This window comes from Nocardia sp. NPDC052566 (genome assembly GCF_044547285.1).
Lineage (GTDB): Bacteria > Actinomycetota > Actinomycetes > Mycobacteriales > Mycobacteriaceae > Nocardia.
The window spans coordinates 456592-513807 of sequence record NZ_JBIUAF010000003.1 but is presented as its reverse complement, the minus strand read 5'-3'; the positions used below and the strand labels follow the sequence as shown (position 1 = coordinate 513807).

Below are 57216 nucleotides of genomic sequence, written 5' to 3'. Positions count from 1 at the left end.
AGATACTCGACTCCCCCGAATTCCTGCGCAGGCTCGACCTGATCGCCGATCAAGCCGGCGTCAGCCCGCACGAGGTGTACCGGCGCGCCGAGAAGGCGCTCAACGAGCTCGTCGCCGCGCAGAGCAGGCTCGTCTCCGACCTGTTCACCCAGGCCATGCGCCCGGTACACGCCTCGACCTGGAAGGTCGACGCCGACCCGACCGGCATCAGCAGGTTGAAGGCGCTCAACCGCCGCTACGCGCTGGTCTTCCTGCCCTCGCACCGCTCCTACGTCGACGCGTTCGTGCTCGGCGATGTACTGGCCCGCAACGACTTTCCGCCCAACCATGTGATCGGCGGCGCGAACCTGAGCTTCTGGCCGATGGGCCCGATCGCCCGGCGTACCGGAACCGTGTTCATCCGGCGCAGCTTCGGCGACGACGAGGTCTACAAGGCGGTGGTCGAGGAGTACTTCGCCTATCTGCTCGCCAAGCGATTCAACCTGGAGTGGTACTTCGAGGGCGGCCGCACCCGCACCGGCAAGCTGCGTCCGCCGCGCTACGGACTGCTGAACTACCTTGCCGCCGCGGTCCGCCGGAACCGGGTCGACGACGTGATGCTGATCCCGGTGTCCATCACCTACGAACGGCTCAACGAGCTCGGCGCCATCGCCACCGAACAGGTCGGCGGGAAGAAGAAGCCCGAGGGGATCGCCTGGCTCGCGAGATATGTGCGCAGCCAACAGCATTCGGCCGGGCACGTGTACGTCCGCTTCGGCGAACCACTCTCGGCGCGCGAACGGCTTGCCGCACACGGCGATCCGCTCACCACGCCGCCGGTGGCCATCCCGCTGCACAGCGTCGACGGCGCCGACACCGCGGCGGCGCAGGTCGAGGCCGAAGCCGAAGTGGAAGAGCTCGAGCGCAAGGCCGTGCAGCGGCTGGCCTTCGAGATCGCGGTCGGCATCAACGCGGTCACCCCGATCACCGTGAACGCGCTGGCGACGCTCGCGCTGCTCGGCGTGCACGAGCGCGCGCTCACCCTCGGTGAGGTGCGCACCGTACTCGCCCCCGTGCTCGGCTACATCGACAAGCGCGACCTGCCGCACGGCGAACTCGCCGCGCTGCGCGCGGACCAGAGCCTCGCCGTTGTGCTGGAACAGCTTTCGCTGGCCAAGGTGGTCACCGTCTATCGCGGCGGGCTGGAGCCGGTGTACTCGATCGAATCCGGCGCGCATCTCGAGGCCGCGTTCTACCGCAACAGCGCGGTGCACTGGTTCGTCAACCGCGCGATCCTGGAGCTGTCCATCCTTGCCGCGGTCGAGGCGGGCGGTGACGTCGATCAGCTGCGCACCGGCTGGGACGAGGCGTTCCGGCTGCGCGACCTGCTGAAGTTCGACTTCTTCTTCCCCGAGCGGGCGGAGTTCGCCGAACAGCTGACCGCCGAGATGCTGCTCGTCGATCCGGATTGGTACAGCCACACCAGGGCCGACACCCGCGGCGACGAGATACTCGGCAAGCTCACCGATTCCGGCTTCATGATGGCGCACCGGGTGCTGCGCTCGTTCTTCGACGCCCAGCTGGTGGTGGCCGAGCGGCTGGCGGCCCGCGATCCGCTCGTCGTGATCGACCGCAAACAGTTCATCGACGAGTGCGTCGCGGTCGGCAAGCAGATGATGCTGCAGCAGCGGCTGCACAGCCCGGAATCGGTCTCCACCGAATTGTTCACCAGCGCACTGAAACTCGCCGACAACCACGGACTGCTGGCGCCGGTGGCCCCGGATTCGGCCGAGGAGGCCGCGGAAATGACGCGGCGCAGAACGGAATTCGCCGACAGCCTGCGCACCATCAGTGCGCGGATCTCGCGCGCCGCGACGCTGGATCCCTCCAACCGCCCCGGTCTGGGCGTGCTGTGAACGAGCCAACCGCGGCGCTCGCCGCGATCCGGTCCGGTCCGCAGGGCCCAGGGATCGCGGCGATCTTCGACTTCGGCGCCGTGCTGGCCGGATTCGCGCCGTCGCCACCGCATCGGCGGCTGCTGCGCCGCACGGATCCGGCCACGGTGCTGCGCGACGGCATCCGCGACAACCCCACCGACGGGTCGTACGGCCGGTTCCTGCAACAGATCACCCGAACCCTGGCGGAGCTACCCGAGGCCGAGCTCGACGAGATCGGCGCACGGCTGTTCCGGCACGAGACCTACGGACACCTGTATCCCGAAGCGTGGCAGCTGATTCGGGCACACGAGGCCGCCGGGCACACCATCGTGCTCGCCAGCTCGCTGACCCGGTTCCAGGTGGCGCCCGCGGCGGCCGAACTCGGCATCGACCACGTGCTGTACACCGAACTCGCGGCCACCGACGGCGTACTCACCGGCTACGTCGAGGGAAAGACTCGCTGGCGCAACGGTAAGACCGAAGCCGTGCGCACCTTCGCCGCCGCCCATGGCATCGACCTCACCGCCAGTTATGCCTACGCGCAAAGCATTACGGATCTGTCGCTGCTCGCCGAGGTCGGCCGTCCCGCGGTGGTCGATCCCGACGCCCGGCTCACCGATACCGCCGCCGAACAGGGTTGGCCCGTGCTCACGTTCGCGCCGCGCCGGGCGCCGCGCCTCGGCGACGTGCTGCGTACCGTCGCGGGCTTCGCCGCGCTGCTCGGCGGCGCGCTGGCCGGCGTGCTCGCCAAGTCCTACACCGGACGCCGCCGCGCCATGGCCGACGCGCTGATGGACTACGGCACCAGCGCGACGCTGCGCGTCATCGGCGTGCGGATCAGGCTGATCGGCGGCGAATACGCGCGCGCGCCGCGGCCCGCCGTCTTCCTGTTCAACCATCAGAGCCAGTTCGACGTCATCATCCTGCCCAAGGTGCTCGGCGGCGGGGTGACCGGCATCGGCAAGAAGGAGCTGACCCGCAATCCGGTGTTCGGCCCGCTGATGCGCTTCGTCGGCGTCACCTTCATCGATCGCTCGAACACCGCCGAGGCCAAGGCACAGCTCGCACCGGTGGTGCAGACTCTGCGCGGTGGGCTGTCGATCGCTGTCGCCCCCGAGGGCACCCGCTCCTACAGCCCACGGGTCGGCCCGTTCAAGAAGGGCGCCTTCCACATCGCCATCCAGGCGGACGTGCCGGTGATACCGGTGGTGATCCGCAACGCGGGCGAAATCTCTTGGCGCGATGCGATGGTCGCGCGCCGCGGCACCGTCGACGTGGCCTTCCTGGCCCCCATCGACGTCACCGGCTGGGACCCGAACGATATGGACGACGAGGTGGCCGCCGTCCACCGGCTCTATACCGACACCCTCACGAACTGGCCCGGTGGGTCACTATCCCAGCCCGAAACACAAGGTGATCCGCGCCACAAGAGTTGACCTCAATATTTGTTCAGGTTCAACCATTGTTCTCACACCAACCGAGCAGTTCTTGGATGAGGAGAACATCATGTCGATCGCGCAGAGCGCCACCGCCGCACCGTCTTTCCGTATCCCCGCCGTCAACCGGCCTGCCGCGATCGCGGGCAGCATCGCCGTCGCGGTGGCCGCCAACCTCGTCGTCTGGCTGCTCGGCCTCGCCGCGGGCGGGTCGTTCGAGGTGACCAAGGCGGGGCAGGTCACCGAGGTCGGCGCGGGCACGGTGATCCTCTCGTCCGCGCTGCCGCTGTTCGTCGGGCTGACCGTCGCGGCGCTGCTGTCCTACAAGTGGGTCGGCGTGCTGCGGGTGGCCCAGATCGCCGGCGCCGTGCTCGCCGTCGCGACGATCGGCCTGACCGTCGCCGCCGATTTCGACACCGCGACCACGGTGTCGCTGTCGGTGATGCACCTGGTGCTCGCGCCGGTCATCGTCGGCGGGCTCGCGGCGCTGCGCAACGGGCTGCTCGAACGCTGAACGGCCACAACGAGAAAGGGCCCCGCATCCTCTCGGATGCGGGGCCCCGACCGTCTTACCGATCAGCTACACCGAGCGGCCGAACAGCAGCTTCCACGGCATCAGCGCCGACTCCAGCTGCACCTTCAGGCTCATCTTCGACGCGCCGACGGTGCGCTCCTCGAACCGGATCGGCACCTCGGCGATCGCGATGCCCTTCTTGACGGTCCGGTAGTTCATCTCGACCTGGAACGAATAGCCGTTGCTCCGAATCGAGGCCACCTCGATGGCGCGCAGCGTATCGGCCTTCCACGCCTTGAATCCGGCGGTGGCGTCCTTCACGCCCAGGCGAAGGATCAGGTTCACGTAGAAGTTGGCCCAGGCGGACAGCGCCTTGCGGTACCACTTCCATTCCTCGGCCGTCGATCCGCCCGGCACGTACCGCGACCCGAGCACGACGCCCGCGTCGGTGGTGGACAGCTTCTCCAGCATCGCCGGAATCACCTCGGCCGGATGCGACAGATCGGCGTCCATCTGGATCACCACGTCGGCGCCCTCGTCCAGCGCCCTGGTGATGCCCGCGATGTAGGCGCGGCCGAGGCCGTCCTTCTCGGTCCGGTGCAGCACGCCGACGACGTTCGGCAGCTCGGCCGCCAGCTTGTCGGCGATCTCACCGGTTCCGTCCGGCGAATTGTCATCCACCACGAGCACATGCAGATCGGACACCGGCAGCGCGGTCAGCCGCTCCACCGCCACCGGCAGATTCTCCCGCTCGTTGTAGGTCGGCACAACAACGGTAACCCTCAAGGGTCGCCCTCCCGCTTACCTGTTCCGCCCGCAGCCCACGACCGGACCCGAGCACTAGTTAGTTTCTGATTTCTGAGAAACCGTACTCGATCGATCTGATGCCCAGCTGAGTGCACCGGAGGGCTTCACCAGTCCTCCACACTTTCCCCACACCCGCCGGGCGGCCGCGCGGCGGCGATCGCGGCGGTCCGCCGGGTTACATCCCTGCGCGACAACCGGTTTCGCCGGAGCACGGGCAACCGGTCCGGTGCCGGCGAGCGTGATGGACCTCTCAGCTGCCCTCGGTCCATTTCCGATCGCGCGCATCCGCCTGCTCGTTGCGCGCGTGCGCGATCTCCAAGGCCCGTTCGGCGGTCGCCTGGTCCGGATACGGCCCCATCCGGTCGCGGAACCAGCACTGCAGCCCCTTCTCGGCCCGATTGTGCTTCAGGCAGTAATACCAGCGGTCAGCCATGCCCCCAGCATCTCACCGATCGGCCGCCGGGCTCCGTATTTCCGCCTCGAGCGGCCGCCGCCGCCGAACAACGGCAGTATGGCCGGGGTAGGACCAACGAAGGAACGGTATTTCATGAAGCAAGTAGTCACGAATAGTGTTGCGGCGGCAGCGATTGCACTCGGGTCGGTAACCGGAGCGGCCCAGGCCACGGCCGCCACCGGCCTCCCGCTCGAACAGCCCGTCGGTGCGCCGATGGAGGAGCAACCACAGCAGGGCACCGGCTCCGCCGACGCGGGCACCGGCTCCGCCGCGGGCTTCGGCAAGATCCTGTCCAGCTTCTCCGGCGGCGGCACCGGCTCCCCCTGCACCCCGCCCTACTTCGTCTGCTGACGCGAAAATCCCCCCGGACCAAAGGTTCGGGGGGATTTTGTGGTGGCCAGGGCCGGGATCGAACCGGCGACCTTCCGCTTTTCAGGCGGACGCTCGTACCAACTGAGCTACCTGGCCGCAGGCACCCGTTTTGAATGCCATACGCGAAGCGCCGGATTGCTCCGGCGCTTACTTGCGACCCTGACGGGACTCGAACCCGCGACCTCCGCCGTGACAGGGCGGCGCGCTAACCAACTGCGCCACAGGGCCTTGCTGTGCTACCAACAGTCCTAAGACCGTACCCCCTACGGGATTCGAACCCGCGCTACCGCCTTGAAAGGGCGGCGTCCTAGGCCGCTAGACGAAGGGGGCTCGCCTCGGATTTCTCCGAACCGGCTTTCAACGGGTGTCCGTTGGGAGCTCGCATAGCTTATGACAGACCGGAGCGGTTTCCCAAACCGGCTGGTCAGAGCCCTAATCCGAGTTCTTCGAGCCGCGCGGTGGCCCGCCAGCCGTCGGCGCGGAACTTCTCCGACCACTCCGGCGTCGACATCGAGTCGATCACCACCTCGAGCGCTTCCTCGAATCGGGAGCGCAGATCCACCGGCGGCCCGACGAGATCGAGCATGTAGCGCTGGCCGGCCAGCGCCGCGGCGAGGGTCCTGGTGAACCGGTCCGGATCGGCGTCCGGACGCAGCTGCCCCTGATCGATGGCGCGGACCGCCAGCACCCTGGTGGCCCGCCCGAGTATCCGTCCGCCACCGCTTTGCACATCGCGATAGAAGTCGGGCTCGATGATCAGGCGGAACTCGGCCTGCACGATGATGTCGTGCTCCAGCCGTAGCGCCATCTCGTCGATCATCCCGTGCAGGGTGTCCAGCGCCCCGAGATCCGTTCTGGCGAGCCAACGTTCGGCCGAGGAGCGATAGCGGTCGACCGCCGTCTCCAGTACCGCGCGCGCCAGATCCTCCTTGGAATCGAAATGAAAGTACATGGCGCCCTTGGTGGCGCGTGAACCTTCCAATATGCGGTTGAGCGATGCAGCGGCATAGCCGCTCTTCCCGAACTCAACGGCGGCGGACCTGATAATCGCCGCACGTGTCCGGCGGGCCCGCTCTTGCTGCCGTGCCATGCTCGAAACGCCTCCGAAGCCTACTCGCCGCCAATGGCTCACCCCCAAAGGAACAAACCTTGGCGCGAAGTTATGAGTTTTATCAATACTTCAAACCGGGTTTTCGCCCAGTTTCAAACTTTCGGTACGAAAACTTGCGAAAAACCTGAAACACACCAGCTGGTATAGTTTTCCTGCCTGGGTGCGCCGCAGGGGGTGCGCACCCGGGCATTTCTTCGTCTCGAAGCTGCCTCCTCCTGCGGCGTCGACTCCAGCGAAGCCACGATCGGCCGTACCGGTCGCGACACGTTCGGGTACATCAACGATAAGCCGAATTCCGGTTGATCGGGTGACTCAGCGATTCTTCCGGAATTCACCAAGGCGTCACCGTACCCGGAAAGCCCATCCGACACGCGGCAAACCGAAGAGTAAGGAACGAAGTAGGCTCGACTATCTGTTACAGCAAACCCTTCGCAACTAATAGCCAGGGGTTGCTGGAATACCGAATTAGCCAGCGACGCACCGCCGTTCGCCGGAATCGAGCACTTGATCGGACGACCGACCATTGGCCGCGCGCCACCCGCGGACCGCTCCGCGCACCCCCCGAACTCCCGTCTCACGCCCCCCGTGAATCCAAAGTCATTGGTAGGCAACATGATTGGATCCTAGCCAGACACTCCGAAGCCGAACACAGCTGGGTGCCAAATGTTTACCCGCGGCATCGCTGGCGTTGAGACCCGCGTTACCCACTGCCACAGCATGACTCGTGCGGACGAGGACGGCCACATTCGCGGCGCACAGCACACCGCCGCGACGCGCCACCCGCCCCGGTTACCGGATGTCGGCCGGGCCCATTACACTTTCCCTCCGCGCCCCTATAGCTCAGTTGGTAGAGCTACGGACTTTTAATCCGCAGGTCGTAGGTTCGAGCCCTACTGGGGGCACATCCGTCAGGCGCCCGGTCGACACCGGGCGCCTGACGCATTTCCAGAGGTAGAGCTGGGTTTTCCGATACCCTTGGCCCGACCCCGGCTCACCAGGGGGTCCCCTCGACGAAGGTGGAGCTGATGACTTCTTTCGATGATTTGCTCTCCCAGGTACCCATCGGCCAGATCGCCGACAAACTCGGCGTCGACAAGGACACCGCGACCAATGCGGTCAAGGCCGCACTGCCGACCCTGCTCGGCGGCCTGCAGGCCAAGACCGGCGAACAACCCGAGGGAGTCGCGTCACTCGTCGGCTCCCCGGAGGACCACGGCGACCTCCTCGACGGCGGAGTCGATATCGACCAGGTCGATACGAAGGCAGGCGCGGAGATCGTCGACAACGTCTTCGGCGACGAGAAGAACACGGTGATCAGCGCGCTCGGCGCGACGGGCGACACAGGCGGCAAGGACCTCATCGCCAAGGTGCTGCCGATGCTCGCGCCGATCGTGATGGCCTACCTGGCCAAGCAGATGAGCGGCGGCGGTCAGCAGCAGAGCTCGGCGGGTGGCGGCGCCATCGGCGACATACTCGGCGGTCTGCTCGGCGGCAGCTCCAAGAGCGGTGGCATCGGCGGGGCAATCGGCGACGCGCTGGCGAAGAATGCCGGTGGCGCGCTGGGGAACGTGCTCGGCGGGCTGTTCGGCAGGAAGGGCTGAGAATTCGGCGCGGCGCGCTAACGACGTTCGGCCCGTAGCGATAGACACGTCGCTGCGGGCCGAAGTCATAGACTCGTGGTAGATCACAAGACGCCAACGGTGGCGTATGACGTACATCACGAGAAATCGCGTACCGATCTTGATGCGTTTCGCATCACACCTACGGTGCCGTAAGGTATGGCCGCATCGGCAACGGTCTACGTTGGGGGACGACCTGCTCGACCGGACACACACAGTGAGAAGGGCTTATACATGGCAAGGGATCTGACTCAACTCGAGCTGCTGACGGAGTTGGAGCCGGTTGCCGAACAGAACGTCAACCGGCACCTCTCCCTGGCAAAGGAATGGCATCCGCACGACTATGTCCCGTGGGACGAAGGCCGCAATTTCGCGGCACTCGGGGGCATCGATTGGGACCCGGAGCAGTCCCGTTTGAACGAGGTCGCGAAGGCGGCCATGATCACGAACCTGCTGACCGAGGACAACCTGCCGTCCTACCACCGCGAGATCGCCGAGAACTTCTCTCAGGACGGCGCCTGGGGCACCTGGGTGGGCCGCTGGACCGCCGAGGAGAACCGGCACGGCATCGTGATGCGCGACTACCTGGTGGTCACCCGCGGCGTCGATCCGGTCGCGCTCGAAGAGGCGCGGATGATCCACATGACCAACGGCTTCGCCTCGCCGACCGAGGCGGACGCGGGCTTCCTGCACTCCGTGGCGTACGTGACCTTCCAGGAGCTGGCCACCCGGGTCAGCCACCGCAACACCGGCAAGGTCTGTGACGACCCGATCGCCGACCGCATGCTCCAGCGCGTCGCCGCGGACGAGAACCTGCACATGATCTTCTACCGCAACATGTGCGGCGCCGCGCTCGATCTGTCGCCCGACCAGGCGCTCGAAGCGATCACCCTGATCCTGGAGAACTTCCAGATGCCGGGTGCGGGCATGCCGAACTTCCGCCGCAACGGCGTGCTGATGGCCAAGCACGGTATCTACGACCTGCGCCAGCACCTCGAGGAAGTGGTGCAGCCGGTGCTGAAGAAGTGGAACATCTTCGAGCGCACCGACTTCACCGCGCGCGGTGAGGCCTGCCGCGAGCGTCTCGGCACGTTCCTGGAGAAGCTCAGCGGCGACGTCCTCAAGTTCGAGGAGCAGCGCGACCGCATGCTCGCCCGCGAGGCGAAGAAGCGCGAGCTGGCGGATATCGCCGCGGGCTGACGCCCCCCAGAACACCACGCGCCGCCGTCGGATGATCCGACGGCGGCGCGTTTATATCCGGCTAATTCGCTTGCTGACTATTTCAACGGCAATGCGCCGTCGAGTCCGCCGACATCGGTGACCTGCCAGCCGGAATTCTTGTCCAGCGTCACGTTGAACGTCGAAGTCGACTGCAAACCGACCGGGTTCTGCGCGTTCGTCGGCGTCACATTGAGGAACACATTCACGGTGTAGATCGCGCCGTCGACCTTCGCGACCTTCGCGGTGATCGGTGTCGCGGTCTGCACCATCTTCAGCGGCACGAGCAACTTGGGGATATCAGGACCCATCGTGTCGAATTTGGCCGACAGCTGTGGTGAGGCATTCCGCTTCAGATTGGCGAGCCAGGCATCGACGTTCTGATAGTTGAAGGTGGCCGCGCCGACCGCGTATTCGGTGGCGACCTTCTCCGCCTTGTCGTACTCCGCGTCCCGCGCATTCCGGTCCGCGATATCGCCGCGCGCCGAGACGAGCAATGTAGCGAGCACACAGACCACCACGGCCAGCGCGGCGATCACCGCCAGGTAGACCACCGTGGTAATCCGGATCGATACTGTTCCGGGCCGAGCATTGGTTCGCTCTTGTTCCGTCATTCGCCTCTCCGATTACCTGGGGTTATCCGCATCCAGGCTACTGACTCAGCGGTAAGAAGCCGCACTCGCGCCGGATGCACCCGCAGATCCGCGAATTGGGCGTGGTCCATCCCGGCACGCGAGACCATGGGGATCGAACGGGTTCGGAGAACGAAATGGGAAGGCCGACACCATGACAACGACCACAGACGGCGCGGCGGTGCTCGCGGGCATGGTTGTCGCGATCACCGGCGGCGCACGCGGCATCGGCAGGGCGACCGCCGAGGCCTGCCTGAAGGCGGGCGCCGCCGTCGCCATCGGCGATATCGACGTGGAACTGGTGGCCAAGACGGCCGCCGAACTCGGCGCCGATCCGGAGGCCCGCGTCATCGGCCTGCCGCTGAACGTCACCGACAAGGCGTCCTTCGCCGGCTTCCTCGACGCCGTCGAGCAGGAACTCGGGCCGCTTGACGTGCTGGTCAACAATGCGGGCATCATGCCGACCGGGCTGTTCGCCGACGAGGACCCGGCGATGACCGAGCGGATCATCGACATCAACCTGTGGGGCGTGATCCACGGATCCCGGTTGGCCACCGAGCGATTCGTGCCCCGCGGCACCGGACAGATCATCAACATCGCGTCTTTGGCAGGCACCCAGGGCTTTCCGGGCCTTGCCACCTACTGCGCCACCAAACACGCTGTCGTCGGCTTCAGTTCGGCGCTGCACCTGGAACTGAAGGAGCACGGCGTGCGGGTCTCGGTGATCCTGCCCGGCATCGTGCGCACCGAGTTGTCGGCGGGCGCGAACATGCCTGGCTGGGCCGGGCCACTGTCCACGGTGGACCCGGAGGACGTCGCCAACGCCATCGTCAAGGCGATCAGCACGGACAAGCCGCTGGTGACGGTGCCGCGCAGGCTGGCGGCCATCATCAAGTCGGCGCAGCTACTGCCCTATCGCGCGCAGCTCGTCGTCGCCAAATTCACCGGCGCGACAACGGCTTACACCCAGCCCGACCCGGAGGTGCGGGAGATCTATCACCGCAGGCTCAGGGGTGAATGACTGAGCCGGTCAGTGCTTGGGAAAGCCGACGGCGAAGCCCCACGCGATGACGACAGAGCTGATGATGGAGATAGGAACGATGATCCACATCACAGCAACCTATGACAGATGAGCCGATTCCGCTCGGCAGCTTACTGATTCGCCTGGACCCGATCAGTACGGTTCGCGCAGCAGCTGCTCGCCGAACCGCTGCAGCTCGGCGCGCACACGATCGAGCGCGCTCGAATCCCGTTGCGCCCGCGCCAGAATGAGCGCGCCCTCGATGGCGCTGATGGCCAGCGTCGCGGCCGAGGCCGCCCGCTGCTGCGGAACACCGTGCTGCCACAGGGCATTCGCCAGCGCCGCCTCCCACGCCGCGTACGACTCCCCCGCTGCCCGGCGCGCCTCGACGCTTTCGCCGGACTCCATGGCCGCGGCGGCGATCGGGCAGCCCGCCTCGAATCCGGTGTCGAGCAGCTGCTGGCGGAAGAAGTCGACGAGGATGCCGAGTGCGGGCACCGGTCCGTTGGACGTGACCAGGTTGGCGATCATCGCGCCGAGCTCGCGGCCCGAGCGCTCGGTGGCCTCGCGGGCCAGCTGCGCTTTACCGCCGGGGAAGAAGTGATAGATCGAGCCGCGGGCCGCACCGCTGCGGTCGATGATGTCCATGAGGGCGGTGCCCGCGATGCCTCGCTCGCGGAACAATTCGGAGGCGGTGGTGAGCATCTTCTCCCGGCCGTCCGAGGTCCGTCCCATGCCGCTCATCATACTTCTGACGGGCGCTATTCGGCAGGCTCCGGTGCTGATGAGACCCGCTGCCCGAGCGACGGCCACGGAGGCGGCAGCCTGCGTGACCACGGAGTGGCCCGGGAGGGCAGGAATGAGACACTGTTTGGCGTGACAGTGACTACCGAGGCGAAGACCAACCTGCGGATCGGGCCGTATCCGGTCGATCCGCCGGTCGTGCTCGCCCCGATGGCGGGCATCACGAACCGGGCCTTCCGCAAGCTGTGCCGCGAGTTCGGCAGCTCGACCTCCATCTACGTCTGCGAGATGATCACCGCGCGCGCGGTGGTCGAGCGCAACGAGAAGACGCTGCACATGATGTCGTTCGACGACGACGAGCTGCCGCGTTCCATGCAGCTCTACGGCGTGGATCCGGCGACGCTCGGCGAGGCGGTGCGGATCATCGTCGGCGAGGGCTGGGCCGATCACATCGACCTCAACCTCGGCTGCCCGGTGAAGAAGGTGACCAGGCTCGGCGGCGGCGCCGCGCTGCCCTACAAGCGGAACCTGTTCGCCAACATCATCAGGCAGATGGTGGCGGCGGCCGAGCCCGCGGGCGTCCCGGTGACCGTCAAATTCCGCATCGGCATCGATGACGAACATCACACCTACCTCGATACTGGCCGCATCGCCGAGGCCGAGGGCGCGAAGGCCGTCGCGCTGCACGCGCGCACCGCGGCGCAGCTGTACTCCGGCGCCGCCGACTGGTCGGCCATCGCCCGCCTCAAGGAGGCCGTCACCACCATCCCGGTGCTCGGCAACGGCGATATCTTCAGCGCGGGCGACGCGGTGACGATGATGGCGCAGACCGGCTGCGACGGCGTCGTCGTCGGCCGCGGCTGCCTAGGCCGCCCGTGGCTGTTCGCCGAGCTCTCCGCCGCGCTGCGCGGCGAACCGATCCCCGAGGGCCCGAACCTCGGCCGGGTCGGCGAGATCCTGCACCGCCACACCAGCCTGCTCGTCGATCACGATGGCCAGGACAAGGCCATGCGCGATATCCGCAAGCACATGGCCTGGTACCTCATGGGCTTTCCGGTGGGCTCCCAGTTGCGCCGCGGCTTCGCCACCGTGTCGAGCATGACCCAGCTCGAAGATCTCATCGCGCAGCTGCCCACCGACATCCCCTTCCCCGCCGATGCCACCGGCCCGCGCGGCAGACAGGGTTCGCCCGCTGCCAAAGTCGTTCTGCCCGAAGGCTGGCTGGACAATCCGGACGATTGCACGGTCCCCACCGCAGCCGACGTGATGCACAGCGGCGGCTAGAAACGACGGTCTGGCCTCTGCGATTTCGTACACGAGTGGCTCACCGTGGCGGAATCGTTACTATTGCCCCACAACGGGAGCAAAGACGAAAAGCGAGGTTCGTTGGTGGGTGACGATCGGCACGGGCGTGCGCCACGTCCCGGAGGTCGCGCCCCGTGGGAGCGCTACCCCACGGCGGACTACACCGAACGCGACGGCACGCGTGCGTCCCGGCGGTCCAGGCACGCCGACACCGCCTCCGATTCGGATTCGGCCCCGATCTCGGTCCAGGATCTGGTCGAGCGGGTAGACAACGAGCGCACCGGCCGCAGGCGGCGCGCCGAGAATCCCGCGCAGGCGACCAACGGCACCGCGCCCCCGGCCAACGGCGTCCCGGCCGCCCGCCATGCCGAATCGGCGCCCCCGCGCACGACGAGTTCGCCTGTGGTCCAGGACATCGCGGGCACCAAGGCGCCGACGGCGGCGCGTCCCGTCGCGCGGGCGACCGAGGACACCAGGCGCGCGATCGCGGCGCCCAGTGCCCCGATACCGCAGGAACAGGTCACCGACAAACTGCCCGCGGTCACCGAAACCGCAAGGGCCACGCGTAAACCCGCGACCTCGAAGACCGAGACGGCCGCGCGGCCGAAGGCCGTCGGCAGTCCGCCGCTGTCCCGGCTCGCCGCGGGCAGGCAGCGCAAGCACAAGAAGCTACAGCTGGCCGGCCGGGTCGGCACGGCGTTCTTCGCGGTGCTCGTGCTGCTGATCACCGGCTTCGGCTGGAACTATGTGCGCTCCACCGACAACGGCCTGACCCACGTCTCCGCGATCGATGACGACCAGACCGACGTGCTCGACTCGATGGGGCAGCTCGGCGACGAGAACTACCTCATCGTGGGCACCGACACCAGGGCGGGCGTCAACGGTCAGATGGGCGCGGGCACCCTCGACGACGCCGAGGGCTCGCGCGCCGACACGGTCATGCTGGTCAACATCCCCAAGAACCGGCAGCGCGTTGTCGTCGTCTCCTTCCCGCGCGACCTCGATGTCACCAGGCCGGTCTGCCAGGGCTGGAACAACGACAAGGGCTCCTACACCGACGAGTCCTATCCCGCCGCGATCGGCGACAAGCTCAACGCGGTCTACGCGCTCGGCGGGCCGAAGTGCCTGGTGAACGTCATCCGCAAGATGTCGGGCCTGAACATCGGGCACTTCATCGGCGTCGACTTCGCCGGCTTCGAGGCGATGGTCAACCAGGTCGGCGGCGTCGAGGTGTGCAGCCCGAAGCCGATCATCGACGGCATCCTCGGCACCGTGCTGGAGAGCTCGGGCAAGCAGCGGGTCGACGGCGGCACCGCGCTGAACTACGTGCGCGCCCGCCACGTCTACGGCGAGGAGCGCAGCGACTACGACCGGATCAACCGGCAGCAGCGCTTCCTGGCCTCGCTGCTGCGCGGCGCGCTGTCGAGCAAGGTGCTGCTCGATCCCGGCAAGCTGAACGGCTTCATCGGCGCGTTCACCGCGCACACCTTCGTCGACAACGTGAAGACGCAGGATCTGCTGATGCTCGGCCGCTCGCTGCAGAAGGTCGACGCGGGCGCGGTGACCTTCCTGACCATCCCCACCGCGGGCACCACCTCCTACGGCAACGAGATCCCCCGCGATACGGATATCAAGGCCATCTTCCGCGCGGTGATCGACGATCAGCCGCTGCCGGGCGAGAAGAAGGCGCCCGACCCGACCAAGGCGCCGGGTAGCGCGCCGCCCGCGCCGCCGCGGCTGGTCGCCGTCGACCCCGGCGCCTTCTCGCTGCTGGTCTCCAATGGCTCCGGTATCTCCGGTGCGGCCAACAAGGCCGCGAACAAGCTGGGCAGCCAGGGTTTCCAGATCTACAGCACCGGCAACTACTCGGGCGGCACGTCGGCCGCGTCGAAGGTGCGCTTCCCACCGGGCCACGAGGCCGAGGCGGCGACGGTGGCCAGCGCCATCCCCGGCGCGCTGATCGAGCAGTCGAGCGAACAGGGCAGCAGCATCATCGAGGTGGTCATCGGCACCGACTTCGGCGGCACCGTCAAGGCGCCGACACCGATCGGCGACACCATCGCGAATGTGCCGCTCAGCGCGAACCAGAGTGCGACGCCCGTCACCCTGCCCGCCGACCTCGAGCATATGAACGCCGCCGACGACACCTGCAAGTGAGCTCGGGCCGGACAACCCCGTGTCCGGCCCGCACCGCGCTGAGCAGTGGCAACACCGGTGCAACCGACCGGCACCGGGCATTAACCCGCTGTTCGTGACTTGGACAGCGCTGGGAACTAATGTCAGCTTTCATGCGTGTCATCTACAACGAGCAAATGGCCGATCTCGCCCACCTGCTGGGTGAGATGGCCGGTCTGGCCGGGTCGGCCATGGACCGTGCCACCCAGTCACTGCTCCAGGCCGACCTGACCCTCGCGGAGTCGGTGATCACCGAGTACGACCGGATCGCCGAAATGATCACCGACGCCGAAGAGAAGGCGTTCGCTCTGCTCGCGCTGCAGGCGCCGGTGGCCGGTGATCTGCGCCAGGTGGTCAGCGCCATCCAGATCGTCCAGGACGTGAACCGGATGGGCGCGCTGGCATTGCATGTCGCGAAGGTCACCCGCAGGCGCCACCCGAACCACGCGCTGCCCGAGGCCGTCAACGGCTACTTCGCCGAGATGGGCCGCATCGCGGTGAATATGGGCGCCGGCGCGAAAGAGGTGCTGGAAACCCGTGATCCGGAGCGCGCCGCGCAGCTCAACGAGGACGACGAGGCGATGGACGATCTGCATCGCCACCTGTTCACGCTGCTGATGGACCGCGACTGGAAGTACGGCGTCGCCGCCGCCGTCGACGTGACGCTGCTCGGCCGCTACTACGAGCGTTTCGCCGACCACGCCGTCGAAATCGGCCGCCGGGTGATCTTCCTCGTCACCGGAGTTCTACCCGCGGACCCGGACGCCGAAGCTTGACCGCCTCTCCGCGTATTCAGGCCAGACTGAGTGCCGCGAGAGGAACGTTGGCGACCGGCGGTCGGGTGCCTGGCCAGGTTTTGGGGGTACCCGATGAGTTACCCATGTACTCGCGAAACCAGTTGTCACGTTTGATATCCCCGTAGTGGCCGCATACGAAAGGCCCGCACATGACGTGCGGGCCTTTCGTATTGCCCGGTGTTATCCGAAGCGGCCGGAGATGTAGTCCTCCGTCGCCTTCTGGCCCGGGTTGGAGAAGATCTTCTCGGTGTCGTCGATCTCGATCAGCTTGCCCGGCTTGCCCTGCGCCTCCAGGTTGAAGAAACCGGTCTGATCGCTCACGCGCGCGGCCTGCTGCATGTTGTGCGTGACGATGACGATGGTGAATTCCTTCTTCAGCTCGGTGATCAGGTCCTCGATCGCCAGGGTGGAGATCGGGTCCAGTGCCGAACAGGGCTCGTCCATCAGCAGCACGTCCGGGGAGACCGCGATGGCACGGGCGATGCACAGACGCTGCTGCTGACCGCCGGAGAGGCCGCCGCCCGGCTTGTCCAGGCGGTCCTTGACCTCGTTCCAGAGGTTGGCGCCGCGCAGCGAGCGCTCGGCCACCTCGTCGAGTTCCTTCTTGCCGCGCACGCCCTGCAGCTTCAGCCCGGCCACCACATTGTCGCGAATCGACATGGTAGGGAACGGGTTCGGGCGCTGGAACACCATGCCGATGGTGCGGCGCACGCCCACCGGGTCGACCTGCGAGCCGTAGATGTCCTCGCCGTCGAGCAGCACCGCGCCCTCGACGCGGGCGTTCGGGGTCACCTCGTGCATCCGGTTCAGCGAACGCAGCACGGTGGACTTACCGCAACCCGACGGCCCGATGAAGGCGGTCACGCTGCGCGGCAGCACCGACAGCTTGACATCGGCAACCGCATGGAATTTGCCGTAGTAGATGTTCAGGTCTTTGACGTCGATCCGCTTGGCCATCTGAGTTTCCTATCGGTTCCGCGTGAGCAGTTTGTTGACCACCGCCGCGGCCACGTACAACAGCGCGATGATGATGATCAGCGTCAGCGCCGCGCCCCACACCCGCTCGCGGCCCGCCGCCTCCGGGTTCGCCAGCTCTTGGTAGATCAACAGTGGCAGCGAGGCCATATTGCCGTCGAAGAGGTTCGAGTTGATCCCCTTCGCGTAGCCGACCAGGACGAGCACCGGTGCGGTCTCACCCATCACGCGGGCGAGCGAGAGCAGGATGCCGCTGATCATGCCAGGCAGCGCGGTCGGCACCACGATGCGGGCGATGGTCTTCCACTTGGGAATGCCGAGCGCGTAGGAGGCCTCGCGCAGTTCGTCCGGCACCAGTTTCAGCATTTCCTCGGTGCTGCGCACCACCACGGGAAGCATCAGCAGCACCAGCGCCAGCGATACCGCGAACGCGCTCTGCGGGAAGCCCATGGTCGCGATCCACAGCGCGAAGATGAACAGCGCCGCGACGATGGACGGCACGCCCGCGAGGATGTCGACCATGAACGTGGTGGTCTTGGCGAGCCAGCCACGGCCGTATTCGACCAGGTAGACCGCGGCCATGATGCCGAGCGGCACCGCGATGATCGCGGCGACCGCCGACTGCGCCAGGGTGCCGTAGATCGCGTGGTAGACACCGCCGCCGAACTGATCGGGCAGGATGCCCTTCTGCGACTTCTGCCACCAGTCGATCGAGACGACCGCGCCGATGCCCTTGCTGATCACCATGATCAGCACCCAGGCCAGCGGGACGAGGGCGATGCCGAAGCAGGCCCATACCGCGCCGGTCGCGATGTTGTTGCGCAGCCGCCGCGACGCGCTCACATGGCGGAACGTCGGCGCCTTGACCGGCTTGTCGAGCGTGGTGGTCATCAGCTGTTCACCTTTCCACCGGCCGCGAGCCGTGCCAGCGCGTTGACGACGAAGGTCAGCGCGAACAACACGAAGCCGGCCGCGATGTAGGCGCCCGTCGGCAGCGGCGAGCTGAATTCCGAAGCGGCCGAAGCGATCTTGGAGGCGAAGGTGTAGCCGCCGTCGAACAGTGACCAGTGTCCCGCCTGCGCGGAGGTGCGCAGCACGACGAGGACCGCGATGGTCTCACCGAGCGCGCGGCCGAGGCCGAGCATCGAGCCGGCGATCACACCGCTGCGGCCGTAGGGCAGCACGGTCATCCGCACCATCTCCCACTTGGTCGCGCCGAGCGCGTGTGCCGCCTCGATGTGCGACAGCGGCGTCAGGTGGAAGACCTCGCGCGAGACCGACGTGATGATCGGCAGGATCATCACCGCCAGCACGATGCCCGCGGTGAAGATGGTGCCGCCGCCGGAGATCGACACGTTGCCGTCGGAGAACAGGAACAACCAGCCGAGGTTGTCGTTCAGGAAGGTCTGCACCGGTTCCAGCTGCGGCGCGAGCACGAGCACGCCCCACAGGCCGAACACGATCGACGGCACCGCGGCGAGCAGGTCGATCAGCATCGCGAACGGGCGCGAGAGCGTCTTCGGTGCGTAGTGCGTCAGGAACAGTGCGATGCCGACGCCGATCGGCACCGCGATCAGCAGCGCGAACACCGAACTCAGCACCGTGACCATGAACAGGTCCTTGATGCCGAACCGCAGGTGGTCGGCATTACCGGTGCTGAATTCGGTGCTCGTGAAGAAGTTCGCCTCGTTCGCCATGACCGAGGGGATCGCGCGGATCAGCAGGAATAGCGCGATCAGCGCGATAGCGGCGACGATCGTCGCGCCCGCCGCCGTCGCGAGCGAGCGGAAGATGAATTCAGCCCCCCACTGAGGGGCGGGACGACCCTTTTTCGGGGCCGATTCGGTGCTCGGTTCGCTCGGCATAGGGGCAGTTTCTCCAGCCGCCCGCGGGCCCGTCGAGTCCGACGGGCCCGCGGCGGTCACCTCAGGGTGCACGGTCATGGCAGGTAACGCTCAGATCAGGAAATGGCGTTGATGGCGGTGGTCAGGCGGGTCTTGAACTTGTCGGGGATCGGGACGTACCCGGCCTCGTCGAGACCCTTCTGGCCGTTGGTGGTGGCCGAGGTCAGGAAGGCCTTGACCGCCTTGGCCGAGTCGGCGTCCTTGTACTTCGAGCAGACGACCTCGTAGGTCGGCAGGATGATCGGGTACGCGCCCGCCTCGGTCGGCTTGTAGAACGAGGAGGTGTCGAGCACCAGGTCGTTGCCCTCGCCCTTGATCTTCACCGAGTCGATGGCCTTGCCCGCGGAGGCGGCGGTCAGCTTGACCGGGTCCTTGGACGCGGTGGTGATGATCTGCGCGATGGACAGGTTCTGCGACTTCGCGAACGACCACTCGTTGTAGGTGATCGAGTTCTTGGTGCTCTTGATCGCGGCCGAGGTGCCCTCGTTGCCCTTGGCGCCCTCACCGACGCCGCCGGCGAAGACCTTGCCCGCGCCCTTGCCCCACGCGTTGTCGGAGGCGGCGTCGAGGTACAGCTGGAAGTTGTCGGTGGTGCCCGACTCGTCCGAGCGGAAGATCACGGCGATCTTCTCCGAGGGCAACTTGGCCTTCGGGTTCAGCGCCTTGATCTCGGGGGCGTCCCAGGTGGAGATGGCGCCGTTGAAGATCTTGGCGGCGGTCGGGCCGTCCAGCGCGAGGTCGGTGACGCCGTCGATGTTGTAGGTCACGGCGATCGGGCCGAAGACGGTCGGCAGGTTCCACGCGGGGGCGCCGCAGCGGTCCTGAGCCTTCTGCGGCTCTTCCTTCTTGGCGCTCAGCGGCGAGTCGGTGCCACCGAAATCGGTCTGGCCACCGATGAATTCGTTCACACCAGCGCCGGAGCCGCTGGAGGTGTAGTTCAGGGTGCTGCCGCTGCAGTTGGCCTCGTAGGCGGCGATGAAGCGCTCCATCGCGTTCTTCTGCGCGGACGAGCCGCTGGCCTTGAGCGCCTTCTTGCCACCACACTCGACGCTGGTGTTGGTGCCGGTCTTGTCGCCGCTGGCCTTGGTGTTGTCGTCGCTGCCACAGGCGGCGAGCGTCATGGCACCAACGGCCAGCACGCCGACAAGGGCGCTGCTGCGCTTGAAGTTCACTATTCCTCCGGGAATCGCGTTCGACACGCCCGGTCCCTCACCGGCCCGGGCGGGTGTTGTGGTGCCGTTCGCGTGGAACTTGCGCACCAGGCAGCCGTGCTGCCCATATGTAACGTAAAGTCGCCCGGTTGACAGTTGGACCAAGCTGGGTGAACGGCAAGTGAACAGCCCGGCGCGATTGGCCCATTGTCTGTGACATTTGCCCCAGTTTTACTCGAGCGGCCCCGGCGAGCCGCTTTCTATTCAGCTATCCGGCGATCACGATGCCGCATAAGCGACGTCGACATGTGCGGGCGCGAAGCCGAGTCGCGTGTAGGTGTGCACCGCCGCCTTATTGTCGGCCTCGGTGTAGAGCAGCACCTCGTGAAGGCCGCGTTCGCGCAGGTAACGCAGGCCGGCCAGGGTGAGCAGACGGCCGAGTCCACGGCCTTGCGCGGCCGGATCGATGCCGACCACGTACACCTCGCCCACCGGCGGCGTTTCGTCGAAATGCACCTTGGTCCAATGGAATCCGAGCAGTCGGTCCGGATCGTCCGCGGCGGCCGCCAGGAACAGGCCAGCGGGGTCGAACCACGGTTCGTCGCGGCGGGCCTGGATATCGCGCTCGGTCCACCCGCCCTGTTCCGGATGCCAATCGAAGGCGGCATTGTTCACGCGCAGCAGTTCGGCGTCGTCGGTAGTTCCGGAATAGGTACGCAGCGTCAAGTCGTCCGGCACCGTCAATTCGGGTAGCTCGGGTGTAGCCAGAACGCGTCGCATTTGCCACAACTCGCGCGCCGTGTGCAATCGGAGGCGGGTCGCTACGGCCTGTGCGGCGGGCCGATTTCCGTGCGCCCAGACCCGTGCGCCCGCACCGCCCTCGGCGAGCGCCGCGGTGACGAGCGCGGCGCCGATGCCGTGGCCGCGCGCCGCCGGATCCACCGCGACCTCGGCCATCGCCGGATGTTCGCCGTGCGCGGGAACAAGATTGGCGTAGCCGGTGAGCACACCGTCACGGGTGGCAAGCAGGTGCCGTGCCTCGCCGTGCTCGGCCAGGGAGAGGATCGCCTGTTCGGAGACCGGCGCGACACCATCGGCGGCGGTCGCCTCGTCGAGCAGTTTCCGCACGGTAGCCGCGGCATCGGCGTCGAGCCGCTCGGTCCACGTCAGCACTACCTCGCCCATCGATCCCTCTCCCGTCACTGCGGCCATTTACCCGACAACGGCCGTCGGGCGCCCATCATTCCGCACTCGGCGGCGCGCCGAATCGCGGTGCCGGACAGCCCTACTGGACGGAACCGTTGACCGGGGCGAGCGGTTCGTCCGAACCCTCGGCGTCCTCGTCGATGAAAGTGACCGGTTCGCCCTTGGCGGCCGTTCGTGCCGGACGGACGGCCTTGTAGCCGACATTGCGCACGGTGCCGATCAGCGACTCGTATTCGCTGCCGAGCTTGGCGCGCAACCGCCGCACGTGCACGTCGACGGTGCGAGTGCCACCGAAGAAGTCGTAGCCCCACACCTCTTGCAGCAACTGCGCGCGCGTGAAGACGCGGCCCGCGTGCTGCGCGAGGTACTTGAGGAGCTCGAATTCCTTATAGGTGAGATCGAGCGGGCGACCGCGCAGCCGCGCGGTGTAGGTGCCCTCATCGATCACCAGCTCGCCGAGGGTGATCTTGCCGGTGTTCTCCGGGCTCGCCACGCCACCGTTGCGGCCGACGAGCAGCCGCAGCCGCGCGTCGAGTTCGGCCGGACCGGTACCGGGCAGCAGGATGTCGTCGAGCCCCCAGTCGGCATTGACCGCGACGAGGCCGCCTTCGGTGAGCACGGCGACCACCGGCACCGAAGACCCGGTGCTGCCGAGCAACCGGCACAGACCGCGCGCGGCGGCCAGATCGGTGCGCGCGTCGACCAGGGCGACATCCGCGGAGCCCGCCTCGAGCAGCGAAGACACCTCGGTCGGCGCCGGACGCACGTGATGTGCGAGCAGGCTGAGAGAGGGCAGCACCGACTCGGGGTTGGGGTCGGAGGTCAACAGGAGCAGCTCCACAAGCCCTCCTCCCATCTCGTAGCGCCGGGGCAGCAAACAGCGGAACCGCCGGACGCCACGTCGCTAATCACAGGTAATCGGTGCAAGATTAGCGCGTGAACCCCGATGACCTCGCCATCCGGGTGACCGAACGTGGCGAAACGAGACCCTCGAAGCCAGAAAATCCGTCCATATAGGGTGCTGTCATGCGCAAGCTGATCATCGGGCTGCTGTGTCTCGCCGGACTGGCGGTGGTCATCGATTTCGGCACCGCGGCCTATGCCGAGTACCGGGTCTCGCGGGCCTTGCGGGCCGGCGCCGACCTGAGCGCGGACCCCTCGATCACCATCGGCGGTAACCCGTTTCTGCTCAAAGGCCTGGAAGGCCGTTACGACAGCATCAAATTCAACGCGCGCGGCAAGCGCCCAGGCATCCCCGGCGAGGTCACGCTCGACGCGTACCTCACCGGCGTGCACGTCGACCTGAATCAGCTGATCGACGGCAGCCTGCGCAACATCCCGGTCGATCGGATCGAGGGCGGGCTGCGCATCGAACCCGTCGAACTCGGCAGGCTGTTCGGCATCCCCGACCTGGAGGTGCGGGGACGTACCGCGGATAAATCCGACGGCACCGGCGGCTCGGGCGGCACCGGAATGACCACCACCCCCGACGCGCTCCTGCTCATCGGCACCCTGCCCGGCCCGCCCGGTCTGACGGGCGCACGCTACGGCGGCGCGAAGGTGGCCGTCACGGCCGACATCTGGCTCGACGCCGATCGCCAGGTGCGCATCCTCGCCACCAGCCTGTATCGGGGCACCGGCCTCGACTTCACCCCGACCGTGGATATCCCCGAGGCCGATCAGCCCGCGGTGCTCGCGCAATTCACCCGTACCATCGAGATCAAGGAATTGCCGTTCGGTATCCAGCCGAGCACGGTCATCCCGCTCGGCGGGCAGATCGTGGTGGGCGGCACCGCACAGAACGTGACGATCGACCTCGACCGATTGCAGCAACCATGATCGAAATCACAATTCTCGCAGTGATGTTGCTGGCCGCCATCGCGGTCGGCCTGCTCGTGCGCCGCCGCGACGGCGCGCTGCGCGCCACCGATGCCGCGCCCGCCGAATCCCAGCGCGCCGAACTACTCGCCGCCGCGGGCGTCACGGGATCGGGTCCGGCGGTACTGCACTTCTCCGCCGAGTGGTGCGGACCGTGCGACGCGGTGCGCCGAGTGGTCGGCAGCGTCACCGAGGAATTGGCCGAAACACCGCTGGCGCCAAGGGATATCGAAATCGACATCGACGCCGAACCCGCGCTCGCCAAGGAACTGAATGTGTTGTCGCTGCCGACGACCTTCATCTTCGACGCCGAGGGGCGCGAGCGATTCCGCATCTCCGGCGTACCCAAAGCGGGCGATCTGCGCAGTGCGCTCGTTCCGCTCACCGCGTGAAAACCAGCGCTGGCTGTATCCATGGCGACGCTGGCGAGCCCTGCATGGTTACGCGGGCTGCCTCCTCCGGGCTTGACGCCAGCGCCGCGGGTTCATAGCGAGTGTGACGAACCCGGGGTCCAATTCTCCTTGGAAACCAGGTAAACTCCCCCACGTGCTTTCCAACCACGAGCTGATGCTCACCCGACGCCGCACAGTTGATCTGTGCCGCCTCGGTGGTTGTTGCTGCCTGTGCCGCTGAGCGGTCGGCTCTCTCAGAAGTCTTCCTGACTGCCGACCTGCGTCCGCCGTGCGAGTGATCTTTCGATCCCCCGGCGAACTGGCAATTCCCGCCAACAGTCGTATTCCGCGCAGGAGTGAGCACTATGTCCACCAATTCCGGTAACACGTCCCAAGGGACGACAATTCCCGCACAGGTCGATGTCCGCGGACCGAGGTTCGCCGCCTGGGTCACCACCGGCGTCCTCGTCCTCGTGCTGATCGCGGCCGCGTTCTCGACCCCGGTCGCCGCGGTGCTCATCGCCGTCCAGGCGGTGGTCTTCGCGATCGGCGCCGCCTACGGGCCGCGCCGCCACCCCTACGGCCGGATCTTCGCGACGCTCATCGCGCCGCGCGTCGGTCCCGCCACCGAAACCGAACCCGTTGCCCCACTGCGGTTCGCCCAATTACTCGGCCTGATCTTCAGCGCCGTCAGCCTGCTGGGATTCCTGGCCGGCTCCACCGTTGCCGGCGCGGTGTTCGCCGGCTTCGCACTGTTCGCGGCGTTCTTGAACGCGGCGTTCGGGATTTGCCTGGGTTGCCAGATCTACCCCCTGGTCGCCCGTTTCCGCCGAACCTCGGCGACCACGGCCGGTGCCGCCCCGCACCGTCCAGCTAGTTCGATCTGACCCCGCAAGTCGCAATTCGAAAGGAACAACATGGCTCGCTCCGATGTCCTGGTCTCCGTTGACTGGGCCGAAGAGAACCTCAACGCCCCCGGCGTCGTCTTCGTCGAGGTGGACGAGGACACCTCTGCCTACGACGGTGGACATATCGAGGGCGCCGTCAGGCTCGACTGGAAGAAGGACCTGCAGGATCAGGTTCGTCGCGACTTCGTGAACCAGGAGCAGTTCTCCGATCTGCTCTCGGCGCGCGGCATCTCCAACGACGACGAGGTGGTGCTGTACGGCGGCAACAACAACTGGTTCGCCGCCTACGCCTACTGGTACTTCAAGCTGTACGGCCACACCAACGTCAAGCTGCTCGACGGTGGCCGCAAGAAGTGGGAGCTCGACGGGCGCCCGCTCTCGCGTGACGCGGTGAGCCGACCGGCCGCCCAGTACAAGGCGTCCGCGCCCGACCTGACGATCCGCGCCTTCCGCGACGAGGTCATCGCGGCCATCGGCACCAAGAACCTGGTCGACGTGCGTTCGCCCGACGAGTTCTCCGGCAAGATCCTCGCTCCCGCGCACCTGCCGCAGGAGCAGAGCCAGCGTCCCGGCCACATCCCCAGCGCGATCAACGTGCCGTGGAGCAAGGCCGCGAACGAGGACGGCACCTTCAAGTCCGATGCCGAGCTGACCGAGATCTACCGCGAGGCGGGCCTGGACGGGGCCAAGGAGACCATCGCCTACTGCCGCATCGGTGAGCGTTCCTCGCACACCTGGTTCGTGCTGCAGGAGCTGCTCGGTCATCAGAACGTCAAGAACTACGACGGGAGCTGGACCGAGTACGGCTCCCTCGTCGGTGCACCGATCGAATTGGGAGCGTAATCAACATGTGTGCAGCACCTACCCAGGGTCAGGCCATCCCCGCAGGCGTCGATGTGGAGAAGGAGACGGTCATCACCGGCCGCGTCCTCAGCACCGACGGACAGCCGGTCGGCGGCGCGTTCGTGCGTCTGCTGGACGGTAACGGCGATTTCACCGCCGAGGTCGTCGCCTCGGGCACCGGTGACTTCCGCTTCTTCGCCGCGCCCGGCGCGTGGACGCTGCGGGCGCTGTCGGCGTCCGGCAACGGCTCGGCCGAGGTTCGTCCGGAGGGCGCGGGCATCCACGCGGTGGATGTCGCGGTCGCCAAGTAACAAACCGCTTGCCGCGCACGGCCCCGTCGTTTCCCCCACATGGAGGAAGCAGCGGGGCCGTTTGCGTGCGTCGCCGTGTTTGTCGTTAGACTCCAAACGTGGTCCTCTTCTTCGAGATTCTGCTGGTGGCCGTGGCCGTGCTGATCGGCTGGTTCGGTCTGTACGTCTTCTACCGCCTGTTCACCGAGTCATGAGCGAGCTCGCTAGCGAAGGTTCCGATCCGGCCGAGCGAGCGAGCGAAACTATGAACGGAACCGCGCCCGGTGATCCGTCCGCTCGGCGCAGCGGCGATCAGGCCGTGGCCGAGGCCGCCGAGCGCGCGAAAGCGACCGGCGCACGCAACATTCCGGTGCTGCCGGATCTGCCGTTGCCCGAGGACACCGCGAATCTGCGACTCGGGCCCGACCTGAGTTCGTCCATGCTCGCGCTGCTGCCCATGGTCGGCGTGTGGCGCGGCGAGGGCGAGGGCAACGATCCGGAGCGCGGCGACTATCGCTTCGGCCAGCAGATCGTGGTCTCGCACGACGGCGGCGACTACCTGGCCTGGGAATCCCGATCCTGGGTGCTGGACGCCGATGGCGCCTACAGCGGCCCCGATCTGCGCGAGAGCGGTTTCTGGCGGGTCGGCATCGACGGCGACGACGAGGTCATCGAGCTGCTGCTCACCCACAGCACCGGCATCGTGGAACTCTTCTACGGCCAGGCACTCACCCAGTCCTCCTGGGAACTCGCCACCGACGTGGTCATCCGCAGCCAATCCGGCATCGTCGTCGGCGGCGCCAAGCGCCTCTACGGCATCGTCGAGGGCGGCGACCTCGCCTACGTCGAGGAACGAGTAGTGGCCGACGGCCCGCTGGAGCCACGGCTCTCGGCTCGCCTCCAGCGCTACATCGGCTGAATCAACTAACCGCGCGGCCAGATCCCCGACAAGTCGATCTCCACCGGAAATGGCACGTTGATCCGCAACGTGTCATGGAAGATCCCCACGGGCCCATAGCAATTCGTAGCCGGATCGAGCTCATAGGCATAGACCACAGCATCAGCGTCTCGCCGCTCGATCCGCCAGTAATGCGATATGCCGGCCTTGGCGTATCTGCGTGGCTTGGTGTCGCGGTCCCGCTCCTCGGAGTCCGGCGACACCGCCTCGACCGCCAGAACGACATCCTCGGCGAAGTAGTAAGTGGAGGGATCGGTCCGTCCAGCTGCCTCCGCCGTCACCACGACCACGTCAGGCTCTGGCATCTGCCGATTACCGAGCCTGACAGCCATCTCCCGGTCAGCACGCAGCTGTTCAGGAACCTGTCGATCGAGCTCCCGCCAGAAGAGTGAGACAACACGGCTGTGCCACTTCTCCTGCGGGCTGACAAAGATCAGACTCCCGTCGATCAGCTCGGTGTGCTTGGGGAGGCCGCGCAGCTCCAAGAAGTCATCGACGGTGAATCCACCAAGTGGCGGAATCACCCAGTCGGGCAGCGGCTGAACGGTCATTGTCCCAGCGTAGCGCTGCACATCCGGACTCATACCCCTGTCAGCCCCCTCGCCCGCGCTTTGTCCAGAATAGGGAACAGCCCCCGAGCCATACCGGTGCTGGTTCGAGAACCTGCACGGGTCCCGGTCGGACGGACCGGGGGCTCGGGGGCCGGGTGACTGCTTTGGATTCGCTCAGCGCTCGCGCGGTGAATCCACCTGCAGCGGCGGCACTAGCGTGCAGCCACCTCACGTGTCCTAGAGTTAACCATTTCTCGAACCACCTCCTTCCTTGTGTACGAACGAATTTAGCGAGGAGTCAGTGGGTCGGCAACGGAATTTCTCTGGGGGCGGAACCGGGGATTCCCGCGGTGGGAAAAACGGTGGTGACCTGGCCTGACTCATCGACTCGCATGATCACGTCGGCGCGCTGATCCGGCGGGAGCTGATGTGTGACGACCACCACAATTCGATCAGGGGCGACGAGGCCGCTGTTCCTGTCGAGCAACTCGCACAGGAGTTGAGCGCCCGCCTCGGCTTCCACGTGCTCGGTCGGCTCGTCGAGCAGCAGGACACGGGCGGGTGAGATCAGGGCGCGGGCGAGCAGGATGCGGCGACGTTGGCCACCGGAGACCGCGGCGGCTCCACCGTCGAGGACCGTACGCACGCCGTCGGTAAGGTCGGCCAGCCAGTCGCCGAGACCTACTGTGCGCAAGGCGGTTTCGGCCTCCTGCTCGGTGAGGTCGCCGCGCGCGACGCGGAGGTTCTCCAGCACGCTGGTGCCGAACAGGTGCGCGTCCTCGGCGAAGAACGTGACGCCAGGCTCCGGCGTACCGAACAGGCCTGCCCAGTACATGAGCAGCGTGGTCTTGCCCGCGCCGCTCGGACCGATGACCGCGATCCGACGGCCGTCGGGGAGATCGGGGAGATCGGCGGGCAACGGGTTTCGGGTATCGGCTGCTCGGCCGTTCGCCGTGAGTGGGTGCGTCGCCCGGGCAGTCGGATCTTGCGAGTCGGCCGACCGCTCGATCGCAGTCAGTTGGCGCAGGGCCGCGCGGGCGGTGGTGAGCGACTGTGCCGCGGCGGGAAGTGTTCCAACGGCCTCGAAGGCGGACAGCGGAAGCAGGACCAGCACAGCGAAGGCCATCGGCGTCATCGCGCCGGGCGCTCCCCCGCTCGGACCGTAGACGGCGATGCCGACGAGCAGTGCGCCGAGCACGCTGACCCCGATCGACAGGGGCATGGCCGCGGCGGCCCACGCGCTGCGGGTCGCCGCGGTGTCCTCGGCCGCCACCGCCCGGCGCCCGGCCGCGGCGGCCGCCGCGACAGCGGTGTCCAGCTTGCCCGCGACGCGCAATTCGGCCGCGTGGTCGAGCACGGTCAATGCCTGGGCGGTGAATTCGGCACGGTCCGCCCGCACCGCACGTTCGGCGTCGCGCGCCGCCAGCGCGGACAGCCACGGCGCGACGATCCCGGCGACCGCGAGCGCGACCGCGAGAATCGTCGCGGCGCCGATGGAGATGGTCCCCAGTAGACCTATCGCCATGGCGGACAACACGATCGCGACGGCGATGGGCACGAACCCGCGCACCACCACCGCACCGAGATCGTCGATATCGCTGCCGATTCGCACCAGCAGATCCCCGCGCCGGAGTTCAGCGGGCCCGTCGGCAGGCCCAGCGTCCCCGCTCGCGGACGAACGCCGCCGCAACCAGGAGTTGGACCGGGCGAGCGCCCGATAGGTCGTGGTGCGCGCCGTGGTCATCGACCGCAGCGCCACATCATGCGTCGCGAGCCGCTCCAGGTACCGGCACAACCCCCGCGAAATCCCCAGCGCCCGTACCGAAACCACCGCAACGCTCAAATCGAGCACCGGCGGCATCTGCCAAGCCCGCGCGATCAACCAGGCGGCCAGCGCCGCCAACCCCAGCCCACTCCCCAGCGCTAGCACCCCCCACCCGACCGCCACCGCAAGCCGCGCGGGCGAAACCTCCAGCAGCCCCCACATCCGCCGAACATCGCCCACCAGACCACTTTTCACATCGGCCCCGTCCCGCATAGTCATCTCCCCACCTCCTGCATCCCGCCGGTCCGCGACCTGACCGGGCCGCATACGGGCTCATCGACGACCGCCGAGGGCCACACGCGCGACGCCCCGGGGAGTCCCCGCGTTCGACGAACACTCTCCAGGAAGCCACCTTCCACGTCGGCCTGAGCGCCGGTTGTCATCCGCCGACCTCCTGCACCTCGCCGGGTCCACATACGCCGATCGCGCCGCAGTTGGCCGAGTTCGGTCCCGCTCCTTGCCAACTGGTGCGTCTCGGTGGACGCGCTCGATCCGAACTTCGTCCACCCCGGTGTCGTTGGGCTGCGGGTGGGATTCATCGGGACTCGGCCAGGGCGGTGGCGTGGACCGGGATGATGCGGTCGGCGATGGCCAAGATGGATGGGCGGTGGGCGATTACAACTACGGTGGCGCCGTCGTCGGCTCGTTGTTCGAGGGCTGCGAGGACGGTGGCTTCGCTGTCGGGGTCGAGGTGGGCGGTCGGTTCGTCGAGCAGGAGGATCGGGCGGTCGGCAGCCAGAACTCTGGTGAGGGCGAGGCGTTGCCGCTGGCCGAGGGAGAGGCCCGTGCCGCCCGCGCCGACGGTGGTTCCCCAGCGGGCGGGGAGTTCGTCGAGTACGGCGTCGAATCCGGTTGCCGCGCAGGCTGCTTCCAGTTCGTCCACCACTCGCGCGGCGCCTCGGTGCGTACCGGCCGAGGCGTGAGCGCCCAGCAGCTCCAGGTTCTCCCGGAGGGTTCCCGGGACGAGGACCGGACGCTGCGGCAGCCATGCCACCCTGGCCCACCAGGCATCCGGCTCCAGGTCGCGCACATCGGTGCCGTCGACGGTGACCGCACCGCCGTCCGGCGTGATCAGTCCCAGAATCGCCTGCAGCGCCGTCGATTTCCCGCTACCGTTCGGCCCGGTCAATACCGTGATCGTCCCCGGACGCATACTCGCCGAGAGCCCGGCAGGCGCCGAACCATTGCGGGCGTGCACCGTCAGATCGCGAATCTCGATGGCACCGGCGGCATCTCGATGCCCTGCCGCAGCCGTTGTGATCGCGTCCGCAGCAGGCCGACCCCTACCTCGGAGCGTCCCGTCAGTCGATTCATCGGTGGCCGAACCGATCTCCACCCCGCGCCCTTCGGCGGCAGGATCGGTCGGCCGCTGAGGCCGAGCGCGGCTGGTCACCGGGATGTCAGTGGTGCGACGCACATCGGTCACCGGCGCCGCGCTCGTATCGGCGGAGCCCGGCGCGGGGTCGAGGATCGCAAAAGCCTTGTCGGCGGCGGCCATTCCGTCTTGGGCGGCGTGGAAGCGTTCGCCGACGGTGCGCAGCGGCAAGTAGACCTCGGGGGCGAGGATCAAGGCGACGAGGCCTGCGTACAGGCTCATCTCGCCGAAGACCAGGCGCATGCCGATGGAGACGGCGACCAGGGCGACGCACAGGGTGGCGAGCATTTCCAGCACCATCGAGGACAGGAACGCGATCCGCAGCGCGCGCATGGTGCGCTGCCGCAGGGAATCTCCCAGTTCGCGGACCCGGTGCTCCATCGTCTGCGGGATCGAAGCGCGTTCTCCCACTGCGGAACTCGCGGTCTGCGCACCCGAGCCGCCGATCCGCCGAGCGGCAGCTCCGGAATCGCGCCCCGGTTCCGCATTCGCCGCGGTTTCGGGCCGCGACGTCGCCGAATTCGGCTCGGCGCGGGCAGCTCCGGTCTCGCGCCCGAGCGCACGCAATGTCGGCATGCCCGCGAACAGGTCGAGCAACTGGTCGGAGAGGCGGGTGGTTGCGGTCAGTGTCGCTTCGGCCCTGCCCTGGGTCAGCAGGCCGATGAGGATCATGAAGATCGGGATCAGGGGCAGGGTGACCAGGCAGATGATGCCGGAAATCGGGTCGTGCACCGCGATCACGGCAAGCACGACCGGCGGCACAAGGCACGCGAGCAGGAGGGCGGGTAGGTATCCGACGAGGTAGCCGCGCAGACCGGACAAGCCCGTGCTGACCACAACGGCCAATTCGGTTCGGCGGGTTTCGAGTTCGCGAGGCGGAAGTTGGGCGCCCGCGGTGAGGACCGCGGTTTCCAGTTCCGCGACCACCGACGCGCCCGCGCGGTGCGCGAGCCGGGATTGCAGCCAGGTGACCAGGGTTCGGCAGCCAACCGCGGCGGCGAGGACGCTCAGTTCCACCGTCCATTCGCCGAGGCCGCGCTTGCCGGGGTCGGTGACGACCCCGGCGAGCACCCGAGCCAGCGTGACCGCCGTGACCACGATGCAGCCCGTAATCGCCAGGGACAGTGCGACACTCAGTACCAGGTAGCGGCGGGCCGAGCGGGCGTACCGCCACAGGCGTGGATCTACGGGCGGGCGGGCCATGGGTCAGTCCTTCGTCGATCCCATGGGCAGGCCGATCGGCGCCGGGATCTGGTCGACGGTGATGCGCTTGCGGAACACCCAGTACGTCCAGCCCTGGTAGATCAGCACGACCGGGGTGACGATCACCGCGGCCCAGCTCATCACCTTCAGCGTGTACGGCGTGGACGAGGCGTTGTGGATGGTCAGGTTGTATGCCGCGTCGATGGTGGAGGGCAGCACATTCGGGAACAGCGACCCGAACAGCAGCGCGCTCACCGCCGCGACGGTCACCGTGGTGCCGACGAACGCCCATCCGTCCCGCCCGACGAAGACCGCGGCGCCCGCGATGACGAGCCCGATCACCGCCAGCGCCAACGGAATCCAGGTCCAGTCCGTGCCGTAGGACAGCTGGGTCCACAGCCCGAACCCACCGGCGACGAGCACGGTCGGAATCAGCAGCAGCCGCGCGGAGCCGACGACGTCCTCGCGCACCGCACCGCCGGTCTTGAGCGCGAGGAACACCGCACCGTGGAACGCGAACAGCAGCGCCGTCGCCAGTCCGCCGAGAATGGCGTACGGGTCGAACAGTTCCCACGCCGAACCGGTCATCGCGTGCTGTGCGTCGAGCGGGACACCGCGCACGATGTTGGCGAACAGCCAGCCCCACGCGAGCGCCGGTATCCAGGAACCGATGCCGATGCCGAGATCGCACCAGAACCGCCAGCGCGGATCGTGGATCTTGCCGCGGTACTCGATGGCGCAGATGCGCAGGATCAGCGCGACGAGCAACAGCAGCAGCGCGAAGTAGAACCCGGAGAACATGCTGGCGTACCACTCGGGGAAGGCCGCGAACATGGCGCCGCCCGCGGTGATCAGCCAGACCTCGTTGCCGTCCCACACCGGGCCGATGGTGTTGAGCACCACGCGCCTTCGGGTGTCGTCGTTGCGGCCGAGGATCGGCATCAGCATGCCGACGCCGAAGTCGAAGCCCTCCAGTACGAAGTAGCCGGTGAACAACACGCCGATCAGCAGAAACCAGAACTCTTGCAGACTCATCGTCGGCTCCTAGTAGGCGAAGGAAAGCTGTTCGACGGGCGCGTCGCCGGCGCCGTCCGACTTAGCCGGGCTCGCAACCGGTTCCGGGCCGGCGACCGTGTACCGGCGCATCAGGTAGAACCACACGACCGCCAGCGCGCCGTAGAGCACCGTGAAGGTGATCAGCGAGGCGAGCACGGTGCCCGCGCTGTGCCCGGAGACGGCCTGCTGCACGGTGAGCCGCAGGTTCGGGTCACCGGACGGGTTCGGCGCGACAATCCAAGGCTGGCGGCCCATTTCGGTGAACACCCAGCCCGCGCTGTTGGCCAGGAACGGTGTCGGGATGGCGAGCAGGCTCAGCCAGGCGAACCAGCGCTGGTCGGCCGCCCTGCCGCGCCGGGTCACCCACAGTCCGGCGAGCACGAGCAGCGCCGCGCCGGCGGACAGGCCGATCATCGCGCGGAAAGACCAGTAGGTGACAAAGAGATTCGGCCGGTAGTCGCCGATGCCGTACTTCTCGTTGTAGGTCTTCTGCAGGTCGATGACGCCGGGCAGCGTGACATCGGTGAACTTGCCCTTGGCCAGCCACGGCAGCACGTAGGGCACCTCGAGCACGTGGGTGACGCTGTCGCAGTTGTTGTGCGTGCCGACGGTGAGCACGGAGAAGTCGGGGTCGGTTTCGGTGTGGCACAACGATTCCGCCGAGGACATCTTCATCGGCTGCTGCTCGTACATCAGCTTGCCCTGTACGTCGCCGGTGTAGATGAGCGCGAGCATCGACACCACGATCACCAGCAGCGAGACACGGGCCGCCGGGCGCCACATGGTGCGCGCCTCTGCCATCTTGGCCTCGTCACCGCTGCGCGCGTTGCGCACCATCCACCAGCCGCCGATACCCGCGACGAACGTGGCCGCGGTGAGGAATGATCCGGCGACGACGTGCGGAAAGGCCGCCAGTGCCGTGTTGTTGGTGAGCAGATCGGTGATGCTCTCCAGTTCCGCGCGTCCCCGCTCCGGGTTGTACCGCGCGCCGACCGGATGCTGCATGAACGAGTTCGCCGCGACGATGAAGTACGCCGAGGCGTTGACGCCGATCGCGACCAGCCAAATCGTGGCCAGGTGAACGACTTTCGGCAGGCGTGACCAGCCGAAGATCCACAGCCCGAGGAAGGTCGACTCCATGAAGAAGGCGACGAGCCCTTCGAGGGCGAGCGGTGCGCCGAAGACGTCACCGACGAAGCGGGAGTACTCCGACCAGTTCATGCCGAACTGGAATTCCTGCACGATGCCGGTGGCGACACCGAGCGCGAAGTTGATCAGGAACAGCTTCCCGAAGAACTTGGTGAGCCGGTACCAATGCTCCTTGCCGGTGATCACCCACGCGGTCTGCATGCCCGCCACGATCGGGGCCAGTCCGATGGTCAACGGCACGAACATGAAGTGGTAGACGGTCGTGATGCCGAACTGCCATCGCGAGATGTCCAACGCGCTCATCAGCGAGCCCTCCTGCCGATCTACGACATGTCGTAGTAAACCCTACGCCGCAGGTAGAACCGATCAATGAGTCTTACGCCACGACACACCGGACCACTCGGATCAACCACGCAGTTTCACCAGGTCGCCGACAGGGATGTAAGACGGAGATCACGAAGCAACGACTGATATCGCAAGTACATGGGTAACTCGTCGGGTACCGGCTGAATCAGCCACCAGCTCACCGCCGGCCGCCAACGCAAGTCCCCACGCACCCGAGTCTGGCCTGAAGTCGCGGAGAGGCGGTGGAGCGCAGATCACCGCTCACCAGTCGCCGATGACCCCCGCCCGCGCGATGCCGCGATCGACCAGCTCGATGATCTCGCCCGCGTTGTCCGGCGCCGACATGCGCAGTCCGTCCAGCGAATTCACCCGCGCGGCCAGCGTGATGCTCGACAGCAGCCAAATGCTGTCGCAGGTCAGCAGATCGGCGGTGAACAGCGATTTGTATTGGCAGTCCCAGCCCGCCTTCTCGGCCTCGGCGAACAGCGCGCGCTGGGTGACGCCGGGCAGCACGCCGTTCTTCGACGGCGGGGTGATGAGCTGTTTGTCCCGCGCGATCACCACGGACGAGCGCGGACCCTCGAGCACCCGATTCTCGGTACTGGTGAAGATGACGTCGTCGGCGCCCATCCGGTTGGCGAAGCGCAGCGCGGCCATGTTGGTGGCATACGACAGCGTCTTCGCGCCGAGCAGCTGCCACGGTGCGGCCTGCGCCAGATCGATCGAGATGCCACGCGAAAGGGTCACCACCGCAACACCATCCGTCCGCGCCACCGCGACCCGCGCAGGCACCGGCAGCACGAGCACGTACGAGGTCGGCACCGGAACGGCCGCGGCGAGGTCACCGGAGGTCACCTTCTCGCGAACACCGGGCAGATCGCTGTCACGCCCCCTTGTCAGCACCAGCCGCAGCAGGCCCTCGCGATCGGAGCCCCACTCCTTGGCCGCCCGTTCGACCGCTTCCCGCCACCGGCCGAGTTCGGGCTCGGGTAGATCGAGTGCCTGCGCCGAACGGCGCAGTCTGCCTAGATGGAACTCGAGCGCGCAGGCGTTACCGCCGCGCACCAGCACCGTTTCGAAGACACCGTCGCCACGCAGCACCCCGATATCGTCGGCAAAAAGCAACGGCGCGTCCGCATCACGGACCGCGCCGTCGAGTGTTACTAGAACTCGATCCACCATGCGTCGAGCGTAGGGCAATAACCCCCACCTCGAGGAGGTACGCGATGGGCGGAATGCCCCGATTACCCAGGGCTCCGCAACCGTTGTGCACCGGACCAGCAAACGGCGCGACCCGGCCTGATCAGCCGATCCCGAGGGCCACTGACGACATCGAACCCGGCGCGCGCATAGAGTGGTCATCGTGTCCGTGGTCGTTGCGCCCAGCCCAATCCTCAGTGTTCCTGGCGCCGTCGCGGGAGCGTCCGGCTCCGCCGACGCCGCCGTGGCCTGGCATTACGGTGATCCCTTCGGTGAGCAGCGGGCCGCGGCCCAACGCGTGGCGATCATCGATCGGTCGCACCGTTTCGTACTGAGCATCACCGGCGCCGAGCGGCTGACCTGGCTGCACACCATCTCCAGCCAGCACATCGCGAATCTCGGCGATCGGCAGTCGGCGGAGAACCTCGACCTCGATCTGCAGGGCCGGGTGCTCAACCACTTCGTGCTCACCGAGCTGGACGGCACCGTCTGGATCGATACCGAGGCCGAGCGCGGTCCCGACCTGCTCGCCTTCCTCACCAAGATGGTCTTCTGGGCCGACGCCAAGCCGCAGGAGGCCGCCGATCACGCGGTGCTCAGCCTCCTCGGCCCCGAGGTCGCCGGGCTGATCGGCACGCTCGGCGTCACCGAGCTACCCGGCGACTACGCGGTGGTGCCGGTGCCTGGCGGCGGTTTCCTGCGCCGGATGCCGTGGCCGACCGCCGACTCCTTCGATCTGGTGATCCCCCGCGCCGAGCTGTCCGTCTGGTGGACCCGGCTGACCGAGGCGGGCGCCGCGCCCGCGGGCATGTGGGCCTTCGAGGCGCTGCGCGTCGCGGCGCTGCGGCCGCGCGTCGGCCAGGACACCGACGAGCGCACCATCCCGCACGAGGCCCGCTGGATCGGCGGTATCGCCGAACACGGCGCGGTGCATCTGGACAAGGGGTGCTACCGGGGCCAGGAAACAGTTGCGCGCGTGCACAATCTGGGCAAGCCGCCGCGGCATCTGGTGCTGCTGCACCTGGACGGCTCGGCCGACGATCGCCCGGCCATCGGCGACGACCTTACGGCGGGGGGCCGCGCGGTCGGCCGCCTCGGCACCGTCATCGACCACTACGAACTCGGCCCCATCGCCCTGGCCCTGATCAAGCGCACCGTCCCCGCCGACACCGCGCTTACGGCGGGCCCGACCGCCGCGGCCATCGACCCGGACAGCGTGCCCGCCGACGACGCGCCCCAGGCGGGCCGCCTCGCCGTAGACCGCCTGCGCGGCCGCTGATCGGAGGTCCCGATGTCCCTCACCGAACCCGCGCGTGTGCTCGCCGTCTGTGTGGTGCACGCCGAACTGGAGATGCCGACCAAGGTCGGCCGTACCGCGATCGATAAGCGCCCCATGCCGAGTCGCGTCGGCGTGCGCGCGCTCGGCCTCGACGGCGATCACGTCTGCGACACCAAGAACCACGGCGGCGCGCACCAAGCCGTTTACGCCTACGCCGAACAGGACGCGCGGCGCTGGGGCGAGGAACTCGGGCGCGAACTTCCCGCGGGCTGGTTCGGCGAGAACCTGCGCATCGCGGGCCTGCCACTGAGCGACGCGGTGATCGGCGCCCGCTGGGCGATCGGCGACACCCTGCTCGAGGTGAGCGCGCCGCGCGTGCCGTGCGCGACCTTCCAGCACTGGTCCGGCGAGCCGCAGTGGGTGAAGCGGTTCACCCTGCAGAGCGATACCGGCGCCTACTTCCGCGTGCTCACCGAGGGCACGATCGGTGCGGGCGACGAGATTTCGGTGGAGCACACCCCCGAGCACGGCGTCACCGTCCGCGACCTGTTCACCGGCGCCGACCCCGATCGGCTCGCGCTGCTGCTCGCCGCCGAGCCGTCGATCTCCGACGACGTGCGGATGCAGATCGAGCGGCACACGCGCCGCCATGCCAACGCGGCGAGGGCGGCCGAACAACGGATGGGAGCCAGCGTGAGTGCGCGCAGCGAACGAACCAACGACACAGCGACGTCGGTCAGGACGAAGCCGAGCGTCAGCGAGGCGAAGTCATGACGGTGGAACTCGTCGAGGTGGTGCGCTCGGGCTTCCGCGAGTGCGTGCACAGCGGCTCGGTGGTGATCCTCGACGCCGCGGGCGAGCCGACGCTCGAGCTCGGCGAGGTGCACGTACCGATCTACCCGCGCTCCACCAACAAGCCCATGCAGGCGATCACCTTGCTGCGCCACGGTTTCGAACCGGTCGACGACGCCGAGCTCGCCATCGCCGCGGCATCGCACTACGGGGAGGCCGATCACGTCGCGCTGGTGCAGCGGCTGCTCGATCGCTTCGGCTTCGACGAGAAGGCGCTGGAATGCCCACCGGATTTTCCGAGCGAGGAGACCGCGCGCGCCCAGGCGGTGACCGCGGGTGAGCCGCGCCGCATCTTCATGAACTGCTCCGGCAAGCACGCCGCGATGCTGGCCACCTGCGCGATCAACGGCTGGCCGACCGAGGGCTACCTCGACGTGGCACACCCGTTGCAGCAGGCCGTGATCGAGACCATCGCCGACCTCACCGGCGAGCCGGAAACCGACCTCGGCATCGACGGCTGCGGCCTGCCGATCATCCCGGTCTCGCTGGTCAATCTGGCCCGTGCGTTCGCCACCTTCGCGACCTCGGATCCGGACACACCGCAGCGGCGGGTCGCCGATGCGATCCGCGCGCATCCGCGAGTGATTTCGGGCACGAACGGACCGGACTTGTTGACCATGCAGGCCACGCCCGGACTGGTCTGCAAGATCGGCGCCGACGGTGTGCACGCGGGCGCGCTGCCGGACGGCACCGCCTTCGCCTACAAGATCGCCGACGGTCACGACCGCGCGCGGATGCCCTTGACGCTGGCCATTTTGCAGCGCATGGGAGTCGACTGGACCGATGCGCACACCGCGCTCGCGGCCCCCGCGGTGCTCGGCGGCGGGGCGAGGGTCGGAGTCATCCGGGCGATCCCGGGAGTGCTCTAGCCACGCCGACCGAGGGCGACAACCGGGCAAACGTCACCAGTTCGGGAGTTGTTGACCCACTCCTGGAAGCGAGACCGACAGACACACGCTAAAGTGTCTGTCAGGAAGAGTATTAATTCGAACGGGGCCGCCAACAAACCCCAGGCCGCCCCGCAGTGACGCGAGGGGGTCAGCCATGGGCCGTGGCCGGGCTAAGGCAAAGCAGACTAAGGTCGCACGCGAGCTGAAGTACAGCTCTGCGCCGACCGACTTCCAGAGCCTTCAGCGCGAGCTTTCGGAAAGCCCCAACTCCCAACTGAGTGGTGGTGTGCTGTCCGATGAGCACGACGCGGACGAGTCCTCAACCCGATCCCGTTGGGACGAGGGCGACGACTACGACGACTGGCGCCGCTGACTCGGAACGACGGTGAAGGGGGAGGCCGACGGGCCTCCCCCTTCACCGCGTTGAAATCCGGGTCGCGGCCTAGGTCTTAGAGGCTCGCATCAACATCAAAAGTCCCGCATCGGTCGATGCGGGACTTTGGTGTGTGCTGAGCATTTTGCCGAGATGCACTGTGCTACCCCGGCTTTCGCCGGGGTAGCACAGTGGTGATTCAGAAGCGCGGGTGTTCGCCGACGAGCACGGCGCGCACGGCGTCGGCGTCCTTGGCCTTCTTCACGCTGCCGAGGGTCCAGCATTCGATGTGGCGCGCGGTGAGCACCGCGAGCGCGCGATCGACGTCCTCCGGGGCGACGACGGCGACCATGCCGACACCCATGTTGAACGTCTTCTCCATCTCGATCCGCTCGACCCGTCCGCGCTGGGCGATCATCTTGAACACCGGCGCGGGATTCCAGGTGCCGCGGTCGAGTTCGGCGACCATGCCCGCGGGCAGCACCCGCGCCAGGTTCGCCGCCAGGCCGCCACCGGTGACGTGCGCGAAGGTGCGCACATCGGTCTCGGCGATCAGCGCGAGGCAGTCCTTGGCGTAGATGCGGGTCGGCTCGAGCAGTTCCTCGCCGAGGGTGCGGCCGAACTCCTCCACATGCCCGCTGAGCGACATCCGGTCGATATCGAGCAACACCTTGCGCGCCAGGCTGTAGCCGTTGGAGTGCAGGCCCGAGGAGCCCATGGCGATCACCACGTCACCGGGACGCACCCGGTCCGGCCCGAGCACCGCGTCGGCCTCGACCACGCCGACACCCGTCGCGGACAGGTCGTAGTCGTCCGGACCCATCAGGCCGGGATGTTCGGCGGTCTCGCCGCCCAGCAGCGCGCAGCCCGCCTGGACACAGCCCTCGGCGATGCCGGAGACCAGCTGAGCCACCTTCTCCGGGACTACCTTGCCGATGGCGATGTAATCCTGCAGGAACAGCGGTTCGGCGCCGCAGACGACGAGATCGTCGACAACCATGGCGACCAGATCGAGGCCGAGGGTGTCGTGCTTGTCCATCGCCTGGGCCACCGCGATCTTGGTGCCGACGCCGTCGGTCGAGGCGGCGAGCAGCGGCTCGCGGTAGCCACCCTTGAGTGCGAACAGTCCGGCGAAGCCGCCGAGCCCACCCTGGACCTCGGGCCGGCTCGCCTTCTTGGCCAATGGCCCGAACAACTCGACGGCGCGGTCACCTGCCTCGATGTCCACGCCGGCCGCGGCGTACGAGGCACCACCACTGGGGGTCTGTTCAGTCATTTTGGGGGAAAGCTCCAAACCGAATCGGCGGATAGATGCCTGATCACGCTACCCGAGAGGCATAACGACCTCGCACCTGAGTTGACTCCTCCTCTTGACAGTGCTGAATTGCGGCGCATCACACGCTGCCCTCGCCGACGAACAGTCCGGCCGCGGCTTCGCGGCGGCGGCGTTGTTCGGCGGGGTCGGGGACGGGGACGGCGGCGACGAGGCGCTTGGTGTACTCCTCCTGAGGGTTGCGCAGGATGCGGTCGCGGTCGCCCTGTTCGACGACGGCGCCGTCGCGCAGCACGACGATGCGGTCGGCGAGCTGATCGACCACGGCGAGGTCGTGGCTGATGAACAGGCAGGCCCAGCCGCACTCCTGCTGGAGCTTGCCGAACAGTTCGAGCACCGCCGCCTGCACCGACACGTCGAGCGCGCTGGTCGGCTCGTCGGCGACGAGCAGGTCCGGATCGAGGATCAGCGCCCTGGCGAGGCTGGCCCGCTGGCGCTGGCCGCCGGACAGCTCGTGCGGATACCGGCGTTCGGTGCCCGCGGGCAGTTGCACGTCGTCGAGCAGCTTGCGCACCCTGGCGCGGATCTCCTCGGAGTTGCCGACCTTGTGCACGATCAGCGGCTCGGCCACGCACTCGCCGACGGTGAGCCGCGGGTTGAGCGAGCTGGCCGGATCCTGGAAGACGAAGCCGAAGCGCCGCCGGATCGGCCGCAGCACCCGCTGCGACATACCGGCGATGTCCTGGCCGCGGATCTTCACCACGCCGGAGGTCGGCCGCTGGAGTGCGGCGACACAGCGGCCGATGGTCGACTTGCCCGAGCCGGATTCGCCTACCAGGCCGACGGTTTCGCCCGGCGCGATGGTCAGGCAGACGTCGTCCACCGCACGGAACGGCGGGCGGCCGAACGGTCCGGGGAACTGGACAACCAGGTTGCTCACCTCGAGCACCGGCTCGGCGGCGGCCTTCTCCTCGACGCCGCCGTGCTCGAGCTGGCTGGTGCCGAGGTGCGGGACGGCCGCGAGCAGTTTGCGGGTGTACTCCTCCTGCGGCCTGGCGAACAGGTCGTCCACCGAGGCCTGCTCGACCACCCGGCCGTCGCGCATCACGACGACCCGGTCGGCCAGGTCGGCGACCACGCCCATGTTGTGTGTGATCAGCACGATGGCGCTGCCGATCCGGTCGCGCAGATCGCGCAGCAGCTCTAGGATCTCCGCCTGCACGGTGACGTCGAGCGCGGTGGTCGGCTCGTCGGCGATGATCACCTTCGGCTCGCAGGAGATGGCGATCGCGATCATCACGCGCTGCTTCTGCCCACCGGAGAGCTGATGCGGGTAGTAGTCGACCCGGTGCTCGGGATCGGGCAGCCCGACCATCCGCAGCAGTTCGACCGCACGCGCACGTGCCGCCTTGCGGCCCATATCGCTGTGCGCGCGTAGCGCCTCGACGATCTGGAAGCCGACGGTGAACAGTGGGTCGAGCGCGCGGCCCGGTTCCTGGAACACCATCGAGATCGCCCCGCCGCGCAGCGCGGTGAGCTGTCGCTCGCTCATCGAGGTGATCTTCTCGGAGCCGAGGGTGACCAGCCCGCGCACCTGCGCGGTATCGGGCAGCAGCCCGATCGCGGTGCGCGAGCTGACCGATTTACCCGACCCGGATTCGCCGACGATGGCGAGCACCTCGCCGGGGAACACCTCGTAGGACACATCGGTGACCGCGTGCACCGGTCCCGCGTCGGTGGCGAAGGTGACCGACAGCGATTCGATGGACAGCGCGGGCCGCCCTGTCGCTTTCGTCAACGTGCTTCTCCTTCCCCTGGTGCGCTTGGCTTTTCGGTGCCGGTGCCGGTGCCGGTGTCGCCGTCGGCCGGAACCTCGGCTTCGGCGAGCAGCAGATCCTCCAGCTCGGCCGTGGTGAGAGCCCCTGTGCCGTCACTGTTTTCGAGCATGACCGGGGTGCCGCTCGCACCGACCGTCAGTGTGGCGGTATCCGCGGCGACGGTGGCCTTGCCCGGCGCACGGCGGGTGCGCAGCAGCGGGTTGAGCACCTCGTTGAGGCTCTCGCCGACCAGCGTCAGCCCGAGTACCACGAGCACGATGGCGGTACCGGGGAAGATACTCGTCCACCAGACCCCGTTGGACACCTCCTGCAACGACTTGTTGAGGTCGAAACCCCACTCGGCGGCCTGCGTCGGTTCGATACCGAAGCCGAGGAAGCCGAGCCCGGCCAGCGTGAGGATGGCGTCGCCGCCGTTGAGCGTGACGATCACCGGCAGCGACTGGGTGACGTTGGCGAGGATGTGCCGGAACATGATTCGCGCCGTCGACGCGCCGGTGACCCTGGCCGCGTCGACGTACGGTTCCTGTTTCACCGCAACGGTGGCATTGCGCACCACCCGGAAGTATTGCGGCACATAGATGGCCGTGATCGCGACGGCCGCGGACACCATGCCGCCGAAGCTGCTCGATCGCCCGCCCGCCACCACGATGGAGACCACGATCGCGAGCAGCAGCGTCGGGAACGCGTAGATCGCGTCCATGAACAGCACGAGCACCCGGTCCACCCAGCGCCCGATGTAGCCGGACACCAGGCCGAGCGGTACGCCGATCAGCAGCGAGAGCACCAGCGAGATCACGATGACGAGCAGCGCGGTGCGCGCGCCGAAGATCACCCGGGAGAACACGTCCTCGCCGCGGATCGATGTGCCGAACCAGTGCTCCGCCGACGGCGCCTGCGAGCGCGCGAATTCCACACCGTCGGCGGCGTTTTGATAGAAGCCGTAGGGCGCGATCAGCGGTGCGAAGACCGCGAGGAACACGAAGATCGCGACCAGCGCGAGGCCGACTATCAGCGTCGCACGCTGCACGCCGACGGTCATCGAGATCAGTCGCAGCCCTGGTATTCGCCTGCGCCGCACCGAGGGTGGCACCGGCGGCACCACCACGGGTTCGTTCGCCAATTCCGGAGCGGCCATCAGAACCTCACTCTCGGATCGATCAGCGCGACGATGGCGTCGACGATGAAGCTCATGACCGCGACCACCAGCGCGACGAACGCGACGATGCCTTGCACCGCAATGAAATCGCGCGCCTTGAGGTACTCCGCGAGCTGATAGCCGAGACCCTTCCATTCGAAGGTGGTCTCGGTGAGTACCGCGCCGCCGAGCATCATCGCGATGTAGAGACCCATCACCGTGATGATCGGAATCAGCGCGTTGCGCACCGCATGCCGCCCGGTGACCACGCGCGCGGACAGCCCGCGCGCCCGTGCCGCCTCGACGTAGTCGCTACGCAGTGTCTGAATCAGGTTGACCCGCACCAGCCTCAGGAAGATGCCCGCGGTGAGCAGTCCGAGCGCGAGCGCGGGCAGCACCGCGTGTTTGAGCACGTCGACCAGATAGTTGGTGTCGCCGTAGAGAATCGCGTCGACCAGCATGATGTTGGTCTTGGGCGAGACGTGCTGCAGTTGCAGTTCGACATTGGTGCTCGCCCGGCCCGCGACCGGGAACCAGTCCAGCTTGACCGCGAAGATCAGCTTGAGCAGCAGGCCGACGTAGAACACCGGCGCCGCGTAGGCGAGGACACCGAAAAGCCGCAGACCGCCGTCGGTGACCGAATCACGATGTGTCGCCGCGTATCTGCCGAGCGGAACGCCGACGGCAAAGGCCACGAGCAGCGACCAGAAGACCAGTTCCAAGGTGGCGGCGCCGTAGGTCATGACGACCTCGCTGATCTGCCGATTGTCTTGGGAGTGGCCGAGATCGCCGCGCAGCAGCCCGGTGAGATATTCCCAGTACTGGGTGAGGATCGGCCGGTTCAGCCCGGCCGCTTCTTTACGCTCTTCGATCTGTGCCTGGGTCAGGCGTCCGCCCATCGCGGCGCTGATCGGATCGCCGACCACCCGCATCAGGAAGAACACCACCGTGACCAGGATCCACGCGGTCGGCAGGATCAGCAGCAGCCGAATCCCCAGGTAACGCAGCAGGGCGAGCTGCCTGGAGTCACTGCTGCCTGATCCGCCGATTCGCGGCAGCCCGAAACGCCGGGCCCGAACCGGAGCCGCTTCCCTGTCGGAAACGGCTACCGATTCGGGCCCGGCAGCGCCGGATGTCACTTGCTCAGCACCGTGTAACGGAATTTGTAGGACGGATCCAGCGTCTGCTGGACGCCCTGCACGCCCTTACCAGCGATCGCGATCTGCTTGCCGGACAGCAGCGGAACGATCGGCACATGGTTGGCCGCCAGATCCTTCTGCACGGCTTGCAGCAGCTGTACGCGCTTGTCCTTGTTGCCTTCGGTGGCTTCGGCGGTCAGCTGTGCGGTGATGCTCGGGTCTTCGAAATGCGACTGCAGGAAGTTGTTCGGAGCGAAGAACGGGGTCAGGTAGTCGTCCGGATCCGGATAGTCCGGGAACCAGCCGAATTGGTAGAGCGGGTAGCTGTCGCGCGCCCGTTCCCGTTGGTAGGTAACCCATTCCGTGGACTGCAGGTTGACCTTGAACAGGCCGGTGGTCTCCAGCTGCGACTTGATCGCGGCGTATTCCTCGGAGCTGGACGTGCCGTAGTGATCCGGGTTGTACTGCAGGTTCAGCTCGACCGGGGTCGCGACGCCCGCCTCGGAGAGGAACTTCGACGCCTGCTCCTTGTTCGGCTTGGCGCCGTAGATCTCCTTGAACGACTCGGTCGCACCCGGCATGCCTTGCGGCACCGACGAATACGCGGGCTGGAAGGTGCCCTTGTACACGCTCTGTGCCAGCGCGTCGCGGTCGACGGAGGAGGCGAGCGCCTTGCGCACGGCCAGCTTCTGCTGCGGCGTGCCGCCCGGCATCGTGTTGAAGTTGAACACGATGTAGCGCAACTCACCACCGGGGCCGTCGAGCACCTGCACCTTGCCACCGCTGCGCATCGACTCGATCTCGGTCGGGGTGAAGGTGCGGTAGCCGACGTCGATCGCGCCGTTCTCCAGGTCCAGCTTCAGGTTGTCGGAGGTGGCGTAGTACTTGGTGGAAACCCGCTCGGTCTTCGGCTTGCCGAGGATGCCCTTGTAGTCGGGGTTCGCCTTGTATTCGACGAGCTTGTTCTTGTCGTAGCTCTCGATGGTGAACGGGCCGGAGTAGCCCTTGGCCTTCACCACGTCCTCGTCGGCCGCGACCTTGTCCGCGGGGAACACCTTCTCGTCCACGATCGGACCTGCCTGCGTGGCCAGGATCGACGGGAAGGTCTGGTCGTTGGCGTTCTTCAGGGTGAACGCGACGGTCTTGTCGTCGACGATGTCGGTCTTGTCCAGGTTGGCCAGCAGCGAGGCGGGGCCGTTCGGATCATTGATCTTGAGCATCCGGTCGAACGAGAACTTGACGCTCTTGGCGGTCAGCGGGTTCCCGTTGACGAACTTCACATCGGGCCGCAGCGTGCAGGTGTACACGGTCGGCGTGGTGAAGGCGCACTTCTCGGCGGCGTCCGGCTTGGGTGTCGCGTCGCCGGGCGGGAAATTCAGCAGATACGAGTAGATCTGGGTCTCGACCAGCAGTGATCCGTTGTCGTATGCGGCCGCCGGATCCAGCGAGAAGATCTTGTCGATGGTGCCGGCGACAATACCGGCCTCGCCACCACCACCGGTACGGCCGGAACCGCAACCCGCGAGGGCGGACGCGACGAGCGCTGCCAAACCGATGGCGGCGATCCCCCTCGTCCTATACCTAGAAACCAACATCAGGCCCCACTTCTCGAGCGCGCCACACTGCGTGTCCTGGATCACAGGACACGCTGAGACGCGGTGAACTTCCGATCTAGCGGGCACCGTACCCACGAATCGTTAAAGAAACGTTGCGTTTCCAGAGAAAAAATCACGGGGTTGTTAGCCACTGTTGCGAATGATGCACAGCCGGTGCAGGACGACCGGTTGAACGCCGAGGTCTGCGAGATTTTTCGATCCGCGATGTCTCGAGGACGCCATGACACCGAGGTCGACAGCAACGGCTCGGTACCCAGTACATCGCAGGCTCAAACCTCGACGCGCGTACCAGAATTCGGGCAACACGGATGAATCACTCTGCGACACACCGAGACATCAATGAAGGTGGCCACCGACCCGGTTGTCCGGGTGGTGGCCACCTTCATGGGAAGACGCTGTGTAGTCAGGGCCTGCTGAGCGCACTCGCGTTCGCGTTCTCGCCGAGCAGCATCGCCTCGGACTGTCCGGTGAGCACGCCCTCGAGCACGTTCTTGCCGATCGCGGCCTCGGCGGGCAGCGGAATCGGGTAGCTGCCGTCGAAGCACGCGCAGCACAGCCGCGAACGCGGCTGCTCGGTCGCGGCGATCATGCCCTCGGTGGAGATATAGCCGAGCGTGTCGGCACCGATCGAGCGGCGCACACCCTCGACCATCTCCTCGAAGCTGCCTTCGGCACCCGCACCGTTGGCGATCAGCTCCGCCCGCGAGGCGAAGTCGATGCCGTAGAAGCACGGCCACTTCACCGGCGGCGAGGCGATCCGCACGTGGATCTCCAGCGCACCCGCCTCGCGCAGCATCCTGATCAGCGCGCGCTGGGTGTTGCCGCGCACGATGGAATCGTCGACCACGATGAGCCGCTTGCCGCGGATCACCTCGCGCAGCGGATTCAGCTTGAGCCGGATGCCGAGCTGACGGATGGTCTGGCTCGGCTGGATGAAGGTGCGGCCCACGTAGGCGTTCTTCATCAGGCCCTGCCCATAGGGCACGCCGGACCCCTGCGCGTAGCCGACCGCGGCGGGCGTCCCGGATTCGGGCACCGGGATCACCAGATCGGCGTCGACCGGATGTTCCTTGGCGAGGCGACGGCCGATATCCACTCGGGTGGCATGCACCGAGCGGCCGGAGATGGTGCTGTCCGGGCGGGCCAGGTAGACGAATTCGAAGACACAGCCCTTCGGCTCCGGATTCGCGAAGCGCATCGAGCGCACGCCGTCGGCATCGATCGCCAGCAGTTCGCCCGGTTCGATCTCCCTGACGAACGCGGCGCCGACGATATCGAGCGCGGCGGTTTCACTGGCAACGACCCAGCCACGGTCGAGCCTGCCGAGGCACAGCGGGCGCACGCCGTGCGGGTCGCGCGCGGCGTAGAGGGTGTGCTCGTCCATGAAGGTGAGGCAGAAGGCGCCCTTCAGCGTCGGCAGCAGCGCCATGGCGGCCTGCTCGATACTGGAATCGGCGGCGGCGTGCGCGAGCAGCGCGGTGATCACATCGGAGTCGGAGGTGGCGGCAACCGGGCCGGGGCGGCCGTTGGTCACCCCGCCGATCAGTCCGAGTTCCCTTGCCCGACCGGCCAATTCGGCGGTGTTGACCAGATTGCCGTTGTGCCCGAGGGCAAGTCCGGAGCCGACGGCGGTGGTGCGGAAGATCGGCTGGGCATTCTCCCAGGTGACGCCGCCGGTGGTGGAGTAGCGGCAGTGCCCGATGGCGATGTGGCCAGGCATGGCGGCCAGGGTCTGCTCGTCGAACACCTGACTGACCAGGCCGAGATCCTTGAAGACCAGCACCTGCGAGCCGTCCGCGACGGCGATGCCCGCCGCCTCCTGACCGCGGTGCTGTAGCGCATAGAGTCCGTAGTACGTGAGCTTGGCCACGTCCTCGCTCGGCGCCCAGACTCCGAAGACGCCACACTCCTCGCGTGGCTCGTTCTCATCGAGATCCGGGGCGGCGGAGGTTGCTACGACGGGTAGTTCGGCGTTGGTCACCGTTTGCTCCCTGTTCGGGCGGGCTGGGGGCACTCGTCATTCTACGGGTGAATGTCGACGGGTGATCACCGCCACCGCATCCGAGTAGCAATCCGGTGGGCGATGCATCGATAATCCGCCGTAATCAGCTGTTACGGTGCGACCGTGACGACTTCGGACAGCTCGGACGCGACCTCCGACGGCACGGCCACAGCCACGGACGGCACGGCCGGTACCCCCGGCGGCACGGGCACGGTCCGGCTCGACCGCAGGCGCTGGCTGCGCATCGTGCTGCTGCCGCTCGCGGTGCTCACGGTGCTCACCTCGCTGCTCGGCGTCATGTACCTGGACTACGTCATCGATCCCGAGAAGAACCTGCACGACTTCCCGATCGCGCTGGTCAACCAGGACGTCGGCGACGTCATCGGCCAGGGCGATCAGCAGAAGCAGGTGAACTTCGGCGATCAGATCGCCGCTGCGCTCGCCAAGGGCGTCCCGGCGGACAAGGTCGATCTGCGCGTGATCGGGATCAGCGAGGCCGAGCAGCAGATGCAGTCGGGGAAGGTCTACGGCTCCATCGTCATCCCGAGCGATTTCAGCAAGCGGCTCGGCATTCTCGGCATCGGCAGCGTCGTCCCCGGTGATATCCAGCGGCCGATCATCACGCTGCAGACCAATCCGCGCACCGGCGCCTTCGGCACCCAGATCATGCTGCGCGTCGGCAATCAGGCGCTGACCGAAGTGAACAAGCAGGTGGGCACCCAGCTCACCGAACAGGTGAACGCGAACCTCACGCCGCCGCCGGGTGGACCGCCCGCGCCCCAGCTGTCCGGCGCGGCTCGGGTCGCGATCGCCGATCCGGTGAAAGTCGTTGTCCAGCAGTATCACCCGCTGCCCGATGGCACCGGCCAAGGGCTCTCCGCGTTCTTCTACGCGCTGCTGCTCCTGCTGTCCGGAATGGTGGGGGCGATGGTCATCCACACCATGATCGATGCGCAACTCGGCTTCGTGCCCACCGAATACGGCCCGTGGTACGTGCACTACCCGCCGACGCCGATCTCCCGGTTCCACACGCTGCTGATCAAATGGGGCGTGATGCTGATCACCGCGAATGTCGTCTCGGCGGTGTTCCTGATCGTCGGCAACGCACTGGACATGCCGATCGACCATCCGCTGCAACTGTTCCTGTTCAGCGCGCTCGCGATGATCGCCGTCGGTTTCACCTGCCTGTCCACCCTGGCCGCCATCGGCTCGGCGGGCCTGCTGGTGAACCTGATCCTGTTCATCGTGCTCGGCCTGCCGTCGTCCGGCGGCACCGTACCGATCGAGGCGACGCCCAAGTACTTTGCCTGGCTGGCCAATTTCGAACCGATGCACCAGGTCTTCCTCGGCGTCCGCTCGATCCTCTACTTCGACGGCAACGCCTCCGCCGGGCTGTCGCGCGGCGTTTGGATGTCCGTGCTCGGCCTCGGCATCGGCCTGGTGCTCGGGCTCGTGATCACCAAGTACTACGACCTGAAGGGGCTCGAGCGCACCAACCGCGCCGCCGCCTGAGCGGGCTCAGGCCTTGGCGACGGGCAGCCAGTGGGCGATTTCGGCCGCCCGGCTGCCCGAGGCGGTGAGCGCGCCGGAGTCGACGGCGGCCGCGAAGTCGAGCAGGCCGGTGGCCAGCAGCAGCCACGTGCGCGGGTCGGTTTCGACCACGTTGGGCGGGGTGCCCCTGGTGTGGCGCGGGCCTTCGATGCACTGCACCGCGACGAACGGCGGTACGCGCACCTCCACCGAATGGCCGGGGGCCGAGGCGGCGAGCGTGCGCGCGGTGGTGCGGACGGCGGCCGCGAGTTCGGTCCTGGTCGGCGCCGGTGTCGCGTCGTCACGCAACCACTCGTGCACTGCCTGTACCGCCGACCTCAGCTCGGCCGGGCTCACCGATTGTCTCGCCACCCGGCGAGGTTACCGCCGGGGTGCGACACGACAGTGCGGCCGGGTTATGGCCCGGCCGCACTGGTTTCGAAGGGTCAGCTCTGCTTGGGGGTGGCGCGCATGCCGACGTAGCAGGCCTCGGTGCCGTCGGTGAGGGTGGCGAAGACGACCGGCATGTAGTCCTCGGCGAAGGAGGGACCCGCGCCGGAGGCCGCGAAGACGTTCTCCGAGACCGGGGTGAGCTCCATGCTCAGCGCGGGCGACACACCCGCCATCCCGTCGACGAAGTCGTAAAGCATGTGGGCAGAGCCGTCGGCCTTCTTGCTGACGGTGATGACGACACCGGCGCGCTTGTAGACGCCGACGAACGGGTCGATCGGCACCTGGATCGGCGGGGTCGCGGGACCGAACGCCTCAGGGATGCGCACACCGGCGATCTCCGCAAGCAGCTCACGGAACAGCGATGCGTAGAGCTGGCGTGCGCCACCACCATTGGTGAGCAGCGCGACGGCCACCTTCGCGCCGGGGACGACGCGCAGGTAGGCGTACTGACCGACCGCGGCGCCGTCGTGCCCGAAGCCGGCGATGCCGTCCCAGTCGTACAGGGTCCAGCCGAGGCCCCAGCCGTCCGCGCTGACCGACCACTTGTCCGGCACGTCCACCACGCGCTGCTGCATCAGCGCCGTCGTTTCGGCGGAGAGCACGGCGGTGCCGTCGGCGGCGCGGCCGCCGTCGAGGTGCATGCGGGCGAAGCGGACCATATCGCCCGCCGAGCTGATGATCCGGCCCGCCGGCGCGACCGCGCGGGGCATGAGATCCCACGCGGGCGCCGGATCCGGGTACTGACCCGGCTCACCGAGGTGGCTCATCGCCACGCGGTGGCTCAGCGCCTGCTCGGGCAGCGTCACGGTGTGGCCGAGGCCGAGCGGGGTGGCGAGCAGGTCCTGCAGCGCCTGGTCCCAGGTCGTACCGGTCACCACTTCGATGATTCGGCCGAGCACCATGTAGCCGAGGCCGCCGTAGGAGACCGCCGTGCCCGGCTTGCAGTCCAGTTCGACTTCCCTTGCCGCCCTGACGTATTCGGCAAGGCAGTCGTCACCGCGGCCGGCGTCGTACAGGAAGTCGTTGGTCACGCCGCCGGTGTGACTGAGCAGCTGGCGGATGGTGATCTGTTGCGTCGCTTCGGGATCCGGGGTGGCGAACTCGGGAAGTACGTCGACGACCCGCGCGTCGAGGTCGAGCTTGCCCGCGTCGACCAGCCGCATGATCATCGTCGCGGTGTAGACCTTGGCGACCGAACCGCACAGGTACACCGAATCGGTGGTGGCCTCGACGCCGGTGCCGCGGTGCAGCACTCCGCTGGCCAATTCGTAGACCTGCCCGTCGATCAGGATGGCCAGCGAGGCGCCCGGCACGTGGTGGGCGGCGCGCAGTTCGTCGAACCGCTGCTGCCAGCGCGCCACCGAGAAGGTCCGGCCCGCGGAATCCGCGCTGCCCCACTCCCCTTCGACCTTCCAGTTGCCCTCGGCGCCGTAGTTCACAGTGTTCGACATTGCGTATCTCCATCCAGTTCCACTCGGCGCGTACGCCGTTTCCGTATGCGAACACTGTACGCACAATGGAACGCTGTGCGCAATATGGAAGTGTGTGCGCAGGAGATTTGCCTGGTCAGCGCCGGGTTACTCGCCGACGACCGAGCGGTTCTCGTCCGGTTCGCCGAGCTTCATCGCATACACCCGGTCCAGGAAGTCCCGGTGCGCGCGCAGCGTGGAGTCGAGCAGTTCGCGCCAGGTGCGGCGATCGATCCTGGTGTCGCTGACCAGTGACGACAGCGAGGCGGGGCCGAGCTTGTCGATGTGGTCGACGATGAAACTCAGCCTGCGGCGCGGGAATTGGGCGCCGATGCGCGGATTGTCGTCGAGGAACCGGTCCAGCGAGTACAGGTAGTTGATGGCGCGGTTGTACTCCTCGTCGGTGAGGTGATAGTCCATCCGCTTGATCTCCACGATCCACAGCTCCCCCGCATCGTGCAGCAGCACGAAATCGGGTTCACGCTTCGCGCTGCCGATCGCCGAGGTCACCAGCGTGACGCCGAATTTCTGCGCGTACCAGCGCTCGAAGCTCGCCCGCACCCGCTTCAGCGATTCGTTCATCCCGAGCGGGGTCCACTCCGGGGCGAGCAACCACGGCGCCCGTTCGATCAACTCCTGGAACGGGCGCTCCAGCGAGCGCCGGTCGTCGATCAGATCCTGCAACCGCGCCACCACCGCGACCCGCTCCGAGGCGATCTGCCCCAGCGAGTAGACCTCGGCCACCCTCGCCGTCTCGAACAGCGCCACCACGACATCCAGCTGGTTCTCGGTATCGGCGGCAACCTCTTTCAGCGTCTCCAGCAGACTCCGCTGCGGCCCGAGCGAAAGCGCCAGGCGGACAATGCTGTCCACATGCGTCCGGTCGTCCAGCGCGGCCCTGTCCTTGTTGTTCACCAGGATTCGCGCGGCGTCCATCACCGACTTGCGGAACATCGCGTCGTTCGGCGCCATCGCCTGCAACTTCGCCTGGATGCCCGACCTCTCGACGAACTCCTCCCACACCCGCCGCTTCACCGAATTCTCACCGAGCCTGCCGAGTTCCCGGACCAGGTTGCGCCCCCACGCCGAAAGGGCCTCGCCCCGTTCGGAATTCCAGATGATGTCCTGCCGGTCCGACCGAACCAGATCCTCCTCCTCGTCCAGCCACGGCACATGGATCGCCCCGACCAGATAGGACCGCAGCTTGAACTCACCGGTGAACCCGGACGAGATCCCGAAATCCCTTGTCTGCGCGACCAATTTGCCCCGCGCGTAGATCCGCACCCCGGCCATCGCCTCATCCCGATACGGATTCTTCGAATACGCGGCCCACCCCGTCACCGGCAGGAACCGATCCCCGACCCGCACCGGTTGGGTGCTCACATCGATCTTCGTCTCCTCCATCAGATCGATCGGCAGATCGCTGAGCAGGAACATCTGCGGCCGCCCCGCCGCAAGACTGTTGCGCACCGAGACCTGCCAATCGGTCCGCTCCAAACCGAACCTGGCCGCGAGCTGGCGACTGAGTTCGGGCCCGGTATTCACCCGCTTGCGGAAAAAGTCCCGCAGAATCACCGTGGTGCCACGATGAATGGTGAACGTCCCGTCCTCCGGACCGGGCCGCGGATGGTAATCCCGCTCGGTATCGGAGAGCATGTCATCCAAACTCATGATGATGTTGGCGACCGGCCACCCCTGCGCCGTGCATTCGTCATCGGACCCGCCCGCCGTGATCACCTCGATGGTCCGGCAGATCCCGAACGGCGCGAGCTTGCCGATTCCCTTGCGCCCCATGACCGGTCGCTCCAGCGCCCGCGACAGATCGGTACCAGTGCGCACCCGGCGATCGGAACCGACCATCAGATAATGCCGATTGATCTCATCGGCCGTCATCCCGTGCCCGTTGTCCCGCACCACGATTTCGTGTGGCGCCTGCCCCGCCGCCCGCACGGTCCCGGCCAATGTCACGCCCCAGGGCAGCGACACCTCGACCCTGGTCGCATCCGCGTCATACGAATTCGCGATGAGCTCGGCGAGCACCGCGGAAACCCGGTCGTACAGCCTGATCCCCAACTTGTCGATGGTCAGCCTGCTGATCCGCATCGTGTACTTGTGCCCGGCGGTGTCGATGAATCCAGCGCCGTTGCCGTAGTCGTCCATGCCCGGGCCCCCAAATCCGCCCGAATGTATTAGCCACCCATATGCCTGGGCACCCGCCATCATCGTCCCCACGGATAACCGTCGCCTGAACATCCGACGACCGATTCATAACAGGACAAACGCATATCTCTTGATTTACCGCACACCGAATCGCAGGCGAATTGGTGTGCGGGAAATCAAAGGGCGTGCGGCTGTTCGGCCGCGTGCGAGGCGAGAACACCGCCCGTATTGATCGCCAGGTGCAGGAGGGAGGGTGCGGTGGTGCTGGTGGTGTGGCGGCGGAGCCAGCCGAGGGGGAGGCTGCCCAGGGCGGTGGCGAGGACTGCGAGGGGGGCGTTGTCGCCTGCGGATCGGGCGGGGTGGATGTGCCAGAGGCCGAAGGTGAGTGCGCCGAGGAGGGTGCCGGGGCGGGGGCCGAAGGTGTTGTCCAGCAAGGGGTCCAGGGTGGCGCGGAAGATGAGTTCTTCGGTGTAGACGGTGCCGAGGGGGATGTGTACCGCGGCCCATTCGAGGTTCGATACCTCTGTCTCCCTGGCTTCGACGGCCAAGAGCTTGCGCAGGGGCGGAATCGACAGTGCGGCAGCGTAACCGGCGGTGACGAGCGAGGCGGAGAGCAGGCCGTAGCGGAGTCCGCGGGCGGAGAACCAGTGCGGTTCGCCGCCGAAAGTGACGGCGTAGCCGGTGGCGAACGCGGTGTTGGCGGCGGTGCGGCCGCGCAGATCGAGACCGAGTCGGGGCAGCGCCCAGTTGCTCCACAGGAGGGCGACACCAGCGGCGGCGGCGGATTTGCCAACGCTCACTTCATCTTCCGCTCGTAGTCCTCGGTGGCGTCGATCTCGGGGCGAATCTTCTCCTGGAGCTCCGCGGTCCAGCCCGGTGGGGGCGCGATGGCCGCCCAGCCGTCGAGTACCAGGGTGCCGTAGGTGTGGCCGTGGCCGTCGGTGACGCCCTGGGCATTGGTCAGGTCGGCGCTCACCTGCCAGAAGGTGACGAAGGGCCACCACCGCATCTGCGGTGTGACGTCCGAGCCGCGCGGTTCGGACAGCCAATCCGGTTGGGAGAAGATGAGATCCGAGGACCACCAGACGATCGGGTCGGAGGCGTGTTGCAGATAGGCGATGCGCGGCGCGCGCCACTCCGTCGACGGGCGCGCCAAATCCGCACTGTCCGAAGCAAATCGGACGACCAAGCCGTCCGCGTACACCGGCGACACCTCACGGGATCCGGGGTCGCGCCGCGAAACGAACTGCTCCCATAGTCGATTCGAGTTCGGCGGACCGACCCACAGCGCACCGTCCACCTTCGACCGCAGGTCGGCGAGACCGTCGAAGGCCGCCTCCGAACCCTGTGAGCCGAGGCTCTCCCCGTACACGAGCAGCTTCGGCCGGGATTCCGAGGGCCGCGCGCTCCAATGCCGGTAGACCGCGTCGAACACCAGCTTGCCCGCGGTGGTCGCCTTGCCGCGGTCCGCGAGGAACGAAAGCACGCTGGGCAGATACGAATACTGCGAGGCAACCAGCGCGGTGTCGCCGCCGTACATGTACTCGATGGCGCCGGCCGACATGGAGTTCACCCACCCGGTACCGGTCGTGGTGATCACCACCAGCACTTTGCGATCGAAGGCCTTGGTGCGCTCCAGTTCTTCGGCGGCGAGTTCGGCGCGCGCCTCGGGATCCGCCGCCGACTCCAGACCGACGTAGGCGCGGATCGGTTCCTTGGCGGGCTGCCCGGTGAGCGCGCTGATCCGGCTCGCGGTCGGCCCGTGCGAGACGAACCAGCGCCCCTCGAAACCGAGCGTCTCCCATTTGGCCAGCGAGGCCGGGCTGCCCGAGCGCTCGTCCTGCTGCGGCTGTACCGCGTTCTGCGAGGTGTGATCATTGCGCACGCTGAACGCCGAGTTGGCGACGGCGAAGAAGGCGCGCGAGGCAACACCGTTGAATATCGTCACGGTGAACACCACGAGCAGCAGGAATCCGACCGACGGCGCCAGCTCGCGCGGGATGCGCACCCAGCGGTTGAGCCAGCGGGCCAGGAACAGGATGATCTCGCGCACCGTCCGGTAGACCGCGACCACCGCCGCGCCGACCGCCATGCTGAGCAGGCCGGTGCGCAGGTAAGCGGGCGTCGTGGTGCCGGTCATCCCCATCAGCGCGGTGATCTCGCGCTGCCAGCGCGCCGACTGCACGAGCATGAACGCGGCACTGATCGCGCAGGTGAACAGGATGGCCGACTTCACCGAGTAGCGCACCCAGGTCGGTGGCGCGGGCAGCGTCAGCCGTTTGGTCACCTGCGGCCAGATCCACAGCCGGAACAGCCATTCCAGCACACAGCCGAGGCCGTAGCCGAGCGCGGCGTTGACGCCGCTGATCAGCCCCTGGAACAGCCAGTCGCGCGGCACCAGCGACGGTGTCACCGAGAGTGCGAAGAACACCGTCGCGACGACAAGCCCGGCGTAGTTGAGATCGATGATCTGCTCGAGGCGACGCACGAGCGCGACGCCGCGCGTGCGCAGCCTCGTCAATATCGTGGCGGTCTCGGGCACCGCTACGGCGGTCTCGGGCACCGCAACAGTATGGCGGTCTCCTCAGACAGATGGGTGCGTAGCGGCCCACGCCACGCGGTCGGGCCGACGCAGATCACACTCAGCGGAGCCGACGGCAAGTACCCAGACCGCTCGAGTAGTTGTACGCGGTCGCCTGCGCTGGTACATCAGCAGACTTCTTACCCATGAGTGAGCGAAGCGAGCGAAGCGAGCGAAGCGAGCGAATAATGCATCAGCGCGCTGTGCGCATGCCGAAGCCGAGCGCCAGCGAGGCGCAGGCATGAGCACTCCCAATGCACAGCCGAAGACCACCTCGGCGTTCATCGCGCAGGCCGCGATCGCGTTCGGCGTCAGCTTTTTGGCAACGGGCATCGGCATCTTCTATCTGCCGCTTGATATTTGGCAGCGCGGTTTCCTCGCGATGTCCGTGCTGTTCCTGGTCACCAGCACCTTCACGCTGGCGAAGGTGATCCGTGATCAGCAGGAGTCGGCTTCATTCCTGAACCGGATCGATGAGGCGAGGTTGCAGAAGTTCATCGCCGAGAACGATCAGTTCAAGTCCGCCGCATAACAACTCCCACCTGGACGAGTCCGGCAAACGAGGGGTCCGGACCCGTCCAGGTGGGGCTTTTCCTCACTTCAGCTTGTGCTCGAGCGCCGAGGATTCCACCAGATACGCCCGGATCCGCTCACTCAGCTCCGCCGACCAGTCCGGCGGCTCGACGATCGCGGCCCAGGCATCCAAAACCACTGTGCCGTAATTGTGTCCGTGCCCGTCGGGTACCCGCTGCGCATTCGGCAGGTCGGCGGCGACCTGCCAGAACGTCACGATGGGATACCACGCCATGGTCTGCGAGACGTCCGGTCCGCGCGGCTCTTTCAGCCAATCCGGTTCGCTGAACAGCAGATCGGGCGACCACCAGATGACCGGATCCGAGGCGTGCTGCAGGTAGGCGATGCGCGGTGCGCGCCATTCCGTCGGCGGGCGAGCGAGATCGGCGCGATCGAGGGCGAACCGCACCGTCAACCCGTCCGCGTAGATCGGTTGCACCTCAGGTGTTCCCGGATCGCGGCGGGCGATGAACTGCGACCACAGCCGGTTCGAATTCGGCGGCCCGACCCACAGCACACCGTCGGTCCGCGCCCGGATATCCGCCAGATCGGCGAAGGCGCCCTCGGACCCCTGCGAGCCGAGGCTTTCGCCGTAGACGAGCAGTTTCGGGCGCGCTTCGACGGGCCGCGCCGACCAGTGTTCATAAACCTTGTCGAACACCAGCTTTCCCATGCGGGTGGCTTTTTCCTTGTCCGACAGGAATGAGAGCACGCTGGGCAGAT

50 protein-coding genes, 4 tRNA genes and 1 pseudogene (2 of these 55 cut by a window edge) are annotated in these 57216 nt (G+C 67.2%); 23 read left to right on the top strand and 32 right to left on the bottom strand.

Annotated features, from left to right (window positions below; all coding sequences use genetic code 11):
* The 3 genes from ACIG5A_RS16565 to ACIG5A_RS16555 all read left to right on the top strand — a co-directional run.
* Positions 1–1895: the 3' portion of a glycerol-3-phosphate 1-O-acyltransferase gene (locus ACIG5A_RS16565; RefSeq protein WP_397241059.1), read on the top strand. The gene continues 571 nt to the left of window position 1, outside the view; the window shows 1895 of its 2466 coding nt (coding positions 572–2466); the start codon falls outside the window, past its left edge; it ends in the stop codon at positions 1893–1895.
* Positions 1892–3352, top strand: coding sequence for an HAD-IB family hydrolase (locus tag ACIG5A_RS16560; RefSeq protein ID WP_397241058.1), 1461 nt, complete (start codon positions 1892–1894; stop codon positions 3350–3352). Before ACIG5A_RS16565 ends, ACIG5A_RS16560 begins: the two co-directional genes overlap by 4 nt.
* Before the next feature lie 70 nt (positions 3353–3422).
* The gene (locus ACIG5A_RS16555; RefSeq protein ID WP_397241057.1) at positions 3423–3866 is read left to right on the top strand and encodes a DUF6069 family protein; all 444 of its coding nucleotides are present in this window, start codon (positions 3423–3425) and stop codon (positions 3864–3866) included.
* A gap of 66 nt (positions 3867–3932) precedes the next feature.
* Here the strand turns inward: ACIG5A_RS16555 and ACIG5A_RS16550 are convergent, their stop codons facing one another.
* Together ACIG5A_RS16550 and ACIG5A_RS16545 are read right to left on the bottom strand one after the other, a co-directional pair.
* Positions 3933–4652 (bottom strand): polyprenol monophosphomannose synthase, encoded by a 720-nt coding sequence (locus tag ACIG5A_RS16550; protein ID WP_397241056.1) that lies wholly within the window; start codon positions 4650–4652, stop codon positions 3933–3935.
* Positions 4653–4923: 271 nt separating this feature from the next.
* A complete protein-coding gene (locus ACIG5A_RS16545; protein WP_397241055.1) occupies positions 4924–5106 on the bottom strand; it encodes a hypothetical protein in 183 nt (60 codons plus the stop codon).
* A gap of 114 nt (positions 5107–5220) precedes the next feature.
* On the opposite strand from ACIG5A_RS16545, the gene ACIG5A_RS16540 reads away from it, so the two are divergent.
* Positions 5221–5478, top strand: coding sequence for a hypothetical protein (locus ACIG5A_RS16540; RefSeq protein WP_397241054.1), 258 nt, complete (start codon positions 5221–5223; stop codon positions 5476–5478).
* Positions 5479–5518: 40 nt separating this feature from the next.
* On the opposite strand, the gene ACIG5A_RS16535 is transcribed toward ACIG5A_RS16540, so the two are convergent.
* From ACIG5A_RS16535 to ACIG5A_RS16520, 4 genes are all read right to left on the bottom strand, one after another.
* A tRNA-Phe gene (locus tag ACIG5A_RS16535) sits at positions 5519–5595 on the bottom strand.
* Positions 5596–5653: 58 nt separating this feature from the next.
* Positions 5654–5727: transfer RNA gene (locus ACIG5A_RS16530), tRNA-Asp, on the bottom strand.
* A gap of 29 nt (positions 5728–5756) precedes the next feature.
* Positions 5757–5829: transfer RNA gene (locus ACIG5A_RS16525), tRNA-Glu, on the bottom strand.
* Positions 5830–5923: 94 nt separating this feature from the next.
* On the bottom strand, positions 5924–6589 hold the full coding sequence (locus tag ACIG5A_RS16520; RefSeq protein WP_397241053.1) for a TetR family transcriptional regulator: 666 nt from the start codon (positions 6587–6589) through the stop codon (positions 5924–5926).
* Between the two features lie 850 nt (positions 6590–7439).
* On the opposite strand from ACIG5A_RS16520, the gene ACIG5A_RS16515 reads away from it, so the two are divergent.
* From ACIG5A_RS16515 to ACIG5A_RS16505, 3 genes are all read left to right on the top strand, one after another.
* Positions 7440–7512: transfer RNA gene (locus ACIG5A_RS16515), tRNA-Lys, on the top strand.
* Between the two features lie 123 nt (positions 7513–7635).
* The gene (locus ACIG5A_RS16510) at positions 7636–8211 is read left to right on the top strand and encodes a DUF937 domain-containing protein (RefSeq protein WP_397241052.1); all 576 of its coding nucleotides are present in this window, start codon (positions 7636–7638) and stop codon (positions 8209–8211) included.
* A 252-nt stretch (positions 8212–8463) separates the two neighbouring features.
* Complete coding sequence (locus ACIG5A_RS16505; protein WP_397241822.1) at positions 8464–9429, top strand: acyl-ACP desaturase; 966 nt, start codon at positions 8464–8466, stop codon at positions 9427–9429.
* A 77-nt stretch (positions 9430–9506) separates the two neighbouring features.
* Here the strand turns inward: ACIG5A_RS16505 and ACIG5A_RS16500 are convergent, their stop codons facing one another.
* Positions 9507–10061, bottom strand: coding sequence for a hypothetical protein (locus ACIG5A_RS16500; protein ID WP_397241051.1), 555 nt, complete (start codon positions 10059–10061; stop codon positions 9507–9509).
* 172 nt (positions 10062–10233) lie between these two features.
* Here ACIG5A_RS16500 and ACIG5A_RS16495 point away from each other — a divergent pair, with 172 nt between their 5' ends.
* Complete coding sequence (locus ACIG5A_RS16495; RefSeq protein WP_397241050.1) at positions 10234–11100, top strand: SDR family oxidoreductase; 867 nt, start codon at positions 10234–10236, stop codon at positions 11098–11100.
* Positions 11101–11253: 153 nt separating this feature from the next.
* On the opposite strand, the gene ACIG5A_RS16490 is transcribed toward ACIG5A_RS16495, so the two are convergent.
* On the bottom strand, positions 11254–11835 hold the full coding sequence (locus ACIG5A_RS16490) for a TetR/AcrR family transcriptional regulator (RefSeq protein WP_397241049.1): 582 nt from the start codon (positions 11833–11835) through the stop codon (positions 11254–11256).
* Between the two features lie 171 nt (positions 11836–12006).
* On the opposite strand from ACIG5A_RS16490, the gene dusB reads away from it, so the two are divergent.
* The 3 genes from dusB to phoU all read left to right on the top strand — a co-directional run bounded on the left by dusB (position 12007) and on the right by phoU (position 16100).
* Positions 12007–13128 (top strand): tRNA dihydrouridine synthase DusB, encoded by a 1122-nt coding sequence (gene dusB / locus ACIG5A_RS16485; protein WP_397241820.1) that lies wholly within the window; start codon positions 12007–12009, stop codon positions 13126–13128.
* A 105-nt stretch (positions 13129–13233) separates the two neighbouring features.
* Entirely contained in the window at positions 13234–15306 is a 2073-nt protein-coding gene (locus ACIG5A_RS16480; protein ID WP_397241048.1) for an LCP family protein, read from the top strand.
* Between the two features lie 131 nt (positions 15307–15437).
* Positions 15438–16100, top strand: coding sequence for a phosphate signaling complex protein PhoU (phoU, locus tag ACIG5A_RS16475; protein ID WP_397241047.1), 663 nt, complete (start codon positions 15438–15440; stop codon positions 16098–16100).
* Positions 16101–16301: 201 nt separating this feature from the next.
* On the opposite strand, the gene pstB is transcribed toward phoU, so the two are convergent.
* The 6 genes from pstB to ACIG5A_RS16445 form a co-directional block, all read right to left on the bottom strand.
* Positions 16302–17078 (bottom strand): phosphate ABC transporter ATP-binding protein PstB, encoded by a 777-nt coding sequence (gene pstB / locus ACIG5A_RS16470; RefSeq protein WP_397241046.1) that lies wholly within the window; start codon positions 17076–17078, stop codon positions 16302–16304.
* Between the two features lie 9 nt (positions 17079–17087).
* Positions 17088–17987: a phosphate ABC transporter permease PstA gene (gene pstA / locus ACIG5A_RS16465; RefSeq protein ID WP_397241045.1), complete on the bottom strand. Its 900-nt coding sequence runs from the start codon at positions 17985–17987 to the stop codon at positions 17088–17090.
* The gene (pstC, locus tag ACIG5A_RS16460; RefSeq protein ID WP_397241044.1) at positions 17987–18961 is read right to left on the bottom strand and encodes a phosphate ABC transporter permease subunit PstC; all 975 of its coding nucleotides are present in this window, start codon (positions 18959–18961) and stop codon (positions 17987–17989) included. Before pstC ends, pstA begins: the two co-directional genes overlap by 1 nt.
* 95 nt (positions 18962–19056) lie before the next feature.
* Positions 19057–20172, bottom strand: a complete 1116-nt coding sequence (gene pstS, locus ACIG5A_RS16455; protein WP_397241043.1) for a phosphate ABC transporter substrate-binding protein PstS — start codon at positions 20170–20172, stop codon at positions 19057–19059.
* 258 nt (positions 20173–20430) lie between these two features.
* Positions 20431–21336 (bottom strand): mycothiol synthase, encoded by a 906-nt coding sequence (gene mshD, locus ACIG5A_RS16450; RefSeq protein ID WP_397241042.1) that lies wholly within the window; start codon positions 21334–21336, stop codon positions 20431–20433.
* A gap of 100 nt (positions 21337–21436) precedes the next feature.
* Positions 21437–22198 (bottom strand): winged-helix domain-containing protein, encoded by a 762-nt coding sequence (locus ACIG5A_RS16445; RefSeq protein WP_397241041.1) that lies wholly within the window; start codon positions 22196–22198, stop codon positions 21437–21439.
* A 185-nt stretch (positions 22199–22383) separates the two neighbouring features.
* Between ACIG5A_RS16445 and ACIG5A_RS16440 the strand changes: the two genes are divergently transcribed.
* From ACIG5A_RS16440 to ACIG5A_RS16415, 6 genes are all read left to right on the top strand, one after another.
* The gene (locus ACIG5A_RS16440) at positions 22384–23196 is read left to right on the top strand and encodes an LmeA family phospholipid-binding protein (RefSeq protein ID WP_397241040.1); all 813 of its coding nucleotides are present in this window, start codon (positions 22384–22386) and stop codon (positions 23194–23196) included.
* Positions 23193–23627, top strand: a complete 435-nt coding sequence (locus ACIG5A_RS16435; protein ID WP_397241039.1) for a thioredoxin family protein — start codon at positions 23193–23195, stop codon at positions 23625–23627. The genes ACIG5A_RS16440 and ACIG5A_RS16435 overlap by 4 nt, the downstream gene beginning before the upstream one ends.
* A 365-nt stretch (positions 23628–23992) precedes the next feature.
* Positions 23993–24514: a DUF4395 domain-containing protein gene (locus tag ACIG5A_RS16430; RefSeq protein WP_397241038.1), complete on the top strand. Its 522-nt coding sequence runs from the start codon at positions 23993–23995 to the stop codon at positions 24512–24514.
* A 30-nt stretch (positions 24515–24544) separates the two neighbouring features.
* On the top strand, positions 24545–25378 hold the full coding sequence (locus tag ACIG5A_RS16425; RefSeq protein WP_397241037.1) for a sulfurtransferase: 834 nt from the start codon (positions 24545–24547) through the stop codon (positions 25376–25378).
* Positions 25379–25383: 5 nt separating this feature from the next.
* Positions 25384–25689, top strand: coding sequence for a DUF1416 domain-containing protein (locus ACIG5A_RS16420; protein ID WP_397241036.1), 306 nt, complete (start codon positions 25384–25386; stop codon positions 25687–25689).
* 190 nt (positions 25690–25879) lie between these two features.
* The gene (locus tag ACIG5A_RS16415) at positions 25880–26587 is read left to right on the top strand and encodes an FABP family protein (protein ID WP_397241035.1); all 708 of its coding nucleotides are present in this window, start codon (positions 25880–25882) and stop codon (positions 26585–26587) included.
* A gap of 5 nt (positions 26588–26592) precedes the next feature.
* On the opposite strand, the gene ACIG5A_RS16410 is transcribed toward ACIG5A_RS16415, so the two are convergent.
* The 6 genes from ACIG5A_RS16410 to ACIG5A_RS16385 all read right to left on the bottom strand — a co-directional run bounded on the left by ACIG5A_RS16410 (position 26593) and on the right by ACIG5A_RS16385 (position 35312).
* Positions 26593–27177, bottom strand: a complete 585-nt coding sequence (locus ACIG5A_RS16410; protein WP_397241034.1) for a Uma2 family endonuclease — start codon at positions 27175–27177, stop codon at positions 26593–26595.
* Positions 27178–27475: 298 nt separating this feature from the next.
* Positions 27476–29215, bottom strand: coding sequence for a thiol reductant ABC exporter subunit CydC (gene cydC, locus ACIG5A_RS16405; RefSeq protein WP_397241818.1), 1740 nt, complete (start codon positions 29213–29215; stop codon positions 27476–27478).
* A 322-nt stretch (positions 29216–29537) separates the two neighbouring features.
* Positions 29538–31580: an ABC transporter ATP-binding protein/permease gene (locus ACIG5A_RS16400; protein WP_397241033.1), complete on the bottom strand. Its 2043-nt coding sequence runs from the start codon at positions 31578–31580 to the stop codon at positions 29538–29540.
* Between the two features lie 3 nt (positions 31581–31583).
* A complete protein-coding gene (gene cydB / locus ACIG5A_RS16395) occupies positions 31584–32615 on the bottom strand; it encodes a cytochrome d ubiquinol oxidase subunit II (RefSeq protein WP_397241032.1) in 1032 nt (343 codons plus the stop codon).
* 9 nt (positions 32616–32624) lie between these two features.
* On the bottom strand, positions 32625–34088 hold the full coding sequence (locus ACIG5A_RS16390) for a cytochrome ubiquinol oxidase subunit I (RefSeq protein WP_397241031.1): 1464 nt from the start codon (positions 34086–34088) through the stop codon (positions 32625–32627).
* Positions 34089–34391: 303 nt separating this feature from the next.
* Positions 34392–35312: an aminodeoxychorismate lyase gene (locus ACIG5A_RS16385; RefSeq protein ID WP_397241030.1), complete on the bottom strand. Its 921-nt coding sequence runs from the start codon at positions 35310–35312 to the stop codon at positions 34392–34394.
* A gap of 181 nt (positions 35313–35493) precedes the next feature.
* Here ACIG5A_RS16385 and ACIG5A_RS16380 point away from each other — a divergent pair, with 181 nt between their 5' ends.
* The 4 genes from ACIG5A_RS16380 to ACIG5A_RS16365 all read left to right on the top strand — a co-directional run bounded on the left by ACIG5A_RS16380 (position 35494) and on the right by ACIG5A_RS16365 (position 38724).
* Positions 35494–36609 (top strand): YgfZ/GcvT domain-containing protein, encoded by a 1116-nt coding sequence (locus ACIG5A_RS16380; protein ID WP_397241029.1) that lies wholly within the window; start codon positions 35494–35496, stop codon positions 36607–36609.
* Positions 36610–36621: 12 nt separating this feature from the next.
* Positions 36622–37383 (top strand): MOSC domain-containing protein, encoded by a 762-nt coding sequence (locus ACIG5A_RS16375; RefSeq protein WP_397241028.1) that lies wholly within the window; start codon positions 36622–36624, stop codon positions 37381–37383.
* On the top strand, positions 37380–38330 hold the full coding sequence (locus tag ACIG5A_RS16370) for an asparaginase (RefSeq protein WP_397241027.1): 951 nt from the start codon (positions 37380–37382) through the stop codon (positions 38328–38330). The genes ACIG5A_RS16375 and ACIG5A_RS16370 overlap by 4 nt, the downstream gene beginning before the upstream one ends.
* Before the next feature lie 175 nt (positions 38331–38505).
* On the top strand, positions 38506–38724 hold the full coding sequence (locus ACIG5A_RS16365) for a DUF3073 domain-containing protein (RefSeq protein WP_397241026.1): 219 nt from the start codon (positions 38506–38508) through the stop codon (positions 38722–38724).
* Positions 38725–38923: 199 nt separating this feature from the next.
* Here the strand turns inward: ACIG5A_RS16365 and purM are convergent, their stop codons facing one another.
* The 6 genes and pseudogenes from purM to purF all read right to left on the bottom strand — a co-directional run bounded on the left by purM (position 38924) and on the right by purF (position 47706).
* Positions 38924–40000, bottom strand: coding sequence for a phosphoribosylformylglycinamidine cyclo-ligase (purM, locus tag ACIG5A_RS16360; RefSeq protein ID WP_397241025.1), 1077 nt, complete (start codon positions 39998–40000; stop codon positions 38924–38926).
* A gap of 118 nt (positions 40001–40118) precedes the next feature.
* Positions 40119–41795 (bottom strand): ABC transporter ATP-binding protein, encoded by a 1677-nt coding sequence (locus ACIG5A_RS16355; RefSeq protein ID WP_397241024.1) that lies wholly within the window; start codon positions 41793–41795, stop codon positions 40119–40121.
* Positions 41796–42013: 218 nt separating this feature from the next.
* Positions 42014–42970: pseudogene (locus ACIG5A_RS16350) on the bottom strand (ABC transporter permease); the annotation flags it as partial.
* Positions 42970–43980, bottom strand: coding sequence for an ABC transporter permease (locus ACIG5A_RS16345; RefSeq protein ID WP_397241816.1), 1011 nt, complete (start codon positions 43978–43980; stop codon positions 42970–42972). The gene ACIG5A_RS16345 and the pseudogene ACIG5A_RS16350, both read right to left, overlap by 1 nt.
* Before the next feature lie 125 nt (positions 43981–44105).
* On the bottom strand, positions 44106–45704 hold the full coding sequence (locus tag ACIG5A_RS16340) for an ABC transporter substrate-binding protein (RefSeq protein ID WP_397241023.1): 1599 nt from the start codon (positions 45702–45704) through the stop codon (positions 44106–44108).
* A 424-nt stretch (positions 45705–46128) separates the two neighbouring features.
* Positions 46129–47706 (bottom strand): amidophosphoribosyltransferase, encoded by a 1578-nt coding sequence (gene purF, locus ACIG5A_RS16335; RefSeq protein WP_397241022.1) that lies wholly within the window; start codon positions 47704–47706, stop codon positions 46129–46131.
* Between the two features lie 264 nt (positions 47707–47970).
* Here purF and ACIG5A_RS16330 point away from each other — a divergent pair, with 264 nt between their 5' ends.
* On the top strand, positions 47971–49239 hold the full coding sequence (locus ACIG5A_RS16330) for a YhgE/Pip domain-containing protein (protein ID WP_397241814.1): 1269 nt from the start codon (positions 47971–47973) through the stop codon (positions 49237–49239).
* Positions 49240–49245: 6 nt separating this feature from the next.
* Here the strand turns inward: ACIG5A_RS16330 and ACIG5A_RS16325 are convergent, their stop codons facing one another.
* From ACIG5A_RS16325 to ACIG5A_RS16305, 5 genes are all read right to left on the bottom strand, one after another.
* Positions 49246–49629: a sterol carrier family protein gene (locus ACIG5A_RS16325; protein WP_397241021.1), complete on the bottom strand. Its 384-nt coding sequence runs from the start codon at positions 49627–49629 to the stop codon at positions 49246–49248.
* Between the two features lie 74 nt (positions 49630–49703).
* Positions 49704–51161, bottom strand: coding sequence for a serine hydrolase domain-containing protein (locus tag ACIG5A_RS16320; RefSeq protein ID WP_397241020.1), 1458 nt, complete (start codon positions 51159–51161; stop codon positions 49704–49706).
* A gap of 126 nt (positions 51162–51287) precedes the next feature.
* Positions 51288–53402: an ATP-binding protein gene (locus ACIG5A_RS16315; RefSeq protein ID WP_397241812.1), complete on the bottom strand. Its 2115-nt coding sequence runs from the start codon at positions 53400–53402 to the stop codon at positions 51288–51290.
* A gap of 113 nt (positions 53403–53515) precedes the next feature.
* On the bottom strand, positions 53516–54139 hold the full coding sequence (locus ACIG5A_RS16310) for a lysostaphin resistance A-like protein (RefSeq protein ID WP_397241019.1): 624 nt from the start codon (positions 54137–54139) through the stop codon (positions 53516–53518).
* Entirely contained in the window at positions 54136–55902 is a 1767-nt protein-coding gene (locus tag ACIG5A_RS16305; RefSeq protein ID WP_397241018.1) for an alpha/beta hydrolase, read from the bottom strand. The genes ACIG5A_RS16310 and ACIG5A_RS16305 overlap by 4 nt, the downstream gene beginning before the upstream one ends.
* Positions 55903–56161: 259 nt before the next feature.
* On the opposite strand from ACIG5A_RS16305, the gene ACIG5A_RS16300 reads away from it, so the two are divergent.
* Positions 56162–56452 carry a YiaA/YiaB family inner membrane protein gene (locus tag ACIG5A_RS16300; protein ID WP_397241017.1) on the top strand — a complete coding sequence of 97 codons (291 nt, stop codon included), beginning with the start codon at positions 56162–56164 and terminating at the stop codon, positions 56450–56452.
* 63 nt (positions 56453–56515) lie between these two features.
* Here the strand turns inward: ACIG5A_RS16300 and ACIG5A_RS16295 are convergent, their stop codons facing one another.
* Positions 56516–57216 carry the final stretch of an alpha/beta hydrolase gene (locus ACIG5A_RS16295; protein ID WP_397241016.1) on the bottom strand. 1012 nt of this gene lie beyond the right edge of the window, so only the last 701 of its 1713 coding nucleotides appear in the window; its start codon lies beyond the right edge, outside the window; the stop codon is at positions 56516–56518.

Coding starts and splice junctions, on each gene's coding strand:
- ACIG5A_RS16425 (WP_397241037.1), top strand. CDS start 24,545: ATGGCTCGCTCCGATGTCCTGGTCTCCGTTGACTGGGCCGAAGAGAAC.
- mshD (WP_397241042.1), bottom strand. CDS start 21,336: ATGGGCGAGGTAGTGCTGACGTGGACCGAGCGGCTCGACGCCGATGCC.
- phoU (WP_397241047.1), top strand. CDS start 15,438: ATGCGTGTCATCTACAACGAGCAAATGGCCGATCTCGCCCACCTGCTG.
- ACIG5A_RS16400 (WP_397241033.1), bottom strand. CDS start 31,580: ATGGCCCGCCCGCCCGTAGATCCACGCCTGTGGCGGTACGCCCGCTCG.
- ACIG5A_RS16430 (WP_397241038.1), top strand. CDS start 23,993: ATGTCCACCAATTCCGGTAACACGTCCCAAGGGACGACAATTCCCGCA.
- ACIG5A_RS16340 (WP_397241023.1), bottom strand. CDS start 45,704: ATGTTGGTTTCTAGGTATAGGACGAGGGGGATCGCCGCCATCGGTTTG.
- ACIG5A_RS16495 (WP_397241050.1), top strand. CDS start 10,234: ATGACAACGACCACAGACGGCGCGGCGGTGCTCGCGGGCATGGTTGTC.
- ACIG5A_RS16545 (WP_397241055.1), bottom strand. CDS start 5,106: ATGGCTGACCGCTGGTATTACTGCCTGAAGCACAATCGGGCCGAGAAG.
- ACIG5A_RS16300 (WP_397241017.1), top strand. CDS start 56,162: ATGAGCACTCCCAATGCACAGCCGAAGACCACCTCGGCGTTCATCGCG.
- ACIG5A_RS16420 (WP_397241036.1), top strand. CDS start 25,384: ATGTGTGCAGCACCTACCCAGGGTCAGGCCATCCCCGCAGGCGTCGAT.
- ACIG5A_RS16320 (WP_397241020.1), bottom strand. CDS start 51,161: ATGTCGAACACTGTGAACTACGGCGCCGAGGGCAACTGGAAGGTCGAA.
- ACIG5A_RS16500 (WP_397241051.1), bottom strand. CDS start 10,061: ATGACGGAACAAGAGCGAACCAATGCTCGGCCCGGAACAGTATCGATC.
- ACIG5A_RS16375 (WP_397241028.1), top strand. CDS start 36,622: ATGTCCCTCACCGAACCCGCGCGTGTGCTCGCCGTCTGTGTGGTGCAC.
- ACIG5A_RS16555 (WP_397241057.1), top strand. CDS start 3,423: ATGTCGATCGCGCAGAGCGCCACCGCCGCACCGTCTTTCCGTATCCCC.
- pstC (WP_397241044.1), bottom strand. CDS start 18,961: ATGCCGAGCGAACCGAGCACCGAATCGGCCCCGAAAAAGGGTCGTCCC.
- ACIG5A_RS16390 (WP_397241031.1), bottom strand. CDS start 34,088: ATGAGCGCGTTGGACATCTCGCGATGGCAGTTCGGCATCACGACCGTC.
- ACIG5A_RS16440 (WP_397241040.1), top strand. CDS start 22,384: ATGCGCAAGCTGATCATCGGGCTGCTGTGTCTCGCCGGACTGGCGGTG.
- ACIG5A_RS16510 (WP_397241052.1), top strand. CDS start 7,636: ATGACTTCTTTCGATGATTTGCTCTCCCAGGTACCCATCGGCCAGATC.
- ACIG5A_RS16370 (WP_397241027.1), top strand. CDS start 37,380: ATGACGGTGGAACTCGTCGAGGTGGTGCGCTCGGGCTTCCGCGAGTGC.
- pstA (WP_397241045.1), bottom strand. CDS start 17,987: ATGACCACCACGCTCGACAAGCCGGTCAAGGCGCCGACGTTCCGCCAT.
- ACIG5A_RS16385 (WP_397241030.1), bottom strand. CDS start 35,312: ATGGTGGATCGAGTTCTAGTAACACTCGACGGCGCGGTCCGTGATGCG.
- ACIG5A_RS16520 (WP_397241053.1), bottom strand. CDS start 6,589: ATGGCACGGCAGCAAGAGCGGGCCCGCCGGACACGTGCGGCGATTATC.
- ACIG5A_RS16415 (WP_397241035.1), top strand. CDS start 25,880: ATGAGCGAGCTCGCTAGCGAAGGTTCCGATCCGGCCGAGCGAGCGAGC.
- ACIG5A_RS16435 (WP_397241039.1), top strand. CDS start 23,193: ATGATCGAAATCACAATTCTCGCAGTGATGTTGCTGGCCGCCATCGCG.
- cydC (WP_397241818.1), bottom strand. CDS start 29,215: ATGCGGGACGGGGCCGATGTGAAAAGTGGTCTGGTGGGCGATGTTCGG.
- ACIG5A_RS16540 (WP_397241054.1), top strand. CDS start 5,221: ATGAAGCAAGTAGTCACGAATAGTGTTGCGGCGGCAGCGATTGCACTC.
- ACIG5A_RS16315 (WP_397241812.1), bottom strand. CDS start 53,402: ATGATGGCGGGTGCCCAGGCATATGGGTGGCTAATACATTCGGGCGGA.
- pstB (WP_397241046.1), bottom strand. CDS start 17,078: ATGGCCAAGCGGATCGACGTCAAAGACCTGAACATCTACTACGGCAAA.
- cydB (WP_397241032.1), bottom strand. CDS start 32,615: ATGAGTCTGCAAGAGTTCTGGTTTCTGCTGATCGGCGTGTTGTTCACC.
- ACIG5A_RS16505 (WP_397241822.1), top strand. CDS start 8,464: ATGGCAAGGGATCTGACTCAACTCGAGCTGCTGACGGAGTTGGAGCCG.
- ACIG5A_RS16365 (WP_397241026.1), top strand. CDS start 38,506: ATGGGCCGTGGCCGGGCTAAGGCAAAGCAGACTAAGGTCGCACGCGAG.
- purM (WP_397241025.1), bottom strand. CDS start 40,000: ATGACTGAACAGACCCCCAGTGGTGGTGCCTCGTACGCCGCGGCCGGC.
- ACIG5A_RS16490 (WP_397241049.1), bottom strand. CDS start 11,835: ATGGGACGGACCTCGGACGGCCGGGAGAAGATGCTCACCACCGCCTCC.
- ACIG5A_RS16410 (WP_397241034.1), bottom strand. CDS start 27,177: ATGACCGTTCAGCCGCTGCCCGACTGGGTGATTCCGCCACTTGGTGGA.